Annotated in this window: 52 protein-coding genes and 1 tRNA gene (2 of these 53 cut by a window edge); 24 read left to right on the forward strand and 29 right to left on the reverse strand. The window is 66.2% G+C overall.

The features are described from left to right. The 4 genes from lptB to ptsN all read left to right on the forward strand — a co-directional run. On the forward strand, positions 1 to 181 hold the end of the coding sequence (gene lptB, locus ACQR1I_RS29825) for an LPS export ABC transporter ATP-binding protein (RefSeq protein ID WP_434869658.1). 854 nt of this gene lie to the left of the window's left edge; the window shows 181 of its 1,035 coding nt (coding positions 855-1,035); the start codon falls outside the window, past its left edge; the stop codon is at positions 179 to 181. Between the two features lie 204 nt (positions 182 to 385). Continuing rightward, a complete protein-coding gene (gene rpoN, locus ACQR1I_RS29830) occupies positions 386 to 2,023 on the forward strand; it encodes an RNA polymerase factor sigma-54 (RefSeq protein WP_434869659.1) in 1,638 nt (545 codons plus the stop codon). A 72-nt stretch (positions 2,024 to 2,095) separates the two neighbouring features. After that, on the forward strand, positions 2,096 to 2,698 hold the full coding sequence (gene hpf, locus ACQR1I_RS29835; RefSeq protein WP_434869660.1) for a ribosome hibernation-promoting factor, HPF/YfiA family: 603 nt from the start codon (positions 2,096 to 2,098) through the stop codon (positions 2,696 to 2,698). 329 nt (positions 2,699 to 3,027) lie between these two features. Next, entirely contained in the window at positions 3,028 to 3,489 is a 462-nt protein-coding gene (gene ptsN, locus ACQR1I_RS29840) for a PTS IIA-like nitrogen regulatory protein PtsN (RefSeq protein ID WP_008962742.1), read from the forward strand. Between the two features lie 19 nt (positions 3,490 to 3,508). Here ptsN and ACQR1I_RS29845 read toward each other — a convergent pair whose 3' ends face one another. The 9 genes from ACQR1I_RS29845 to ACQR1I_RS29885 form a co-directional block, all read right to left on the reverse strand. Then, entirely contained in the window at positions 3,509 to 4,015 is a 507-nt protein-coding gene (locus ACQR1I_RS29845) for a GNAT family N-acetyltransferase (protein ID WP_434869661.1), read from the reverse strand. A gap of 144 nt (positions 4,016 to 4,159) precedes the next feature. After that, positions 4,160 to 4,423: a DUF1150 family protein gene (locus ACQR1I_RS29850; RefSeq protein WP_434869662.1), complete on the reverse strand. Its 264-nt coding sequence runs from the start codon at positions 4,421 to 4,423 to the stop codon at positions 4,160 to 4,162. Between the two features lie 58 nt (positions 4,424 to 4,481). After that, a complete protein-coding gene (locus ACQR1I_RS29855) occupies positions 4,482 to 4,907 on the reverse strand; it encodes an Hsp20 family protein (RefSeq protein ID WP_434869663.1) in 426 nt (141 codons plus the stop codon). Between the two features lie 133 nt (positions 4,908 to 5,040). Further along, positions 5,041 to 6,120 (reverse strand): sn-glycerol-3-phosphate import ATP-binding protein UgpC, encoded by a 1,080-nt coding sequence (locus ACQR1I_RS29860; RefSeq protein WP_434869664.1) that lies wholly within the window; start codon positions 6,118 to 6,120, stop codon positions 5,041 to 5,043. A 113-nt stretch (positions 6,121 to 6,233) separates the two neighbouring features. Further along, positions 6,234 to 7,082, reverse strand: coding sequence for a sn-glycerol-3-phosphate ABC transporter permease UgpE (gene ugpE / locus ACQR1I_RS29865; RefSeq protein WP_434869665.1), 849 nt, complete (start codon positions 7,080 to 7,082; stop codon positions 6,234 to 6,236). Further along, a complete protein-coding gene (gene ugpA / locus ACQR1I_RS29870; protein ID WP_434869666.1) occupies positions 7,082 to 7,963 on the reverse strand; it encodes a sn-glycerol-3-phosphate ABC transporter permease UgpA in 882 nt (293 codons plus the stop codon). Before ugpA ends, ugpE begins: the two co-directional genes overlap by 1 nt. Positions 7,964 to 8,045: 82 nt before the next feature. Continuing rightward, positions 8,046 to 9,362, reverse strand: a complete 1,317-nt coding sequence (gene ugpB, locus ACQR1I_RS29875; RefSeq protein ID WP_434869667.1) for a sn-glycerol-3-phosphate ABC transporter substrate-binding protein UgpB — start codon at positions 9,360 to 9,362, stop codon at positions 8,046 to 8,048. 193 nt (positions 9,363 to 9,555) lie between these two features. Beyond that, positions 9,556 to 10,758 carry a CaiB/BaiF CoA transferase family protein gene (locus ACQR1I_RS29880; RefSeq protein WP_434869668.1) on the reverse strand — a complete coding sequence of 401 codons (1,203 nt, stop codon included), beginning with the start codon at positions 10,756 to 10,758 and terminating at the stop codon, positions 9,556 to 9,558. Positions 10,759 to 10,912: 154 nt separating this feature from the next. Then, a complete protein-coding gene (locus ACQR1I_RS29885; protein WP_434869669.1) occupies positions 10,913 to 11,338 on the reverse strand; it encodes an organic hydroperoxide resistance protein in 426 nt (141 codons plus the stop codon). A 170-nt stretch (positions 11,339 to 11,508) separates the two neighbouring features. Between ACQR1I_RS29885 and ACQR1I_RS29890 the strand changes: the two genes are divergently transcribed. Continuing rightward, positions 11,509 to 11,967, forward strand: coding sequence for a MarR family winged helix-turn-helix transcriptional regulator (locus ACQR1I_RS29890; RefSeq protein ID WP_434869670.1), 459 nt, complete (start codon positions 11,509 to 11,511; stop codon positions 11,965 to 11,967). Between the two features lie 5 nt (positions 11,968 to 11,972). Here the strand turns inward: ACQR1I_RS29890 and ACQR1I_RS29895 are convergent, their stop codons facing one another. The 3 genes from ACQR1I_RS29895 to ACQR1I_RS29905 form a co-directional block, all read right to left on the reverse strand. Beyond that, positions 11,973 to 12,224 (reverse strand): GIY-YIG nuclease family protein, encoded by a 252-nt coding sequence (locus tag ACQR1I_RS29895; protein WP_434869671.1) that lies wholly within the window; start codon positions 12,222 to 12,224, stop codon positions 11,973 to 11,975. Positions 12,225 to 12,451: 227 nt separating this feature from the next. Beyond that, a tRNA-Ala gene (locus ACQR1I_RS29900) sits at positions 12,452 to 12,527 on the reverse strand. A gap of 81 nt (positions 12,528 to 12,608) precedes the next feature. After that, positions 12,609 to 13,013: a TIGR02300 family protein gene (locus tag ACQR1I_RS29905; protein ID WP_434869672.1), complete on the reverse strand. Its 405-nt coding sequence runs from the start codon at positions 13,011 to 13,013 to the stop codon at positions 12,609 to 12,611. A 151-nt stretch (positions 13,014 to 13,164) separates the two neighbouring features. Here ACQR1I_RS29905 and aroA point away from each other — a divergent pair, with 151 nt between their 5' ends. The 12 genes from aroA (at position 13,165) to ACQR1I_RS29965 (ending at position 25,188) form a co-directional block, all read left to right on the forward strand. Beyond that, on the forward strand, positions 13,165 to 14,502 hold the full coding sequence (gene aroA, locus ACQR1I_RS29910) for a 3-phosphoshikimate 1-carboxyvinyltransferase (RefSeq protein WP_434869673.1): 1,338 nt from the start codon (positions 13,165 to 13,167) through the stop codon (positions 14,500 to 14,502). Next, entirely contained in the window at positions 14,499 to 15,137 is a 639-nt protein-coding gene (gene cmk, locus ACQR1I_RS29915; protein ID WP_434869674.1) for a (d)CMP kinase, read from the forward strand. Before aroA ends, cmk begins: the two co-directional genes overlap by 4 nt. Before the next feature lie 271 nt (positions 15,138 to 15,408). Further along, positions 15,409 to 17,118 (forward strand): 30S ribosomal protein S1, encoded by a 1,710-nt coding sequence (gene rpsA, locus ACQR1I_RS29920; RefSeq protein ID WP_434869675.1) that lies wholly within the window; start codon positions 15,409 to 15,411, stop codon positions 17,116 to 17,118. 216 nt (positions 17,119 to 17,334) lie between these two features. Continuing rightward, complete coding sequence (gene sppA / locus ACQR1I_RS29925; RefSeq protein ID WP_434869676.1) at positions 17,335 to 18,315, forward strand: signal peptide peptidase SppA; 981 nt, start codon at positions 17,335 to 17,337, stop codon at positions 18,313 to 18,315. A 168-nt stretch (positions 18,316 to 18,483) separates the two neighbouring features. Further along, a complete protein-coding gene (locus tag ACQR1I_RS29930) occupies positions 18,484 to 18,801 on the forward strand; it encodes an integration host factor subunit beta (RefSeq protein ID WP_434869677.1) in 318 nt (105 codons plus the stop codon). A 76-nt stretch (positions 18,802 to 18,877) separates the two neighbouring features. Beyond that, positions 18,878 to 19,270, forward strand: a complete 393-nt coding sequence (locus ACQR1I_RS29935; RefSeq protein WP_434869678.1) for a lipopolysaccharide assembly protein LapA domain-containing protein — start codon at positions 18,878 to 18,880, stop codon at positions 19,268 to 19,270. Positions 19,271 to 19,349: 79 nt separating this feature from the next. Next, positions 19,350 to 20,009, forward strand: a complete 660-nt coding sequence (locus tag ACQR1I_RS29940) for a phosphoribosylanthranilate isomerase (RefSeq protein WP_434869679.1) — start codon at positions 19,350 to 19,352, stop codon at positions 20,007 to 20,009. Continuing rightward, a complete protein-coding gene (trpB, locus tag ACQR1I_RS29945; protein WP_434869680.1) occupies positions 20,006 to 21,229 on the forward strand; it encodes a tryptophan synthase subunit beta in 1,224 nt (407 codons plus the stop codon). Before ACQR1I_RS29940 ends, trpB begins: the two co-directional genes overlap by 4 nt. Further along, a complete protein-coding gene (trpA, locus tag ACQR1I_RS29950) occupies positions 21,226 to 22,062 on the forward strand; it encodes a tryptophan synthase subunit alpha (RefSeq protein WP_434869681.1) in 837 nt (278 codons plus the stop codon). The genes trpB and trpA overlap by 4 nt, the downstream gene beginning before the upstream one ends. Positions 22,063 to 22,155: 93 nt before the next feature. Further along, positions 22,156 to 23,094 (forward strand): acetyl-CoA carboxylase, carboxyltransferase subunit beta, encoded by a 939-nt coding sequence (accD, locus tag ACQR1I_RS29955; protein WP_434869682.1) that lies wholly within the window; start codon positions 22,156 to 22,158, stop codon positions 23,092 to 23,094. Continuing rightward, complete coding sequence (locus ACQR1I_RS29960; protein ID WP_434869683.1) at positions 23,091 to 24,434, forward strand: bifunctional folylpolyglutamate synthase/dihydrofolate synthase; 1,344 nt, start codon at positions 23,091 to 23,093, stop codon at positions 24,432 to 24,434. The genes accD and ACQR1I_RS29960 overlap by 4 nt, the downstream gene beginning before the upstream one ends. Positions 24,435 to 24,447: 13 nt before the next feature. Continuing rightward, positions 24,448 to 25,188, forward strand: a complete 741-nt coding sequence (locus ACQR1I_RS29965; protein ID WP_434869684.1) for a metallophosphoesterase family protein — start codon at positions 24,448 to 24,450, stop codon at positions 25,186 to 25,188. Positions 25,189 to 25,190: 2 nt separating this feature from the next. Here ACQR1I_RS29965 and ACQR1I_RS29970 read toward each other — a convergent pair whose 3' ends face one another. From ACQR1I_RS29970 to ubiE, 12 genes are all read right to left on the reverse strand, one after another. Continuing rightward, on the reverse strand, positions 25,191 to 26,204 hold the full coding sequence (locus tag ACQR1I_RS29970) for an ATP-dependent DNA ligase (protein WP_434869775.1): 1,014 nt from the start codon (positions 26,202 to 26,204) through the stop codon (positions 25,191 to 25,193). Between the two features lie 142 nt (positions 26,205 to 26,346). Next, positions 26,347 to 26,670, reverse strand: coding sequence for a thioredoxin (gene trxA, locus ACQR1I_RS29975; protein WP_434869685.1), 324 nt, complete (start codon positions 26,668 to 26,670; stop codon positions 26,347 to 26,349). A 103-nt stretch (positions 26,671 to 26,773) separates the two neighbouring features. After that, entirely contained in the window at positions 26,774 to 30,247 is a 3,474-nt protein-coding gene (gene addA / locus ACQR1I_RS29980; RefSeq protein WP_434869686.1) for a double-strand break repair helicase AddA, read from the reverse strand. Continuing rightward, positions 30,241 to 33,387 carry a double-strand break repair protein AddB gene (gene addB / locus ACQR1I_RS29985; RefSeq protein WP_434869687.1) on the reverse strand — a complete coding sequence of 1,049 codons (3,147 nt, stop codon included), beginning with the start codon at positions 33,385 to 33,387 and terminating at the stop codon, positions 30,241 to 30,243. Before addB ends, addA begins: the two co-directional genes overlap by 7 nt. Positions 33,388 to 33,824: 437 nt before the next feature. Further along, positions 33,825 to 34,547, reverse strand: coding sequence for a nucleotidyltransferase family protein (locus tag ACQR1I_RS29990; RefSeq protein WP_434869688.1), 723 nt, complete (start codon positions 34,545 to 34,547; stop codon positions 33,825 to 33,827). 147 nt (positions 34,548 to 34,694) lie between these two features. Further along, on the reverse strand, positions 34,695 to 35,003 hold the full coding sequence (locus ACQR1I_RS29995) for a PilZ domain-containing protein (protein WP_434869689.1): 309 nt from the start codon (positions 35,001 to 35,003) through the stop codon (positions 34,695 to 34,697). A gap of 342 nt (positions 35,004 to 35,345) precedes the next feature. After that, positions 35,346 to 36,875, reverse strand: coding sequence for a tRNA (adenosine(37)-N6)-threonylcarbamoyltransferase complex ATPase subunit type 1 TsaE (gene tsaE, locus ACQR1I_RS30000; protein ID WP_434869690.1), 1,530 nt, complete (start codon positions 36,873 to 36,875; stop codon positions 35,346 to 35,348). Beyond that, positions 36,872 to 39,379, reverse strand: a complete 2,508-nt coding sequence (locus ACQR1I_RS30005; protein WP_434869691.1) for a PAS-domain containing protein — start codon at positions 39,377 to 39,379, stop codon at positions 36,872 to 36,874. Before ACQR1I_RS30005 ends, tsaE begins: the two co-directional genes overlap by 4 nt. A gap of 191 nt (positions 39,380 to 39,570) precedes the next feature. Next, the gene (gene dut / locus ACQR1I_RS30010; protein ID WP_434869692.1) at positions 39,571 to 40,029 is read right to left on the reverse strand and encodes a dUTP diphosphatase; all 459 of its coding nucleotides are present in this window, start codon (positions 40,027 to 40,029) and stop codon (positions 39,571 to 39,573) included. Further along, positions 40,026 to 41,453: a bifunctional phosphopantothenoylcysteine decarboxylase/phosphopantothenate--cysteine ligase CoaBC gene (gene coaBC, locus ACQR1I_RS30015; protein WP_434869693.1), complete on the reverse strand. Its 1,428-nt coding sequence runs from the start codon at positions 41,451 to 41,453 to the stop codon at positions 40,026 to 40,028. Before coaBC ends, dut begins: the two co-directional genes overlap by 4 nt. 266 nt (positions 41,454 to 41,719) lie before the next feature. After that, the gene (gene ubiB / locus ACQR1I_RS30020; protein ID WP_434869694.1) at positions 41,720 to 43,294 is read right to left on the reverse strand and encodes a 2-polyprenylphenol 6-hydroxylase; all 1,575 of its coding nucleotides are present in this window, start codon (positions 43,292 to 43,294) and stop codon (positions 41,720 to 41,722) included. Then, complete coding sequence (ubiE, locus tag ACQR1I_RS30025) at positions 43,291 to 44,052, reverse strand: bifunctional demethylmenaquinone methyltransferase/2-methoxy-6-polyprenyl-1,4-benzoquinol methylase UbiE (protein WP_434869695.1); 762 nt, start codon at positions 44,050 to 44,052, stop codon at positions 43,291 to 43,293. Before ubiE ends, ubiB begins: the two co-directional genes overlap by 4 nt. A gap of 105 nt (positions 44,053 to 44,157) precedes the next feature. Between ubiE and mutM the strand changes: the two genes are divergently transcribed. After that, positions 44,158 to 45,039 carry a bifunctional DNA-formamidopyrimidine glycosylase/DNA-(apurinic or apyrimidinic site) lyase gene (gene mutM, locus ACQR1I_RS30030; RefSeq protein WP_434869696.1) on the forward strand — a complete coding sequence of 294 codons (882 nt, stop codon included), beginning with the start codon at positions 44,158 to 44,160 and terminating at the stop codon, positions 45,037 to 45,039. 69 nt (positions 45,040 to 45,108) lie between these two features. Beyond that, the gene (locus tag ACQR1I_RS30035; protein WP_434869697.1) at positions 45,109 to 45,582 is read left to right on the forward strand and encodes a cyclic nucleotide-binding domain-containing protein; all 474 of its coding nucleotides are present in this window, start codon (positions 45,109 to 45,111) and stop codon (positions 45,580 to 45,582) included. 307 nt (positions 45,583 to 45,889) lie between these two features. Here the strand turns inward: ACQR1I_RS30035 and ACQR1I_RS30040 are convergent, their stop codons facing one another. Next, positions 45,890 to 46,693, reverse strand: coding sequence for an AAA family ATPase (locus ACQR1I_RS30040; protein WP_434869698.1), 804 nt, complete (start codon positions 46,691 to 46,693; stop codon positions 45,890 to 45,892). A 440-nt stretch (positions 46,694 to 47,133) separates the two neighbouring features. Next, entirely contained in the window at positions 47,134 to 48,507 is a 1,374-nt protein-coding gene (locus tag ACQR1I_RS30045; RefSeq protein ID WP_434869699.1) for a peptidoglycan-binding protein, read from the reverse strand. 142 nt (positions 48,508 to 48,649) lie between these two features. Here ACQR1I_RS30045 and ACQR1I_RS30050 point away from each other — a divergent pair, with 142 nt between their 5' ends. After that, positions 48,650 to 49,453 (forward strand): HesA/MoeB/ThiF family protein, encoded by an 804-nt coding sequence (locus tag ACQR1I_RS30050; RefSeq protein WP_434869700.1) that lies wholly within the window; start codon positions 48,650 to 48,652, stop codon positions 49,451 to 49,453. A gap of 214 nt (positions 49,454 to 49,667) precedes the next feature. Here ACQR1I_RS30050 and ACQR1I_RS30055 read toward each other — a convergent pair whose 3' ends face one another. Beyond that, positions 49,668 to 50,669 carry a 2-hydroxyacid dehydrogenase gene (locus tag ACQR1I_RS30055; protein WP_434869701.1) on the reverse strand — a complete coding sequence of 334 codons (1,002 nt, stop codon included), beginning with the start codon at positions 50,667 to 50,669 and terminating at the stop codon, positions 49,668 to 49,670. A gap of 353 nt (positions 50,670 to 51,022) precedes the next feature. Here ACQR1I_RS30055 and ACQR1I_RS30060 point away from each other — a divergent pair, with 353 nt between their 5' ends. Beyond that, positions 51,023 to 51,550, forward strand: coding sequence for an SH3 domain-containing protein (locus ACQR1I_RS30060; protein ID WP_434869702.1), 528 nt, complete (start codon positions 51,023 to 51,025; stop codon positions 51,548 to 51,550). Between the two features lie 128 nt (positions 51,551 to 51,678). On the opposite strand, the gene irrA is transcribed toward ACQR1I_RS30060, so the two are convergent. Then, entirely contained in the window at positions 51,679 to 52,149 is a 471-nt protein-coding gene (gene irrA / locus ACQR1I_RS30065) for an iron response transcriptional regulator IrrA (RefSeq protein ID WP_434869776.1), read from the reverse strand. 424 nt (positions 52,150 to 52,573) lie between these two features. Here irrA and fabA point away from each other — a divergent pair, with 424 nt between their 5' ends. The 3 genes from fabA to fabI all read left to right on the forward strand — a co-directional run bounded on the left by fabA (position 52,574) and on the right by fabI (position 55,333). Then, positions 52,574 to 53,095: a 3-hydroxyacyl-[acyl-carrier-protein] dehydratase FabA gene (fabA, locus tag ACQR1I_RS30070; protein WP_434869703.1), complete on the forward strand. Its 522-nt coding sequence runs from the start codon at positions 52,574 to 52,576 to the stop codon at positions 53,093 to 53,095. A 76-nt stretch (positions 53,096 to 53,171) separates the two neighbouring features. Continuing rightward, a complete protein-coding gene (fabB, locus tag ACQR1I_RS30075) occupies positions 53,172 to 54,395 on the forward strand; it encodes a beta-ketoacyl-ACP synthase I (RefSeq protein WP_434869704.1) in 1,224 nt (407 codons plus the stop codon). 137 nt (positions 54,396 to 54,532) lie between these two features. Next, a complete protein-coding gene (gene fabI / locus ACQR1I_RS30080; protein WP_434869705.1) occupies positions 54,533 to 55,333 on the forward strand; it encodes an enoyl-ACP reductase FabI in 801 nt (266 codons plus the stop codon). Positions 55,334 to 55,429: 96 nt separating this feature from the next. Here fabI and ACQR1I_RS30085 read toward each other — a convergent pair whose 3' ends face one another. Then, positions 55,430 to 55,989 carry the 3' portion of a hypothetical protein gene (locus ACQR1I_RS30085; RefSeq protein ID WP_434869706.1) on the reverse strand. It continues 262 nt past the right edge of the window, so the window shows 560 of its 822 coding nt (coding positions 263-822); its start codon lies beyond the right edge, outside the window; it ends in the stop codon at positions 55,430 to 55,432.

A 55,989-nucleotide genomic window follows, 5' to 3' on the forward strand; every position in this document is an offset into this window, starting at 1 on the left:
TCTCACCAACCGCGGCATCGGCGTGCTGATCACCGACCATAACGTCCGTGAGACGCTCGGTCTCACCGACCGCGCCTACATCGTCTATGCCGGACAGATTCTCACCGAAGGCAGCCCCGAGGAGATCGTCGCCGATCCCGACGTGCGCCGGCTGTATCTCGGTGAGGAATTCAGGTTGTAGGAATACCGACGCGGGATTTGTCGGCAGCACGACAAGCGACGGAATCGCTGCGATTCACGCTGTTTCCCGGGCACCTTGTGCGGACCGGTAACCTCGTCTTCTCAGCAGCGCCATACTCCGTTTTTCTTATACGTCAAGACGTGTACATCGCGCGCAGATTAGGATAAGCAAGAATTGGACCAGTAAGGGAATGTTCTTGCTCCCATGGCGTTGACGCAGAGACTAGAATTCCGCCAGTCGCAGTCGCTGGTGATGACGCCGCAGCTGATGCAGGCGATCAAGCTGCTGCAGCTGTCCAATCTCGACCTCTCCACATTCGTAGAAGAAGAGCTGGAGCGTAATCCGCTGCTGGAGCGCGCCAGCGACGGTCCGGAAGCGCCGGTCGCCGGCGAGCAGCAGATGTCGGAGCGCGCGGAATTCTCCGAGGCCGGCGAGGGCGGTGGCGAAGATTTCGGCGACGGTGCTGGTGGTGCGGGCGAGACCTACGAGAGCGCGCCTGAAGACTGGATGAGCCGCGATCTCGGCACGCGTACGGAGATCGAACAGACGCTCGATTCCGGGCTCGAAAACGTCTTCTCCGAGGAGCCTGCGGAAGCGGCGGCGCGCACTGCGCAGGACGCCGCGCCCACCACCTACACCGAATGGGGCGGCGGCGCCTCCGGTGACGAGGACTACAATCTCGAAGCCTTCGTTGCGGCCGAGACGACGCTGTCGGATCATCTCGCCGAGCAGGCCGCCGTCGCTTTCACCACGCCGGCCGACCGCATGATCGGCCAGTATCTGATCGATCTCGTCGACGAAGCCGGCTATCTGCCGGCCGACCTCGCCCAGGCCGCCGACCGTCTCGGCGCCGAGCAGGCCGATGTCGATGCCGTGCTCGGCGTGCTGCAGACGTTCGATCCGCCGGGCATCTGCGCGCGCAACCTGAGCGAATGCCTCGCGATCCAGCTGCGCGAACTCGACCGCTACGATCCGGCCATGCAGGCGCTGGTCGAGCATCTCGATCTCCTCGCCAAGCGCGACTTCGCTTCTCTGCGCAAGCTATGCGGCGTCGACGACGAGGATCTCGTCGACATGATCGGCGAGATCCGAAGGCTCGATCCCAAGCCCGGCCTCAAATTCGGCACGACGCGCACGCAGACCATGGTGCCCGACGTCTATGTGCGTCCGGGCCCCGATGGCGGCTGGCTGGTCGAGCTCAACAGCGACACGCTGCCGCGCGTCCTGGTGAACCAGCGCTATTACTCGGAGCTGTCGAAGACGATCCGCAAGGACGGCGACAAATCCTACTTCACCGACTGCCTGCAGAATGCGACGTGGCTGGTCCGCGCGCTCGATCAGCGCGCGCGCACGATCCTGAAAGTGGCGACCGAGATCGTGCGCCAGCAGGACGGCTTCTTCACCCATGGTGTCGCGCATCTCCGTCCGCTGAACCTGAAGGCGGTTGCGGATGCGATCCAGATGCACGAGTCGACGGTGTCACGCGTCACCGCCAACAAATACATGGCGACCAATCGCGGCACTTTCGAGCTGAAATATTTCTTCACCGCTTCGATTGCATCCGCCGATGGCGGCGAGGCGCATTCGGCGGAAGCGGTGCGGCATCACATCAAGCAGCTGATCGATGCGGAAGATGCCTCCGCAATTCTCTCGGACGACACCATCGTCGAGAAGCTGCGCGCCGCCGGCATCGACATCGCACGCCGCACGGTCGCGAAATACCGGGAGGCGATGCGGATTCCGTCCTCGGTGCAACGCCGCCGCGACAAGCAGAGCATGCTGGCGCATGCCCTGTCGGCGCCCGCCAGTGCCGACCGCACCCGGGATACCGCGTCAGTTTGACCGCAGCTCAAGATTGCGCCTTAACCAAATAGGCTTAGTGTCATACCCGGTTCACATGAATCGAGGCGACACATGACCCTGCGGATTTCCGGAAAAAGCATCAGCGTCAGCGAAGCGCTGCGAGGGCGCGTCAGCGAACGCACCGACGAAGTCTTGCGCAAATATTTCGACGGCAATTATTCCGGTCACGTCACGCTCTCCAAGGACGGCTTCGGGTTCAAGACGGATTGCGCCCTGCACCTGGATTCCGGCATCACGCTCGAGGCCGAATCGAACGCACCGGACGCCTATGCCAGCGCCGACCAGGCGCTCCTGATGATCGAAAAGCGGCTGCGCCGCTACAAGAGCCGGCTCAAGGACCGTTCCGCCCGCAAGTCGCACGCGGCGACCGCGGCGCTGGCGAGCCTCGATGGCGCGGTGCTGGATGCGCCGAGCTATGTGATCGAGGCGCCGGCCGAGGGCGACGAGGAGATCACCGGGTACAGCCCCGTCATCATCGCCGAGAACACCACCGCCCTGAAGCGGCTGTCGGTCTCCGAGGCGGTGATGGAACTGGACCTTTCCGGGGCACCCTGCATGGTTTTTCAGCATGGCTCGAGCGGCCGCGTGAACATCATCTACCGCCGTGCCGATGGCAATATCGGCTGGGTCGATCCGCCCGCGGTCAAGCCGTAGTCATACGGGCGCGCCTCGGGTTCCCTGAGGGACGTGAAAATCAGGTTCCTGATCAGGTGTTTGAACGCACCGATTGCGACGTCACGCCACGGCGAGGGCCGTGGTGCGATCGGCCGATCCGGGCGTTGGCGCCTTCAGGCCGCCATGCTCCGGCGATCTTAAGGATAGGCAGGGGGAACATGCTTGCGGGAGTTGGCACCGCCGTTGCGTTGGGGTAGAAGCCCCTCGCATTGGACACGGGTTAAGCCCGCTTGCCGCCTCAGCTTCTTGACGCCGGTCTGTCCCGACCTATTTCGCACACTGACGGTTCAATCACCTCGGAACGCCCTATGCCGATTACCGATCTGGTCGCACCCGAGGCGATCCTGCCGGCTTTGAAGGTCATCAGTAAGAAGCAGGCACTGCAGGAGCTGGCCGCGCGAGCGGCGGCGCTGACCGGGCAGAACGAGCGCAACGTGTTCGAGGTCCTGCTGCAGCGGGAAAAGCTCGGAACCACCGCAGTCGGTTACGGCGTCGCAATTCCCCATGGCAAGCTGCCGAAGCTGGAGAAGCTGTTCGGTCTGTTTGCGAGGCTCGAGCGGCCGATCGATTTCGAGGCGATGGACGGCCAGCCGGTCGATCTGGTGTTCCTGCTCCTGGCCCCCGAAGGCGCCGGTGCCGACCATCTGAAGGCGCTGGCGCGAATCGCCCGCCTGTTGCGTGACCAGGACGTCGCCAAGAAGCTCCGGGCGTCGCGCGATGCACAGGCGATCTATTCGGTGCTGGCGCTGCCGCCGGCGTCCGCGGCCTGAGCAGGCTCTCCCGTTCCGTCTAACGCAATCGTCGCAGCATGTAGCGCACCGTCTTGGTGCCGCCATGGATCTCACTCGTCCCGACCGGCTCGAAGCCGAGCGCTGCGTGAAATGCGTCCGACTGCGGATTGGGCGGAGCCAGATTGATCTCGCAGACGATGCGGTCGTGTCCGGCCGCACTCGCTGCGCGAATCAGCTGCTCATAGAGCTGCCGCGCCAGGCCACGGCCGCGGACGGCCCGGGCCACCACGATGCGATCGACATACACGAAGCGGTCGTAGCGGCCGCGGAACCAGCGATGATTCGGGTTGTCGTAGGGCGCGGTCTCATCGAGCGCGATCATCAGCGCATCTGCTCCGCCCGTCCGCCAGGCGAAACGCGAGAGATCCAGCAGGTGCGTCAAGGTGTCTGGCATGAGCCATGACAGCTCGGATGCGTGCGCATTGTTGAGCGCGAGCAGTGAGGCCGCGAGCGCCGTGTCCGTTCGCAGGTCGGCGGCGCTGAGCGCCGTGAGCAGCGAGGTCATGCAGTGATCGCCTCGACATGAAAAAAAAGGGCCGTCCCCTTGTCCGGGGGACCGCCCTCGTATCATCGCATGAGCCGGATGGCTCTCATAAGGCGCGTATCTCACGAGAAGCCGTCACGCGAGCGTCACGGCTTCGTTCGTGGGTCAGTGCACGCTCACGGCCTGAAGCTCCTGGCTCCATGCGTTCGCGATCGCGGCTTCACGGCTGTCGGTGAGCATGATCGGCGTGCCATCGGCGGCATGCAGCGCGAACAGCTTCAATCCCGGCGCGATGCGCGGGGCCTGCGGAAACAGGTCCGGCACGTCTTCGGAGCGGATCTGCTTCACATAAGCGATATGACCCTCGCCCAGGGTGGCCAGCGCCTCCAGGGAGAGGCTGGATTCCGACGCAACATTACCCTCAGTCATGGTCTCGACTCCTTCTGAGACTCAAGCGGTCGAGTCCGCTACTCGTTCCATCAAACCATTATTCGTGTTCATTGATAGCGATTGTCTTAACGATCCGCTCAGGCTCGGGCCTGGCCAGATCGACCGACAACAACCCGTTCTTCAGGTCCGCTCCCAGCACATGCATTCCCTCCGCCAGCACGAAAGTGCGCTGGAAGTGGCGCGCGGCGATGCCGCGATGAATGTATTGCCGGGTTTTGTCGTCCTGCTGGCGACCGCGGATGACGAGCTGGTTTTCCTCAATGGTGACATCGAGTTGGTCACGGGTGAAACCCGCCACCGCCAGCGTGATCCGAAGACGCTCGGGCTGGCCATTGGTGCGCTCGAACCGCTCGATATTATACGGCGGGTAACCGTCGGCACCTTTGACGACGCGGTCGAGCACGCGCTCGATCTCGTCGAAGCCCAGCAGGAACGGACTGGAGAGCGAAGGAATACGAGACATGGTTTACAAAGTCCTCTCGAAGCGACTTTGATGTATCAGGGCCCTGACGGCACCCCTTGGTCGGCAATATGGGCATGATGCCTGACGCGTTCAAGCGCCGGGAACACGGAGAGTGGCGGGGCTGTGGACGCCGTCAGAGCGCCAGGCGCTGGCGGCCATCGGCCGAGAACAGATGCAGCTTGGCGCGCGGCGCCACCGCGCGGATCCGGGTCCCGATGTCCGGGCTCGCGACGCCCGGAAGCCGCACGATGACGTCATTGGCCGTGGCCGAGAGGCTGTCATTGTTGCCGACATCCTGACGAGCGCCATAGACGAAGGTCTCGGCCCCGACATGCTCGATGGCATCGATCCTGAGGTCGAGGCCGATGCCGCCCGCCGGCACGGTGTCGCCGAGCTCGAAGTCCTCGGGACGAATGCCGAGATGGCCCGCATCGGCTGGAACCGCCTCGCCGCCGTGCAACTGCGAGCGGACGCCGTCGATCGGCATCAGGTTCATCGGCGGCGCGCCGATGAACGAGGCGACGAAGGTGGTCGCCGGCCGCTGGTAGATCTCGAGCGGGTTGCCGATCTGCTCGACCTTGCCGCCGTTCATCACCACGAGAACATCCGCGAGCGTCATCGCCTCGAGCTGGTCGTGAGTGACGTAGATCGCCGTGGTGTTGAGTCGGCGCTGCAGCTTGCGGATCTCGACCCGCATCGCGATGCGCAGCTTGGCGTCGAGGTTCGACAGCGGTTCGTCGAACAGGAACACTTTCGGCTGGCGCACGATGGCGCGGCCCATCGCGACACGCTGGCGCTGGCCGCCGGAGAGCTGGCGCGGCTTCCGCTGCAGCATGGTGCCGAGCTCGAGGATACGCGCGGCATCCTCGACGCGGGTCTTGATGTCGCTCTCGGCCACGCCGCGATTGCGCAGGCCATAGGCCATGTTGTTGTACACGGTCATGTGCGGGTACAGCGCGTAGTTCTGGAACACCATCGCGATGTCGCGATCCGCCGGCTCGATCGCGTTGACGATGCGGCCGCCGATGTCGATCTCGCCCGACGAGATCGTCTCCAGCCCGGCCACCATCCGCAGCAGCGTGGACTTGCCGCAGCCGGAAGGCCCGACCAGCACGCAGAACTGGCCGTCGCCGACCTCGACGTCGATGCCCTTGATGGCCTCGAAGCCGCCGGGATAGATCTTGCGGACGTTGCGGAGGGTGACGTTGGCCATGGGTGGTTACCTAGCGAATGGCGAATAGGGAGTAGCGAAAAGGGGAGGAGAGAGCGGAAGTTCAGGCGGTATCGCGACTCTATTCGCTATTCGCGATTCCCTACTCGCCCTTCTCACTTTTCCGTCTCCACGAGGCCCTTCACGAACAGCCGCTGCATGAAGATGACGACCGCGACCGGCGGCAGCATCGCCAGCACGGCGGTGGCCATCGCGAGCTGCCATTCGGCGAGCTCGTCGGTCGTCGTCAGCATCTTCTTGATGCCGATCACGATCGTCTGCATCGAGTCCTTGGTGGTGATCAGCAGCGGCCAGAGATACTGGTTCCAGCCGTAGATGAACTGAATGACGAACAGGGCCGCGACGGTCGTCATCGACAGCGGTAGCAGTGTGTCCCAGAAGAACCGCAGCGGCCCGGCGCCATCGATCCGCGACGCCTCCAGCAACTCATCGGGGATGGTCATGAAGAACTGGCGGAACAGCAGCGTGCCGGTCGCCGAAGCGATCAGCGGCAGCACCAGCCCGGCATAGGTGTCGAGCATGTGCAGATCGGCGACCACCTTGTAGGTCGGATAGATGCGGACCTCGACCGGCAGCATCAGGGTGATGAAGATGATCCAGAACGCGGTCTTTCGGAACGGAAAGCGGAAATAGACGATCGCGAACGCCGACAGGATCGAGATCAGGATCTTGCCGATCGCAATGCCGATCGCGGAGATGAAGGAGTTGACGAGCAGCACGCCGACCGGCTGATTCATGAAGCGCGAGCCGCCGACGAACACGGCGCGGTAGTAGTTCTCCAGCATGCGGCCGCCGGGGACCAGCGGGAGATTGCCGCTGACGACGGTCGCCGCGTCATAGGTCGACGCAATGAAGGCGACGTAGACCGGGAAGGCGAAGATCAGCACGCCGAGCGAGAGCACGACGTAGGCGACGAGGTCCCGCAGCGGGCGATGCTCGACCATCAGTACTGCACCTTGCGCTCGACGTAGCGGAACTGGACCGCGGTCAGCGCGATGACGATCACCATCAGCACCACCGATTGAGCGGCCGAGCCGCCGAGATCGCCGCCGAGCCGGCCGTCGGCGAACACCTTGTAGACCATGGTCGTGGTCGAACCGGCCGGCCCGCCTGCGGTCACCGCGTCGATGATGCCGAACGTCTCGAAGAACACGTAGACGATGTTGACGACCAGCAGGAAGAACGTGGTCGGCGACAGCAGCGGGAAGATGATGGTCCAGAACCGCCGCAGGGGGCCTGCGCCGTCGATCGCGCCGGCCTCGATCACGCTCTTCGGGATCGCCTGCAGACCGGCGAGGAAGAACAGGAAGTTGTAGGCGACCTGCTTCCAGACCGCGGCCATCACCACCAGCACCATCGCATGAGTGCCGTCGAGCATCGGATTCCAGTTGAAGCCCATCACGCGCAGCGGGCGGGCGAGCGTGCCCAGTGTCGGATGGAAGATGAAGAACCACAACACGCCCGCGATCGCCGGCGCCACGGCATAGGGCCAGATCATCAGCGTCTTGTAGGCCGAGGCGCCCTTGAGGTTCTTGTCAGCCTGGGTCGCGAACAGCAGCGCGACGCCGAGCGAGAACACCGTGACCAGGGACGAGAACACGATCGTCGTGCCGATCGCGGTGTAGTATTCCGGTTGGGCAAACAGCGCCTGATAGTTCTCGAGCCCGACGAACTCCGAATTCAGGCCGAAGGCGTCCTCGCGCAGGAAGGACTGCCAGATCGCCTGGCTGGCCGGCCAATAGAAGAAGATCAGCGTGATCGCGAGCTGCGGCGCCAGCAGCAGGTAAGGCAGCAGCTTGCCGTTGAAGACGACTGACTTTTCCATGGAGCGCGCCGCGAGAGGAACGGATGCAAGGCTTCCCCTCCGGAAGGAGGGGAAGCCCCGAGGAAGGCCTTACTTGACGGCCTTACTTGGCCGTTTTCTCGAAGGTGCGCAACATCGCGTTGCCGCGGGCGACGGCGGCATCGAGCGCTTCCTTGGCCGTCTTCTTGCCGGCCAGCGCCGCCTCGATCTCCTCCGACCAGACGTCGCGCATCTGCACCATGTTGCCGAAGCGCAGGCCGCGCGAGTTCTCGGTCGGCTCCTTGTTGGTGAGCTCCTTCAGCGGCGTCTGCAAGGTCGGGTTCTTCTCGTAGAAGCCATCCGCCTTGGTCTTCTCATAGGCCGCCTTGGTGATCGGCAGGTAGCCGGATTCCTGGTGCAGCTTGGCCTGGCGGTTGGTGTCGGACAGGAAGGTGAAGAACTTGGCGACGCCCTTGTACTCATCGGCCGTCTTGCCGCCCATCACCCACAGCGAGGCGCCGCCGATGATCGAGTTCTGCGGCGCGCCCTGGGCGTCCGGATAGTACGGCATCGGCGCCGAAGTGAAGTCGAACTTCGCGGTGTTCTTGGCGGTGGCGTAGTAGCCCGACGAGGTCAGGAAGATCGCGCATTCGCCGGAGCCGAAGCGGCCTTCGCTGGCGCTGCCGCGGCCGGAATAGTCGTAGGTCTTGTCCTTCTGCAGCTCGACGAGGTTCTGCAAGTGCTTGACGTGCAGCGGGCTGTTGAACTCCAGCACGGTGTCGAAGCCGTCGAGGCCGTTGGCCTTGGTGCCGATCGGCACGTTGTGCCAGGCCGAGAACTGCTCGATGTTTGCCCACGACGCCCAGGCGTTTGAGAAGCCGCAGGTGTCGTGACCGGCCGCCTTCAGCTTCTTGGCCGCCTCGAACACCTCCGGCCAGGTCTTCGGGATCTCGGCGACGCCGGCCTTCTTCAGCTCGTCCTTGTTGATCCACATCACCATCGACGACGAGTTGAACGGGAACGACAGCATGTCGCCCTTCGACGTCGAGTAGTAGCCGGTGATCGCCGGCAGATAGGCCTTCGGATCGAACGGCTCGCCAGCGTCCTTCATCAGCTCATAGACCGGCTTGATCGCGCCCTTGGCGCTCATCATCGTCGCGGTGCCGACCTCGAACACCTGCATGATGTGCGGCGCAGTGCCGGCGCGGAACGCGGCGATGCCGGCATTCATCGTGTCCGGATAGGCGCCCTTGAAGGTCGGCACGACCTTGTAGTCGCTCTGCGACGCGTTGAACTCTTCGGCGAGCTTGTTGACGATGTCGTTGTTGCCGCCGGTCATGGCGTGCCACCACTGGATTTCAGTCACTGCGTGTGCAGGCGACGCAGCGAAACCGAAGGTCGCGGAAACCAGAGCGGCAGCAGCAAATTGTCGAAGTGACATCAAGAAAGTCCTCCCGGGAAAGTCATCGTCGTTGCGGCCGTTACCAGCGCCAGATGACGGTTATGTGAATGTATAGACGTATGAACTCGAGCGCGAAAGCCATGATGGCTGCGTCGGACAAACGCGGTAAATCAAGCGCTCCGTCGCTGCGCTGCGAAGGTGCAGCGCGGCGGCGGAGCGAACAGCGAGCTAATCAGCGCGTGCGTTCCTTGCAGACAGTTCCTGCTGCGAGCAGCGCGTCGATCTCGCTCTCCGAGTAGCCGAACTCGCCGAGGACGTCGCGCGCATGCTCGCTGAACATCGGCGGGGTCGAGCGTAGGCTCGGCTTGGTGCGTTCGAGCCGGATCGGCGAGGCGACGCCCTTGTACCAGTCCTTCTCGATGATATCGCCGCGATGGATCGTGTGCGGATGGGTCAGGGCCTGGTCGATCTTCTGCACCGGCCCCGCCGGGAGGCCTGCGGCGAGCAGGCGGTCGCACAGCGGCTCGGCCTCGAACTGGCTGAACACCGCGGCGAGCTCGACGCGCAGCGCCTCGCGATTGGCGACGCGGTCCTTGTTGCGGGCGAAGCGCGGATCGGTACCAAGTTCCGGCCGGCCGATCTCGCGCGCGAGCTTGCGGAACGTGCCGTCATTGCCGACGCCGATGAAGATATCGTCGGTTTTGGTCGGGAAGATCGCGTAGGGAACGAGGTTCGGATGCTCGTTGCCGGTGAGCTGTGGCGGCTTGCCATGCATGAAATAGTTCGCGGTGTGCGGATGCATGATGGCGAGGCCGGTCTCGTACAGCGTCACTTCGAGGAACTGGCCTTGCCCTGAGCGCTGCCGTTCCGACAGCGCCATCAGGATGCCGATCGCGGCGTAGAGCCCGGTGGTGATGTCGACCAGCGGTACGCCAATCCGCATCGGTCCGCTCTGGGGCGAGCCGGTCGCCGCGATCATGCCGGTCATCGCCTGAATGATCGCGTCATAACCGGGATTGCCGCCGCGCGGCCCGTCGGCGCCGAAGCCGCAGATCCGGCAATGCACGAGCTCGGGGAATTTCTCGCGCAGCGTGTCGCTGCCGATGCCCCACTTCTCGAGGGTGCCGGGCTTGAAGTTCTCGACCAGCACGTCGGCCGTTTCGAGCATCTTCAGCAGCACCGCGCGGCCGCCTTCGGAGGCGAGGTCGACGCCGATCGAACGCTTGTTGCGGTTGATCCCGACGAAATAGGCCGCGTCCTCGTCGTGGAACGGAGGGCCCCAATCGCGCACCTCGTCGCCGGCCGGTGGCTCGACCTTGATCACGTCGGCGCCGTGGTCGGCGAGGATCTGCGTGCAATAGGGGCCGCCGAGCACGCGCGTCAGGTCGATCACGCGCAGGCCGGCCATTGCGCCGGGAGCAAAGGGAAGGGTCATCTGGGAGGTCGCGAGGTTGTTGTGAACTCGCGGTCATTAAGCATTGCTACAGCGCTGGCGCAAACGAGCTTGCGCGAATGCTGCCCGCGCGAAAACACCGCGGCTGCGCTGCGGCAGAGCGCGAGTGCGACCCTGCCGCGTCGCGGAATTCAGATCAGACGACGGTCAGCTTGACGTCGACATTGTTGCGCGTCGCGTTCGAATAGGGGCACACCTCGTGCGCCTTGGCGACCAGCGCCTCGGCGTCGGCCTTGGCGAGGCCCGGCAGCGACACGGCGAGCTCGACCGTGATGCCGAAGCCGCCTTCCGAGCGCGGACCGATGCCGACCGTCGACGTCACCGACGCGTCGGCGGGGACCTTCGGGCCGCCCTGCGAGCCCACGAACTTCATTGCGCCGATGAAGCAGGCGGCGTAGCCGGCCGCGAACAGCTGCTCGGGATTGTTGCCGGCGCCACCGCCGCCACCGAGTTCCTTCGGGGTGGAGAGCTTGACCTTCAGCGAGCCGTCGAGGGTCGCGGCTTCGCCGTCACGGCCGCCGGTGGCCTTGGCGCTGGTCTTGTAGAGCACGTTCACGGACATGGTGTTTCTCCCGGTTAGTGGATGAATTCAGTGCGGCTATGTTGCATACAATTTGATTGTGCACAATAGAATTGTTCGGTAGATTATCCGTGATCGGCCCCCCGGCGTCATTGCCGATCGCGAAGGCCCGGCCCAAAGATGCCGATCAGGATCGATCCGTGGTGACCTCGATGCGAAAGAAATTGGCGGCGGATGTGCCGCTCCAGCTCGGCAATCAGCTCTGCTTCGCCGTCTACTCGACCGCCCATGCCTTCAACCGCGTCTACAAGCCGCTGCTGGACCGGCTCGGCCTGACCTATCCGCAATATCTGGTCATGCTGGTGCTGTGGGAGCAGGATGGGCTGTCCGTGAAGGAGATCGGCGAACGGCTGTTCCTCGATTCCGGCACGCTGACGCCGCTCCTGAAGCGGATGGAGACCGCGCATCTGGTCAAGCGCGCGCGCTCGGCCGAGGACGAACGTCAGGTGCTGGTCAGGCTGACAGGGCAGGGCGCAGCACTGCGGGAGAAAGCGCGCACGATCGTGCCGCCGGCCATCCTCGACGCCACCGGCTGCTCGATCGCGGAACTGGCCGACCTGCACGGCAAGCTGGTGCGGCTCCGGGAGCGGCTGGATGCGGCGGTCCGGTGAGGGGCTCAAGCCGGACCGAGCAGGCGCTTCTTCGAGAAGGCCCGGCCGGAATGTGATTTCAGATAGGTCTCGAACGCCAGCGCGCGCTGCTTGTCCGGAAAGGCGCAGTACCAGACGAGGACCCACGGCTTGAACTTGGATGTGTGGGCCGAGCGGCCCGCGTTGTGTTCCTTGAGACGCAGCCTAATGTCGGCGGTTGCGCCGATGTATTCCTGGTCCGGAAATGCGACGCTGCGGATGATGTAGACGTACCACATGCGAAGGTGCTCGCCGCGAGGAAGCGCAGGCCTGCATTGTGTGGCGGGAAAGGGAAATTGTCAGCGCGGCTGTGTCGGCGGCAGGGGCATGCTGGCTGGTGGCGTCAGGCTTGGGAAGGAATTCGTTCCTGAGCAGTCCGGCTTCGCCAAGGGGCTTCGCGGGACACCACGCTTCGCCCTTCAGGCTCCATCGTGGCTGCGCCACGCGTAGCCCGAAGGGCGAAGCGTGGTGGAGCCAGGCGGGATCGAACCGCCGACCTCTTGCATGCCATGCAAGCGCTCTCCCAGCTGAGCTATGGCCCCTGAACCGAACCGGCGGTCTGGGCGACCGCCGGGGAGCACCGTGAACCACAGTTCGCGGCTGATCTCAAGTGGCTTCGACGATTATTCTTCGTCGCCGCCGACATCACCGATGATGTCGGTGACATCCTCGTCGCCTTCTTCCTCGTCGGCGATGAAGGTGGAGTCGTCATCCTCGTCGTCGTCGAGCGTCTCGTCGATCTCGATGTCGTCTTCCGTCTCGGGGACGACAGCCTTGACCTTGCCGCTGTTCTCCTCGGCATCGGCCTCCTCGAGCGACACCTCCTCGACCTCGGCCGGTGCGTTCGCGGTGTCCTGCGCCGCGGCGGCGCGGGCGGCTTCGCCACGCATCGCGCGGGTCGGCGCAACCGGCGCGATCGGCACGACCTCGCCGGTGTAGGGCGAAATCACCGGGTTCTTGTTGAGGTCATAGAACTTTTTGCCCGTGGTCGGGCAAATGCGTTTGGTTCCGAGCTCGGATTTGGCCACGTGCAGGCGTCCTGGCAATGTCTGAAAAGCGGTGTCTCACTTGGCTAGTTGCCGCGCCGCTGTCAATAGCGCTGTCAACGGGAAAATCACCGCTCGTGACGGCGGGCAGGGGCTGTGATACCTGCCGCCTCCGTAACCCGAGGACCCCGCCGTGAGCACGTCAGCCGCCCCGACCCCACTCGAATCTCGCGCCTCCGGCCCGCTTTCGGGCACGATTCGCGTGCCCGGCGACAAGTCGATCTCGCACCGGGCCCTGATCCTCGGTGCGCTGTCGGTCGGCGAGACCCGGATCTCCGGCCTTCTCGAAGGCGAGGACGTCCTCAACACGGCGAAATCGATGCGCACCTTGGGTGCGAAGGTCGAACGGACAGGCGAATTCGCGTGGACGGTGAACGGCGTCGGCGTCGGCGGGTTCGCCCAGCCGACGGCGACGCTCGACTTCGGCAACTCCGGCACCGGCTGCCGGCTGGTGATGGGCGCGGTCGCCGGCTGTCCGATCAGCGCGGTGTTCGACGGCGATGCTTCGCTGCGCAGCCGCCCGATGCGCCGCATCCTCGATCCGCTGGCCCTGATGGGCGCCAAGGTGACCGCCAGCGCCGAGGGCGGCAAGCTTCCGTTAACGCTTCAGGGCGCCAGCAACCCGGTTCCGATCGAGTACCGCACGCCGGTGGCCTCGGCCCAGATCAAGTCGGCCGTGCTGCTGGCCGGCCTCGCCGCGCCCGGCGTCACCACCGTGATCGAGCAGGAGGCGAGCCGCGATCACACCGAGCTGATGCTCAAGCATTTCGGCGCCGAGATCGTCACCACCCGGGAGGGATCGCATGGCCGGCGCATCGCGCTGACCGGCCAGCCGGAGCTGCGCGGCGCGCCGGTGATCGTGCCGGCCGACCCGTCATCGGCCGCCTTTCCGCTGGTCGCTGCGCTGATCGTCGACGGCTCGGACCTCGTGCTGTCCGACGTCATGACCAATCCGCTGCGCACCGGCCTGTTTACGACCCTGCGCGAGATGGGCGCCTCGATCGAGGAGGACGATGTGCGCGGCGATGCTGGCGAGCCGATGGCCCGGCTGCGCGTGCGCGCCTCGAAGCTCAAGGGCGTCGTGGTGCCACCGGAGCGCGCGCCGTCAATGATCGACGAATATCTCGTGCTTGCGGTCGCCGCCGCCTATGCCGAGGGCACCACCGTGATGCGCGGTCTGCACGAGCTGCGCGTCAAGGAGTCCGACCGGCTGGAAGCCACCGCGGCGATGCTGCGTGTCAACGGCGTCAAGGTCGAGATCACCGGAGACGACCTGATCGTCGAGGGCCGCGGCCACGTGCCCGGCGGCGGCATCGTCGCCACCCACATGGACCACCGCATCGCGATGTCCGCGCTGGTGATGGGGCTGGCCTCCGACAAGCCGGTCAAGGTCGACGACACCGCCTTCATCGCCACCAGCTTCCCGGACTTCATCCCGCTGATGCGCAGGGCGGGCGCGGATTTCGCATGATCATCGCCATCGACGGCCCGGCGGCTTCGGGCAAGGGCACCATGGCCAAGCGGCTGGCCGCGCACTATGGCTTCAGGCATCTGGATACGGGTGTCATCTACCGCGCGGTCGCACATGCGCTGCTGACCGCAGGCATCGACCTGACGGACGAGGCGCGGGCGGCCGAGGTCGCGATGACGCTGGATCCAGCGACGTTCGATAATCCGGCGCTGAGGTCGCACCAGGTCGGGTCGGCAGCCTCGGTGGTATCAGCGCTGCCGAAGGTCCGCGAGGCCCTGGTCGCCTTCCAACGCCAGTTTGCCAGCCAGCCGCCGGGTGCCGTGCTGGACGGCCGTGACATCGGAACCGTGATCTGCCCGGACGCGGAGGTGAAGATCTACGTCGTCGCCGATCCCAGAATCCGCGCGCACCGGCGAACCCTGGAAGCCCAGGCGCGCGGGGAACCGGCCGACGAGGCGGCCATTCTCGCCGACATCCTGGCGCGCGATGAGCGCGACCAGAACCGGGCCGTTGCTCCCTTGAAACAAGCCCCGGATGCTACCTTGCTTGATAACTCTCATTTGGATATAGAGAGCGGCGTCCGGGCCGCCATCGACATCGTCGAGGCCGTTCGAGCGGGCCGTCAGCGGGCTTGATTTCCGCTGATGTCATTTGGAGGAACCGCCCGCTCCCGCCCTTGACCGTCGATAGCTCGATTGCGGTTCAATCGGGTCTGATCAGCCGGACGAAACTTCATACGTTACGCACGTCACACGTGTCGCATGTGCAGGCATTGCCGGCCCGCGTCGTTTGCGCCTTTTGGCGCTGACAGCGCGGATGTCTGGGGATTTGTGGACCTCCAGGCACTGCCCATCCGATGCGCCGATCAACCCCAAGCTGGCGAGAATGTCCGCATCTGGAGAACCAATGGCTTCGAGTATCTCTGCTAATTCCTACAATCCCAGCCGCGATGATTTCGCCGCGATGCTGGACGAGTCCTTCACGAAGGGCAACCTTCAGGAAAGCTCCGTCGTCAAGGGCAAGGTCGTTGCGATCGAGAAGGACATGGCCGTCATCGACGTCGGCCTGAAGACCGAAGGCCGCGTGGCGCTGCGTGAGTTCGCCGGGCCCGGCCGTGACAATGAGATCAAGGTCGGCGACGAGGTCGAAGTGTTCCTCGACCGCATCGAGAACGCGCTCGGCGAAGCGGTGCTGTCGCGCGATAAGGCGCGCCGCGAAGAGAGCTGGGGCAAGCTCGAGAAGGCGTTTCAGAACAACGAGAAGGTCAACGGCGTCATCTTCAACCAAGTCAAGGGTGGCTTCACCGTCGACCTGGACGGCGCAGTCGCCTTCCTGCCGCGCTCGCAGGTCGACATCCGTCCGATCCGCGACGTCGCGCCGCTGATGAACAACTCGCAGCCGTTCCAGATCCTCAAGATGGACCGTCGCCGCGGCAACATCGTCGTGTCGCGCCGCACCGTGCTGGAAGAGACCCGCGCCGAGCAGCGCCAGGAGCTGGTGCAGAACCTCGAAGAGGGTCAGGTGATCGACGGCGTCGTCAAGAACATCACCGATTACGGTGCGTTCGTCGACCTCGGCGGCATCGACGGCCTGCTGCACGTCACCGATATCGCGTGGCGCCGCGTCAACCATCCGACCGAGGTGCTTTCGATCGGTCAGACCGTCAAGGTCAAGATCATCAAGATCAACCACGAGACGCACCGCATCTCGCTGGGCATGAAGCAGCTCCTGGACGATCCGTGGCAGGGCATCGAGGCGAAGTACCCGCTGCAGGCTCGCTTCCATGGCCGTGTCACCAACATCACCGACTACGGTGCGTTCGTCGAGCTCGAGCCGGGCATCGAAGGCCTGATCCACGTCTCCGAGATGTCGTGGACCAAGAAGAACATGCACCCCGGCAAGATCGTGTCGACCTCGCAGGAGGTCGAAGTGCAGGTGCTCGAGGTCGACAGCGTCAAGCGCCGCATCTCGCTCGGCCTCAAGCAGACCATGCGTAATCCGTGGGAGGTCTTCGTCGAGAAGCATCCGACGGGTTCGACCGTCGAGGGCGAGGTCAAGAACAAGACCGAGTTCGGTCTGTTCCTGGGTCTCGAAGGCGACGTCGACGGCATGGTCCACCTCTCGGATCTCGACTGGAAGCAGCCCGGCGAGCAGGTCATCGACAACTACAAGAAGGGCGACATGGTCAAGGCCGTGGTGCTCGACGTCGACGTGGAGAAGGAGCGCATCTCGCTCGGCATCAAGCAGCTCGAAGGCGACCCCTTCGCCGAGCCGGGCGATGTCAAGAAGGGTGCGGTCGTCACCTGCGAAGTGCTCGACGTCAAGGACGGCGGCATCGACGTCAAGATCGTCGGCACCGACTTCTCGACCTTCATCAAGCGCTCCGAGCTGGCGCGCGATCGCAACGACCAGCGCTCCGAGCGGTTCGCCGTCGGTGAGAAGGTCGATGCCCGCGTGATCCAGTTCGACAAGAAGGCCCGCAAGGTCCAGGTGTCGATCAAGGCGCTGGAAGTCGCGGAAGAGAAGGAAGCCATCGCGCAGTACGGCTCGTCCGATTCGGGAGCGACGCTGGGCGACATCCTGGGCACCGCGCTCAAGAACCGCGACTCGAAGTAAGCCTTCGACATCGCGTGACGAGATCAAAGCCCCGGCCTCGGCCGGGGCTTTTTTTGCGAGCTGGGGTTTCAGCACGCTCCGTCTCCGGCCGGGTGGCGATTTGGCGGCTTCGTGGCGAGCCTTGCTTTCTTCAAATTGCGCCGCGATTGATGTAATCGGATAACGAGATATTCAGGCTGCGGATGCAAAACGCGCCGAGACCTCCAGGAGCTTCCCATGTCGCTTGATTCGGATGTGATCGTCGATCGCCGCAGGCTGCGCCGCAAGCTGACGTTCTGGCGGGTGGTCGCGGTCCTGATCGCGATTGCGGCGTTGTCGGCCATTGGTCTGGCGATGTCGCCGCGCGGCCGCACGGCGCTGTCGACCTCCGGCTCGATCGCCCGCGTCAACATCGAGGGGCTCATCCGCAGCGATCACGAGCGCGTGGAGGCGTTCGAACGCCTGGAGAACTCGTCGGCCGAGGCCGTCATCGTTCATATCAATTCTCCAGGCGGCACCACCGCCGGCTCCGAGCAGCTGTACGACTCGCTGGTGCGGCTGAAGGCCAAGAAGCCGCTCGTCGTCGTCGTCGAGGGCCTTGCCGCGTCCGGGGGCTATATCGGCGCCATCGCATCCGATCATATCGTCGCGCAGCAGAGCTCGCTGGTCGGCTCGATCGGCGTACTGTTCCAGTATCCCAATGTCAGCGAGCTGTTGAAGACCGTCGGCGTGAAGATCGAGGAGGTAAAGTCCTCGCCGCTCAAGGCCGCGCCGAACGGCTATGAGCCGACCAGCCCCGAGGCGCGCGCGGCGCTCGATGATCTCGTCAAGGATTCCTACGCGTGGTTCCGCGGTCTCGTGAAGAACCGCCGCGGCATGGACGACGCGCTGCTGGAGAAGGTCGCCGATGGCCGTGTCTTCACCGGCCGGCAGGCGGTCGAGCTGAAGCTGATCGATGAGCTCGGCGACGAGAAGACGGCGGTGGCCTGGCTCGTGGCCAACAAGAACGTCAAGAAGGACCTTCCGGTGCGCGACTACAAGTTGGAGCCGCGCTTCAGTGATCTCACCTTCCTGCGCACCGCCACGTCGATCGTCCTCGATGCGGTGGGCCTCTCCGGCCTCGCGCGTCAGCTGGAGCGGACGGGCGTCGTCCAGGCCGTCGATCGGATCGGGCTCGACGGCATGCTGGCGCTCTGGCAGCCGGCGACGAGACCTTGAAACCCGCCAAGACCATCGTGAGGACGAGTTTCCCGTTTTGCGTGTGCCGGAATGACGGACGGTGCCGCCTCAGGGAGGCTTTTCTTGACGTCCGTGAATGATTTAGCGTCTTGACAGTCCAGCATATTTTCACGGAAATGGGATCGTCTCCCCTGGTAAATTTTCTCGATGATCAAATCCGAGCTGGTTCAGCGTATCGCCGAGCACAACCCGCACCTCTACCAGCGGGATGTCGAGAACATCGTCAATGCGATCCTCGATGAGATCGTGGCCGCGCTCGCGCGGGGTGATCGGGTCGAGCTGCGCGGCTTCGGTGCCTTCTCTGTCAAGCACAGGCCGGCGCGCGCCGGCCGCAATCCGCGCACCGGCGCCCATGTGCCGGTCGATCAGAAGTCTGTCCCGTTCTTCAAGACGGGCAAGGAAATGCGCGAGCGGCTCAACCGGGACAATCCGGCCGGCGCTGGCGCCGACGATACGGACGAGTAACGCGTCTCGCGCCGGACGTCCCGGTCGTTGACCGGCTGATGTCCAGGCAACCCGGCCTGATCACAAGAGCGAACGCATGCGAAAATTCTTCACGGCCGTGATCGTCCTCCCGCTGCTGGTGCTGTTCGTCGTCTTCGCGGTCGCCAACCGGCATGACGTTACCGTATCATTTGATCCGTTCAATGCGGCCGATCCGGCGCTCGCCGTATCAATCCCGCTGTTCGCTCTGATCATCGCCGTGGCGATCCTTGGCGTGATCGCCGGCGGCTTCGCCACCTGGATCGGCCAGCGCCGCTGGCGCCGGGCCGCCCGGCGCCATCAGGCCGATGCCGAAGCCGCCCGGGCGCAAGTGGCCCAGCTCAGCGCCGCTGCGCGTGCGAGCCAGGGCCCGGGACAATCCCTGGTTCCGGCTGCGCCGGCCCGGCTTTTCGCCCCTTATGGGCGAGACAAGCAGGGCGCCGCGTTGTAGAAGGCGCGCACAGCCGGAGGGGCCTCGGAAGCCGCCGGCCGCTAGTGATCCTTTCCGCCCGGACGTGCGTTGTTCATCGATGTCCCTGCTCGTCAAAATCTGCGGTCTGACCACGCCCGACACCCTCGGTGCGGCGCTCGACGCGGGCGCCGACATGGTCGGGTTCGTGTTCTTCCCGCCGTCGCCGCGCCACGTCGGGCTGACCGCTGCGCGCGAGCTCGGACAGCAGGTGAAGGGACGCGCGATCAAGGTCGCGCTGACCGTCGATGCCGATGATGCGACCTTCGAAAACATCGTCGAGACCCTCCGTCCCGATCTCTTGCAGCTGCATGGCCGCGAGAGCGTCGCGCGCATCCGCGACCTCAAGCAGCGCTTCGGCCTGCCGATCATGAAGGCCATTCCGGTCGAGACCGCCGTCGACCTCGCGCCGCTGGCGGGCTACGCCGATGTCTGCGACCGCATCCTGTTCGATGCGCGGGCGCCGAAGAGCGCCACGCGCCCCGGCGGGCTTGGGGCCACCTTCGATTGGCATGTGCTGCAGGGGCTGAAGCTCGATCGGCCGTTCATGCTCTCGGGCGGCCTGAGCGCTGATAACGTTGCCGAGGCCGTGCGCATCTCACGCGCCGGCGGCGTCGACGTGTCCTCTGGCGTTGAGCGGGCGCCGGGTGTGAAGGATTGCGACATGATCCGGAATTTCATTCGTGCGGCACGGGCCGCTGAAGAGTTGAGCGTGCAATGACCACAGCCATTCCCAATTCCTACCGCAGCGGTCCGGATGACCGCGGTCATTTCGGCATTTTCGGCGGCCGCTTCGTCGCCGAAACCCTAATGCCGCTGATCCTCGATCTGGAGAAGGCCTATGCCGAGGCCAAGGCGGATCCGGCTTATCACGCCGAGATGAATGGCCACCTGAAGCACTACGTCGGCCGGCCCTCGCCGCTGTATTTCGCGGAGCGTCTCACCGAGCATCTCGGCGGCGCAAAGATCTACTTCAAGCGCGAGGAGCTGAATCACACCGGCTCGCACAAGGTCAACAACGTGCTCGGCCAGATCATGGTCGCGCGCCGCATGGGCAAGAAGCGCATCATCGCCGAGACCGGCGCCGGCCAGCACGGCGTGGCGACGGCGACGCTGTGCGCGCGCTTCGGGCTCGACTGCGTGGTCTATATGGGCGCTGTCGACGTCGAACGGCAGCAGCCGAACGTGATCCGCATGGAGATGCTCGGCGCCAAGGTGGTGCCGGTGCAATCCGGCGCCAAGACGCTCAAGGATGCAATGAACGAGGCGCTGCGTGACTGGGTCACCAACGTCCACAACACGTTCTACTGCATCGGCACCGTCGCCGGCCCGCATCCCTATCCGATGATGGTGCGCGATTTCCAGTCGGTGATCGGCCACGAGACGCGCACGCAGATGCAGGAGGCGGAAGGCCGGCTGCCTGACTCGCTGATCGCCTGCATCGGCGGCGGCTCCAACGCGATGGGCCTGTTTCATCCGTTCCTCGATGATCCCTCGGTCGAGATCTACGGCGTCGAAGCCGCCGGCCATGGTCTCACGCACCTGCACGCCGCCTCGATCGCTGGTGGCCGTCCCGGCGTGCTGCATGGCAACCGCACCTATCTGCTGATGAACGAGGATGGCCAGATCGACGAAGCGCATTCGATCTCGGCTGGCCTCGACTATCCCGGCATCGGTCCCGAGCATTCCTGGCTGCACGATGTCGGCCGCGTGAACTATCTCTCGGCGACCGACGAAGAGGCGCTCGCGGCGTTCCAGCTGCTGTCGCGTCTCGAAGGCATCATCCCGGCGCTGGAGCCGGCGCATGCGATCGCCAAGGTGATGGAGCTCGCCCCGAAGAAGCCGAAGGACCATCTGATGGTCGTCAACATGTCGGGCCGCGGCGACAAGGACGTTCCGCAGGTCGGCGATATCCTGCGAGGAAGGGCGAAGGCACAGTGACGACCCGAATGGATGCGCGCTTCGCGCAGTTGAAGCAGGAAGGCCGCTCGGCGTTCGTGACTTTCGTGATGGGCGGCGACCCCGATCCGGAGACGTCGCTCGCGATCGTCAAGGCGCTGCCGCAGGCAGGCGCAGACATCATCGAGATCGGCATGCCGTTCACCGATCCGATGGCCGATGGTCCGTCGATCCAGGCCGCCGGTCTACGCGCGCTGAAGGCGGGCATGACCTTGAAGAAGACGCTGCAGCTAGTGCGTAGCTTTCGCGAGAGCGACGCGGCCACGCCGATCGTGCTGATGGGCTACTACAACCCGATCTACATCTATGGCGTCGACAAGTTCCTCGACGATGCCAAGAGCGCCGGCGTCGACGGCCTGATCATCGTCGATCTGCCGCCGGAGGAAGACACCGAGCTGTGCATTCCGGCACTGAAGGCCGGGCTGAACTTCATCCGCCTGGCGACGCCGACGACCGATGACAAGCGGCTACCGGCGGTGCTCGCGAACACCTCCGGTTTTGTTTATTACGTGTCGATCACCGGCATCACCGGTGCTGCGGCGGCCGATTCATCGGCGGTGAGTGCCGCCGTCGCGCGCATCAAGCGCCACACCGCGCTGCCCGTCTGCGTCGGCTTCGGCATCCGGACACCGGAGACCGCCCGGTCGATTGCCGCCCATTCCGATGGCGCCGTGGTCGGCACCGCCCTGGTGGATGCCCTGCGCGCCAGTCTCGATGCCGAAGGCCGCGCCACCGCCAGGACCGTCAGCGCGGTCGCCGATCTGGCCGCTGCGCTTGCCCAGGGCGTGCGCGGGGCGCAACAGGCGGCGGAATAGATCGTCAACCACACCCCGATGAACGCCGCGCCCGGCTTGCCGTGACGCGGCCGTCCCGCCATATATGCCGGCGACCGCAAAACGGAGCTTCTCATGAACTGGCTTACCAACGTGGTCCGGCCGAAGATCCGCAACATCCTGCGCCGCGAGACGCCGGAAAACCTCTGGATCAAATGTCCGGACTCCGGACAGCTCGTGTTCTACAAGGATGTCGAGGCCAACCAGTTCGTCATCCCCGGCTCCAACTACCACATGCGCATGGGGGCGAGTGCGCGGCTCAAGTCGATGTTCGACAACGAGACCTGGTTTGACGTCGCGCTGCCCGACGTCACCGCTGATCCGCTGAAGTTCCGCGACGAGCGGCGCTATGCCGATCGCATCAAGGACGCGCGGGCACGCACCGGCATGAACGATGCCGTCAAGGTCGGCTTCGGCAAGCTCGAAGGCATGGGCGTGGTCATCGCCGTGCAGGATTTCGACTTCATGGGCGGCTCGCTCGGCATGGCCGCGGGCGAAGCCATCGTGCGCGGGCTCGAGCTGGCGCTGGAGAAGAAGTCGCCGTTCATCGTGTTCGCGGCCTCCGGCGGCGCCCGCATGCAGGAAGGCATCCTGTCGCTGATGCAGATGCCGCGCACCACGGTCGCGGTGCAGATGCTGCGCGAGGCCAAGCTGCCCTACATCGTCGTGCAGACCAATCCGACCACCGGCGGTGTCACCGCCTCCTACGCGATGCTCGGTGACGTCCACATCGCCGAGCCCGGCGCATTGATCGGCTTCGCCGGCCAGCGCGTGATCGAGCAGACCATCCGCGAGAAGCTGCCCGAGGGCTTCCAGCGCGCGGAGTACCTCCTCGACCATGGCATGGTCGACATGGTCGTGCATCGTCATGACCTGCGTCCGACGTTGGCGCGGCTGTGCCGGCTGCTGACCAAGACGCCGGTGGCCGAACAGGCCAAGCCCGCGCCGCAGCTGCCGCCGCCTGCCAAGCCCGCCGAGACGGCGGAAGCGCCGGCGGTCGCAACGAGCGCGTGAACGATTCCGCCGCCCAGCCAAGGCCCTCGGTCGACCAGCTGATCGCGCGGCTCTCTGCGCTGCATCCGAGCAAGATCTCGCTCGGGCTGGAGCGCATGCACCGGCTGCTGGCGCAGCTCGATCATCCCGAGCGCAAGCTGCCGCCGGTGATCCATGTCGCCGGCACCAACGGCAAGGGCTCCACGGTCGCCTATCTGCGCGCGATGCTGGAAGCTGCGGGGCTGCGCGTCCACGTCTTCACCTCGCCCTGGCTGGTGCGCATCAACGAGAGCTATCGCCTCGGCAAGGTCGGCGGCGGTGTTCTCGTCGACGATGATGAGCTCACTTCCGCGCTGCTGGAATGCGAGCGGGTGAACGCCGGCGCGCCGATCACGTTCTTCGAAGTCAAGACCGTCGCGGCGTTCCTGTTGTTCGCGAAGCATCCTGCTGACGTGATTCTGCTCGAAGTGGGCCTCGGCGGTCGGCTCGACTCCACCAACGTGATCGATCACGTCGCGGCATCGGTGCTGACACCGATCAGCATGGACCATATGGAATTCCTCGGCGACACCCGGGCGCTGATCGCGGCCGAGAAGGCGGCGATCATCAAGCGTGGCTGTCCGGTGATCTCGGCGGCGCAGGAGCCTGATGCGATGGCCGTGATCGAGCGCGAAGCCAAGCGTCAGCGCGCGCCGCTGTTCGCTGCCGGCGAGAGCTGGCACGTCAGCGTCGAGCGCAACCGGCTGGTCTATCAGGACGATCGTGGTCTGCTTGATCTTCCCGCACCAAAACTGTTCGGCCGGCATCAGTTCGACAATGCGGGCCTTGCCATTGCGACCTTGCGCGCGATCGATCAGTTCAAGCTTGGCACCAAGGCGTTCGAGGACGGCATCGTCAACGCCGAATGGCCGGCGCGCATGCAGCGGCTGTCGACTGGCGCGCTCACCGCCATCGCGCCGCATGGCGCGGAGATCTGGCTCGACGGCGGCCACAATGCCGAAGGCGGTCGCGTCGTTGCCGCGGCGATCGGCGATCTCGAAGAGCGCGTGTCGCGCCAGCTCGTCGTTATCGTCGGCATGATGGGCAACAAGGACGCCGCGGCCTTCCTTGCCAATTTCGCCGGGCTGACGCGTCACATCATCGTCGTGCCGATCCCGAACGAGGGCAAGGCGATGGCGCCGGCCGATCTCGCTGCGGCTGCACGTACGCTCGGCATGCGCGTCGAGATCGCCGACGGCGTGGCCTCCGCGCTCGCCGGCATCGCGCGGCTGGCCTATGAGGTGCCGCCGCGGATCCTCATCACCGGCTCGCTGTATCTCGCGGGCCACGTGCTCGACCTCAACGGCACGCCGCCGACCTGACAGGGACCTGCGCATGCGCTTCGCCGCGATCGCCGACATCCACGGCAATCATCTCGCGCTGGAGGCCGTGCTCGCCGACATCAGCGCGCAAGGCGTTGATGACATCGTTGATCTCGGCGACATGGCAAGCGGTCCGCTCGACGCGCGCAAGACCATGGACCTGCTGATGCCGCTCGACGCCGTGCATGTGCGCGGCAATCACGATCGGTGGCTGATCGATCGGCCGTTCGAGAAGATGGGCGCCTGGGAACGACCGGCCTTCCCGCAGCTCGAAGCCCGGCATCTCGACTGGCTGCGGACGATCCCGGCAACAGCGGTCTATCGCGATGAGGTGTTTCTCTGTCACGCGACGCCTCAGGACGACAACGTCTATTGGCTCGAAAACGTCGCGCCGGATGGCGCGATCACCTGCGCGCCGCTCGACCAAATCGAGAGCTTGGCTGCGGGTATTGCGCAGTCCCTGATCCTGTGCGGACATACGCATACTTCGCGCGCGGTGCGCCTGCGCGACGGTCGGCTGATCGTCAATCCCGGCAGCGTCGGCAGCCCCGGCTTTTCCTACAACGTGCCGCATCCGCATGTCGTGCAAGCCGGCACGCCGGATGCGCGCTACGCGATCCTGGAGCTGACGCCGGCCGGCTGGAGCGTGAGCTTCCGCCACGTGCCCTATGATCACAGCGCGATGGCCGACCTGGCGCGCGCCAATGGCGACGCGGAATTCGCATTGGCGCTGGCGACCGGCTGGATCCGCTGACATCACGCAAGCAGCTTCAGCGGATCAGCGACCTTTTGCGCGAGCTGCTCGAACGTGCATTGCCTCGGTGACTTGTCCGGGCGCCAGCGCATCATCGAAGTGCCGTGGCGGAAACGCTCGCCAGAGAAATGGTCGTAGCAGATCTCGATCACCAGCGTAGGCTTCAGCGGACACCATTCGGCTGAACGCTCGGTCGACCAGCGGCTTGGCCCGCCCGGCGCATTGCCGGTGAAGCCGGGCGGCGATATCAGCGGCTCGAGCCTGTCGGTCAGCGCGGGCTTCTCGTCCTTTTTGAGCGCCGAGGTGAAGCCGACATGATGTAACAGTCCGTCGTCGCCGTAGAGGCCAAGTAACAACGAGCCGACCAGCTTGCGCCCGTTCGTCCCTTTGTTGGTGGCGTAGCGAAAGCCGCCGATGACGCAATCGGCGGAGCGGTAGCGCTTGATCTTCTGCATGCCGTCGCGATTGCCCGACTGGTAGGGCAGGTCGATCCGCTTCGCGATCACGCCGTCGGAGCCGCCGCCGGAATGTGCCAGCCAGTCTTGCGCGGTCGAGTAGCGCGTGGTCGCGGGCGACAGCCGGAAGGTCGGATGATCGGTGAAGTTCGTCTTCGCGAACGCCTCCAGCACCGGGCGCCGCTCGTGCAGCGTCTGCATCAGCAGGTCCTTGTCCTTCGCTGTCGCCAGGAGGTCGAAGGCGAGGAATAACGCCGGGGTCTCGACGGACAGCTTCTTCACGCGACTCGCGGCGGGATGGATCCGCTGCAGCAGCGCGTCGAACGAAAACGACTTTGCTTGCGGCACCACGAGCTCGCCGTCGAGCGTGAAGCTGGTGGCCTTGAGCTCGCGCGCGGCGGCGACCACTTCCGGAAAGTAGCGCGCGAGATCCTCGCCGGCCTTGGACTGCATCGTGACGTGAGCGCCGTCGCGTGCCAGCAGGCAGCGGAAGCCGTCCCATTTCGGCTCGTACTGCCACTCCTCGCCGCGCGGGATCGCCTCCACCGAGCGCGCCTCCATGGCGAGCAGGTCTGACTTGCGGGACGGGGAGCGGCTGATGCGGGCGGGCATGGCGAAATCCGAAAACGCTGCAAACACTCCCTCTCAACGCAAACGGCCGGCGAATCCGCCGGCCGTTCGACAAAAATCCTGGTTCGAAGCGTCAGACCGCCGACGAGATCCACTGCTGCAGCTTGGCCTTCGGCGCGGCGCCGACCTGGCGGGAGGCCATCTCGCCGCCCTTGAACACCATCAGGGTCGGGATCGACATCACGCCGTACTTCGACGCCGTCTTCGGGCTCTCGTCGACGTTCAGCTTCACGATCTTGACCTTGTCGCCCATCGCGCTGGCGATCTCGTCGAGTGCCGGCGCGATCATGCGGCACGGGCCGCACCACTCGGCCCAGAAGTCGACCACGACCGGACCGTCGGCCTTGAGCACTTCGCTTTCGAAATCGGCGTCGGAAACCTTGGCTACGGCGGCCATCGGAAATTACCTCGTTCGGTTGGAGGGCGCGGCGCAGGGATCGCGCCGCCTCAACGTGGGTGTCAAAGTATGAATGGCGTCATGCCGGGTCAAGCGCGCTCACTCAGTCGTGCTGAGATGGCAGCATGGCGTCCAGCGCGGAGGCCGGAAGCTCCATGAATTCAGGAGCTTCGGTCCAGAGCAGGGCGGCCCGGACCGCCCTCCCTGGATACAGCTGGCGCAGCACGGCGCGGTACAGCGCGAGCTGGCGCAGGTAGGCCGGGGGCACGTCAGCGAGCTCGGAGGGCGGCTGCTGGTTGGTCTTGAAGTCGATGATCAGCACCTCGGCTGCGGTCACGACGAGACGGTCGATCTGGCCGGACACCAGCGCGGCCGGCTGTCCGGCCAGTGCGAGCCGGCCGACGATCGATACTTCCGCGCGGCTGCCGGCGGCGAACACGGCGGCAAAGCGTGGGTCTTCGATGACCGTGAGCACGCGCTCTGCGAGCCCCTGGCGTTCGTCCTCCGGCCAGTCCGGGGCATTGCGCAGCAGATATCGCAGCGCGGCATCGCGCCGCCGCTCCGGCAGCACGTCCGGCAGCGACTGCAGCAGGCGGTGCACCAGGGTGCCGCGCTGCATCGCAAGACTGCGCGCAGCGAGCGATTCGCCGGAGCGGACCGGCCGCTCGTCGGTGGAGGGATCCGACGGCCTGAGCACGGCCACCTCGCCCGGCGCTTCGACCGCTGCCGTGCGCAGCCATGCCGGCAGCTCGACAGCGGTCTCCACCATGCGCCGCGCCTCGTCCCGGGCGGTCTCCGCTATGTCCTCCGCGCGGGCGTATCGCTTGACCGGGCCGTCCTCGGTCTCGACCACCTCGACCTGCAGCCCCGCCGCATCGAGCCCGCGCGCCATCAGGTCGTACCAGCTGCCGCCGCGGACGTTGTTCATGTTGCCCGGCATGCAGCCGCCGATCACGAGGCGATCCGCCGCGCGGGTCATCGCGACATAGAGCAGCCGGCGATATTCGTCCTCGGTCTCCTTCAGCATCGCCGTGCGCGCCGCCGCCACGGCTTGCGGATCGTCGGCCTTGCGGCCGGCCCAGACTACGATTTCCCGTTCACCATGCGGCACGTGGATCAGTCGCAGCCGCTGCGAATCCGCCGGTGACGACGTCGTGTCGACCAGGAACACCACGGAGGCTTCGAGGCCTTTGGCGCCGTGCACGGTCATCACGCGCACTTCGTCGCGCGAGATCTCCATGTCGCGCTTCACCTCGGTGTCGGCCGCGCGCAGCCAGGCGACGAAACCCTGCAGCGAGGCCGGCGCCTTGCGCTCATAGGACAGCGCCAATTCGAGGAACTCATCGAGCGCGTCATTGGCCTCGTGGCCGAGCCGCGCCAGGATGCGCCGCCGGCCGCCATCGCCGCCGAGCAGCCAGGCATAGAACGCGAACGGCGTCTCATCAGCGGCGCGGCGCTCGCATTGCTGCAAGCGACGCACGACCGCCTGCAGTCGCGGATCATCGACGGCATGTGCACTCAGCGACTCGCGCAGCGAGCCGCGGCGCTGCCAGGCGAGCTTGAACAGGTCCTCGTCGTCGAGCCCGAACAGCGGGCTCTTCAGCGCGGTCGCCAGCGCCAGGTCGTCCTGCGGCAGCAGCAGCGCGTCGGCGAGGTTCATCAGATCGATGATCGCGATGTGCTCGGTCAGCTTGAGGCGGTCGGCACCCGCGACGGGAATCCCTGCGTGCTTCAGCGCCTGAATCACAGCATCGAACGCGTTGCCGCGGCGGCGCACCAGGATCAGCATGTCGCCATAGCTCAGCCGCCGCCGCGCGCCGTCATGGCCGGTCATCGTGCCCACACTGATGAGCCGCTTGATCTCGGCCTGGATGCGCCTGGACAGCTTGACCTCGGGGCTGGTGACGGAGACGCCGTCGAACGGCGCGCGCCAGCCCTCGATCTCCTTGCGGTCGTCGCGTTCGCACAGGCTCCACAGCTCGACCAGGCTCGGCCCGGCGTCGGTCAGCGCGTTGTGGATCGGGTAGCCGATATCCGGCGAATGGATGCTGCTGTAGACCTCGCGCTCTCTGAACACGTGGTCGACCGCGTGCAGCACGGTCGGGCCGGAGCGGAACGAGTAGGTGAAGGAGACCGGATCGAACAGCAGCCCGGCATCGGTGAACCGCTTCTGCAGCGCGCGCCGGCGCGCATCGAACTCGTGCGGGTCCGCGCCCTGGAACGAGAAGATCGACTGCTTCTCGTCACCGACGGCGAAGATCGTGCGCGTCAGGGCGTCGCGCGCACCGGCGCCCGACGTGAACTCCTCGATGATGTGGGCGACGATGTCCCATTGCCGGGGGCTCGTGTCCTGCGCCTCATCGATCAGCACGTGATCGACGCCGCGGTCGAGCTTGTAGTGCACCCAGCCGGCAGAGACGCGGTTGAGCATGACAAGCGTCTTGTCGATCAGGTCGTCATAGTCGAGCAGCCCGCGCTCCTCCTTCTCGCGGCGATAGTTCGCAGCGGCGGCGGTCGCGATCTGCAGCAGCGCCTCGGTGCGGTCGCGCACGACAGCGGCGCGGCGTTTCTCGATCAGGCGGTCGAGCCGGCGCGCTTCGGACTCGAACAGGCCGGCCAGACCGGGATTGGCGTCAGCAAACTTCTTGGTGAGCAGCGATTTGCGCGGCTCCTTGTCGTCGGTCAGGAACACGCGGAGATATTCGTCGACCTGATCGCTGCCCGAGAACGCCAGCGCGGCGCGCAGCTGCTCCGCCTGCTTCTGGTCGGTCTTGGCGCCGCCGTCGAGCCGGGCCGCAATGTCGGTCCAGTCCGCGCGCGGCAGGTTGGGTCCATCGAGAATGTCACGCTCGATCGCCTCCAACGTCTCGTCGGCGCCAATGCCGAGCACCTCGCCGAGCTGCCGCGCGGCGACCTCGACGCGGCCGGCGCCATCGGTCCAGGCCATGAAGTGATCGCGGCTGAGACAGGCGTCGCGCACGACGTCCTTGAACGTGGAGTCGGCGGCATTCGCCATCGCCACCTGCAGCGCGCGGCCGAGCGCGCTGTCGGGCGCACGCGCGGCGTCGAGCAGCACCTTGAGATTGGCGCGCTCCATCATCTCGGTCTGGTCGCGGTCGTCGAGCACCGAGAACCGCGCCGGCACGTTGGCCTCGAACGGAAACTGCTGCAGCAGCCGCGTGCACAGTGCGTGGATGGTCTGCACCTTCAATCCACCCGGCGTCTCCAGCGCACTCGCGAACAGTTTGCGCGCCGCGGCCCGCAGCTTCTTGTCGGAACTGACGATGCCGGTGGATTTGATCGCGCTGTCGAGCGCGTCATCGTCGAGCGTCACCCAATGGCCCAGCGTCGAGAACACGCGCTCGGCCATGTTGGCGGCGGCCGCCTTGGTGAAGGTGATGCAGAGGATCTTCTCCGGCGGCACGCCGTCGAGCAGCAGCCGGATCACGCGCTGCACCAGCACATGCGTCTTGCCGGAGCCGGCATTGGCCGACACGAACGCCGACGCCGCCGGATTCGACGCGCGCGTCTGCGCGTCGCGCACGGCCTGCGGAATGGGGCGGGGCGCCTTCACCATTCCTCCACTCCGAGGCCGCCGGCGGCCGACCATTCCTTGATGCGGGCGAGATCATCATAGGCGCCGTAGCGGTTCGACCACATCGACAGGTTCAGCGACGTATAGCCCTGGTTCACGTCCTCGAAGCTGCGGATCAGCTCTTCGAGCTTGACGCGCGCCTCCTGCGCCGCCTGGTCCGGGTGCTGCGGCGTGTCGCTCTTGTTGATCTTCAGTTCGAGAATGCGCTCCTCGCCCGGCGGGTTGTTGCCGGACAATCGGACATAGACCAGCTGACTGATCAGGCTGCCGGCCGGAATGCCGTCGAAGCCGCCCTCGCGCAGGATCGCGGCTTCGAGCGTGAGCTGCGGCGACAGCCCCATGCGCACCTGCTTGGCGGTCGGCGGCTGGCCGGTCTTGTAGTCGAGAATGGCGTAGGTGCCCTCGGCGCGCTGCTCGATGCGGTCGGCGCGGGCCGACAGCATGAAGGTGCGGTCCTTGCCCAAGGGAATACCGATCTCGCCGCGGATCTCGGCAGTGATGGCGCCGATCTGCTCGCGCCGCGCGGTTTCCCAGGCAGCAAACCAGCCGGCGATGCGCTGGAAGCGCGGCCACCACAGCGCGCGCGCCTCGGGCCGCTCCATCAGCGGCGCGAAGTGCTTCTCGCCGATCACGCGCAGCGCATGCGCCGGATGTAGCGGCAGCTCCTTGGCAAAAGTCTGCGTGAATTCGCCGATCGCCTCATGAATCGCCGAGCCGCGATCGGCGGCCGACAAGGGCATGTCGACCGGATCGAGCGGGTCGAGCCGCAGAATGTAGCGCGCGAAGATGGTGTAGGGATCGCGCAGCCAGTCTTCGATCGCGGTCACCGACATCCGCAGCGGACGCGCCGCCAGCGGCGGCTTCGGGGCCGGCTGCTCAATCGGTTTCACGGCGGCTGGCTGATCGAGCACCTCGGCATAACGCACGTAGATGTCGCCGCGCGCCTCGGCGGCTTTCCATTGTGCCTCGCCGGCGACGGCCTGGAGTCGATGCAGGAAGCGCGAAGCCACGGCCGGCGCGCCGCCGGACTTTGCCGCGTGGGTCAGGATCACTTCGGGGGCGCCGAGCAGCTGCGCGAAGTCATGGGCTGATAGTCCGATGCGTCGCTCGGGCAGATCGAGGCCGAGCTGATGCCGCATCGGGCGGCTCAGCCAGGGATCGATGCGCGGCGCCGGCGGCCATACGCCCTCGACGAGACCGCCGATGATCATGCGATCGGTCTGCATCAGCCGCGCTTCGAGCGGGCCGTAGATCTGCAACTGGGCGCTGTGACGCTCGGGGCGGCGTACGGCGCGATCGGAGAAGGCGGTGTGGAACAAGTCCGGATAGTCCGACAGCGGCGCCATCAGCCCGCAGCGCTCGCCGGACGCCAGCAGATCATCGAAGCAGCGCGCCAGCGCCGTGCCGTCACGATCGGTGAAGGCTGTGCTGAGGCCGACATCGTCAGTGGAGAGCGCGATCAGCACCTCGCGATGCCGCGCGGCAAGCTCGGCGAAATCCTGCGGCCGCGGCGAGGCGAGATTTTCCAGCGGCGCGAGCGCGGTCTGCAGTTGCGCGATCAGCGCGCCGGCTTGGTCGAGCTGGTCGGGCCTGAGCCGCGCGCGCGGCTCGGCACGGTGCAGCGACGACGCCTCGCCCTGGCTCAGCTTGGTGTGCTCGTCGCGGAAGCGCGCGAAGTCGCGGGCGAGCCCGCTGGTGCCGGCTTGAGGCCGCGTGCCGCGAAGCAAAGCGAGCTCCAGCGTCTCGATCGCACCCTTCCAGCCATAGGCAGCGCGGCCGAGGCGGCACAGCGGATGCTTGAGCAGCGCCAGCAAGGTCGGCGGCTCCAGGCCGCGCGCAGCCGATTCCGCGGCGAGCCGCGCGAAGATGCCGGCGGGTGTTTCCAACAGCGCGTCACCGCCGGAATCGTCGAAGGTGAGATGCCAGCGTGTCAGGGCCGCCATCACGCGCCGCGCCAGCGCGCGGTCCGGCGTCACCAACGCGGCCGACTTGCCGAGATGGCGGGCCTCGCGCATCGCGATCGCAATCGCCAGCGCCTCCATTTCGGGATTCGGCGCGGCGACGACGGCGAGGTTGTCCATTGCTTCCGCGATGTTGGCCGCGATGTCGAACTGGCGCAGCCGCTCGTGCCAGACGGCGGTCGCCTCCGACGGCCGCATAGCCTCGGAGATCAGCACCTCGCGGCCGCCGCGGCCTGTCGGTGCGAGGCGGATCACGTCGCGCCGCTCCAGTCCGAAGCGCTTGAGCAGCAGGTGCATCGCATATTGCGGATGGTTGACGGCGGGCGGCGTGAGCACGCGTCCGGCGCGATCCCTCGCGCCGCCGATCGAATTCCACGCGGGCTCGTCGAGATCGGTGTCGAGGCCGGGCAGCACCACGGCGCCATGCGGCAGCTTGGCGACCGCGAGCAGGAATTTTGCCGTCGCCGGCATCGAGCCGGTCGAGCCTGCGGCAATCACCGGACCATCGGGATGCGCCGACAGCCGCGCGGCCTCGGCTGATATCAGCAGGTCGCGCCGCGCCGCCGGCTCGATGCGCTCGATCTCCTGCAGATAGGCCGGCCACGCCGTGCGAGCGATGCGCAGGAACTCCAGCGAATACTGCCAGTATTTGTCGAGCTGATCGGGCACCAGTGCATCGAGCGCGTCCCACGACACGCCGCGGGTCACCATGTCGTCGATCAGCCGCGCGAGATCGCCGGCCAGCGCCAGAGTCGAGGCCGGACCACCAATCACCAGCGGCGCCGACACCGGCGTCTTGGCCCAGGCGGCCACCAGCCGCGCGAGAGTCAGGCGCCGCTGCAGATCGTCGAGCCGCTCCGGAATCTCCAGCGGCGCGGGTCCGAGAAACGCGTCGCGATCTTCCGCGAAGGCGAGCTCGTCCTCGTCGATGTCGCCGAGCGCGACCAGGCGCGGCAGCACCGCCGCATCGGTCTTCAGTTCGTCCAGGAACATTTCGCGCGCCACACGGAGCGAGCGCCGCGTCGGCAGATATAGCGTTGCGGTCGCGAGCCGCGCCGGGTCGCTGCGGGCCTCGAACCCGTCGACCAGCCGGCCATCCACCAGCGCCGCGATCACGCTGCGCAGGAACGGCGCCGAAATGGGAACGGTGAAGACGCGCATGGCCTGCGATTCGCGGTTGGCTCTGGGCGTCTATATAGGGAGCGATCGGGTGGAGGTCATATCCGGGGTGTGGATGGGTGTTGACAGGTGCGGCCTGGCGGCAGCTATCCGTGTGCATGCCCTTCGGTGAGACAGTTCCTCTTGGGTCGGAGCGCCAGTTCCGGGTCTCATGTCATCCCGCTGTGCGTGAGGTGATCACGCGACCTCAGCACATTCGGTGTCATCCCGGGCAAGCCGCCGGCAGCGCGCCAGCGCTGTCGGCGGCGCCGACCCGGGATCCATAGCCAGAGGGAGTTGTTTGTCGCGGGATGGTCATGGCGAGTCTTCGCCACATTTCGGCCGGTGGTTATGGGTCCCGGCTCTGCGCCCCGTCCTCGCTACGCGAGGCCAGGGCTTGTCCGGGACGACACCGGATCTGAAGCGCCACCTTCGCTTCGCTAAGCCGCGCTCTCCAGCAGCGCTTCTTCGGCTTCCATGACAGCAGCCGGCGTGCCGACATGCATCCAGACGCCTTCGAGCCGCAGGCCGAACAGGCGGTCCTGTTCGTTGGCCTTGTCGAACATCCTGGTCAGCGAGAACTCGCCCTTCGGCGCGCCGTCGAAAATCGAAGGGGAGATGATCGCGGCGCCGGCATAGACGAACGGCACCACCTGGTGCTCCCGGCGCTTGCGCAAGCTGCCGTCGGCGAGCATGGCGTAATCGCCGAGGCCGGCATAGCCGATCGAGGTTGCGGTCGGGGCCATCAGCAGCATGATGTCCATGCGCGCGGGGTCGAAGGCGTCGGCGAGGCGCGTCAGGTTCTGGCGCACGCCCTCGATCCACATCGTGTCGGAGTTGACGTGGAAGAACGGCTCGGAGCCCAACTGCGGCAGCGCCTTGACGACGCCACCGCCGGTGCCGAGCACCTGGTCGCGCTCGTCGGAGATGATCACGCGAGGGGCAGTACGCGTCGATGTGTGCGCGATGATCTGGTCGGCCAGGTAGTGCACGTTGACGACGGCCTCGGTGACGCCAGCCTCCGCCAGGCGGTCGAGCACATGGTCGAGCAGCGGACGCCCGGCGACGCGCACCAGCGGCTTCGGCATCGTCTCGGTCAGCGGGCGCATGCGCAATCCGAGACCGGCGGCGAGGACCATGGCTTTGTGCGGCTTGACGGGCATTTTCAGGCAATCTCGAACGGAAGTGGTACGTGCGAATCATAGCACGCGAGGACGCGTATCGTCTCGATCGGGTGCGATAGCCGGCCCCGATGACGATTATGCGACGATGACGGGCGCCGTCCCCGACGCAAGATGACGCAGCTGCCGTCAGGCTTCGGCGGCGGCGCGCTTGCTGGCCTTCTTCTTTGTGCCGGTCTTGAGGAAGGTGACGCCGATCTGGTCACCATTGACCCAGGCGAGCTCGCAGCGCCGATAGGCCAGGCCCGTCGACGACAGCAGCAGGAAGAACTCCTTGAGATGCAGGCCCTCGACCGAGCCCTCGACCGTCAGCTTGGCGCCGGTCTCGGAGACGTCCTCGATCGTGCAGTTGCGCCGCCAAGTGCCGTCGATGCCCATCATGAAAGCCGGGATGCCGCGCTCGAAGACGACGCGCTCGCCCTTCATCCGCTCTGCCATCACAACCTCCGTTCACGCACGGCGCAACCGGGCGCCGCCGGCGCACGGTAAAGGGGGATGGCTAAGAACCGGTAAAGCTACGGGGTGGGGCGATGGGGCGAGCTTTCGCCACGCGACGGTCGGCTCCCCTCCCCCTTGCGGGGAGGGGTTGGGGTGGGGGTCCGCGGAAAAGGAATTCGTTGGGTTACTCGGCAGACGCTCTGCGGAGAATCAGTTCACGCTTATGCCGCCGATGGCGCAGGGGTTCGAAGTCCATAACTGACGGCTCGCCCGGAGACCCCCACCCCCGACCCCTCCCCGCAAGGGGGAGGGGAGCGCACTGTCGGTGCCGTGAGAGGTGGCTTAACCCACGCCCGCCGGTGGCGGCACATTGGCGGCGTACCAGTCGCGCAGCGGCTCCAGCGCCGGGTGGGCCAGCGCGCGGTGCAGGTAGTCCCAGATGCGGGGTTGGTGCTTGAGGTAGTGCGGCTTGCCGTCGCGGCGGTTGAGGCGGGCGAAGGTGCCGAGCAGGCGGGTGTTGCGCTGGGCGGACATGATCGCGTAGTGCGCGCGGAACTCATCGGCGTCGAAGTCGGCTGAAGCGGCCTGGCGCGCGGCGATGTAGCGGGCGAGCAGCGCCTGCTCGATCTCGGCTGAGACGTCGATGCGGGCGTCCTGCGCCAGCGACACGACGTCATACGCGGGCGGGCCCATCACCGCGTCCTGGAAGTCGATCACGCCGACCTTCGCGATGCCTTCGCGCGCGGGCAGCCACAGCAGGTTCGGCGAGTGATAGTCGCGGATGACCCAGGTCGGCTTGGCGGCGAGCGGCGCCTCCAGCAGGTCGCGCCACATCTCCATGAATTCGGCACGCAGCACCTGCGATGGTTCGACGCCGCGGTCGGGCAGGTACCATTCGAGCATCAGGCCGATCTCGATCAGCATGGCGTCGACGTCGAAGGCCGGGACCGTGTAGGTGACCTGCGGCGCCAGCGGCAGTACCGACGGCACGTCCTGCGCATGCAGCGCGGCGAGCAGATCCGTTGCCACCTCGTAGCGCGCGACGATCGGGCGCGGCGGATCGCCCTCGATCACGCCCTCGCGGCCGAGATCCTCGGTGACCAGAAAACCCTGGTCGAGGTCGGCGTCGTTGATCTTCGGCGCCGAGATGCCGCGGCCGCGCAGCGCGCCGGCCATCGCCACGAACGGGCGGACGTCCTCGGCGAGATGCACGGCGCCACTGTACGGCTTGCCGTTGTAGATCGCAGGACCATCCGGCCGCTTCGGCGAGTTCATCAAAATGTAGACGCGCTCACCCTTGTACAGCCGCGCATACGAACGCGTCGAGGCATCGCCGGCCATGCGCTCGCGGCGCGACTTGGCGTGGCCGGCCTCGGTGAGGAATTCGCGTAGCGCCTTGAGCCGCGCGACGGTCGCGGCGGCCTTGCCGGTGCCGGTGATCTCGACGCTGCGCGCGCTGTCGCCTTGGGCCGCATCGTGGCGCAAGGCGATATCGATGCGGTCGTCCGGCAGCGCGTCGCCGGCGCGCTCGGGCCATTCGATCAGCACCACCGTTGCGTCCGGCAGCGGCGACAGGCCGATCTCCTCCAGCTCGGAGGCGTCGCTGATGCGGTAGAGATCGGCGTGCAGCAGCGGGAAGCTCGGCAGGTCGTAGCTCTGCGCCAGGGTGAAGGTCGGGCTCGGCACTTCGAGCTCATCGTCGCCGGCGAGATAGCGGATCATCGCCCGCGCCGCCGCCGTCTTGCCGGCGCCGAGATCGCCGGTGAGCGTGATCAGCACGCCCGGGCCGATCAGCAGCGCGAGGTCGGCCATCAGGGCGGCGGTTGCGGTCTCGTCCGCCAGCGCGGTGGTGAATGTCAGCCGGTCCGTCATTCCGCGGCGTTGCGTTGCGCGATGTGGTCGGTCGGGAAGTCGCAGGTGACGGTGGTGCCCTTGCCGACCACCGAATCCATCCGCACCTTGCCGCCATGCAGCTCGACGAAGGAGCGCACCAGCGACAGGCCGAGTCCGGCGCCGCGATGGCGCGAGCCCTGCGAATGGCTCTCGAACCATTCGAACACCTTGTCCTTCACCTCGGGCGGAATGCCCGGGCCGGAATCGGTGACTGCGAAGGTCACGCTGTGGTCGGTGCGGCGCGCGCTGACCACCACGCTCGAATCCGGCGGCGAGAAGCCGACGGCGTTGGCGAGCAGATTGTACAGCACCTGCACGACGCGGCGCTCGTCGCCGACGAAGTTGCCGACATCGGGATCGACCGCGATGGTCAGGCGGATGCGGTCGGTGGCGAGCCGGTCTTGCACGCCCTCTGCGGCGGCCTCGATCGCCTTGGCGGCGTCGACAGGGCCGAGCTCGAGCTTCATCGCGCCGGCATCGATGGTGGCGAGGTCGAGAATGTTGTTGGTCAGCGCCAGCAGTGCGTTGGTCGACTTGGTGACGTAGTCGAGATACTCGGCCTGCTTCGGCGTCAGCGGTCCGGTCGACGGATCCGAGAGGAAATGTGCGAAGCCGATGATCGTGGTCAGCGGCGCGCGCAGTTCGTAGGACACATGGTGGACGAAGTCGATCTTCATCTGGCCGGCGGCTTCCAGCGCCTCGTTGCTCTCGCGCAGAGCCCGCTCGACATTCTCGGTGTCGGTGATGTCCTGGAAGGTCAGCATCGTGGCGCCGTCGGGCAATGGACGGCTCATGCAGTCGAGCACGCTGCCGTCCTTGCGCTCCAGCTTGAGCGCGATGTCGAGACGGTTCTCGATCGAGGTAATGGCCTCGCGGATGGTGCGCCAGGCGACGGCGTCGTCGTAGATCGGACGGCACCAGGATTCGACGATGTCGATGTGCGGATGCTCGCGCAACTGGTCCGGCGACAGCCGCCACATCTTGGCGAAGGCCGGGTTGAACAGCTCGACGCGGCCGTTCGAGCCGAACACCGCCACGCCTTCGGCGAGGCTGTCGAGCGTCTCGCGCTGGACGCGGATCAGGCCGTCGAAGCGGCGGGCGAGGTCGAAGCTTTCGGTGACGTCGTCGAACAGATAGGTGACGCCGCCTTCCGGGTTGGGCGTGGTGACCACCGAGAGCGCGCGGCCGTCGGGCAGGAACCAGGTGTCCTTGGCGGCCTCGACGGCGCGATAGGCCTCGTGCAGCTTGGCCTTCCAGCCGCGGAAATCCGCCTGCTCGGGCAGCTTGCGCGACGCACGCAGACGGTCGAGCACGGAGGAATCGTCCGGCTGGCTGTCGAGGAACGCGGGATCGAGATCCCACAGACGGCGATAGGAATCGTTGTAGAAGGCGAGCCGGCGCTGGCCGTCGAACACGGCGACGCCCGACGACAGCTGGTCGAGGGTGCGGCGGTGCGCCTCGTGCATGCGCACCAGCGCATCGCTGAGCGCCGCCGCTTCGCTGGCATCGACCGCGACGCCGGCGCTGCCGCCGCCGAGCGTGAAGGCACGCACGTCGTGGATGCGGCGCTCGCCACCCATCACGATCGGCAGCCGGCCCTCGAAATGGCCGCCGGCACCGAGCGCGCGCTGCAGGTCGGTTCTGTCGGCGGAATCGAGCAGCTCGAGATTGCGGCTGATCGCGTCGGGCACGTCGCGCGCATCGGCGGCGCGGGCATAGGCGGCGTTGACGTAAGCCAGCGCACCGTTGGCCTGCCGTGCCCAGATCGGCCACGGCAGCGCCGACGCCAGCGCGCGCAGCGACTCCGTCTCCTCGCCAAGCGCCTTGAAGCGGATCTGCGTTTCGGCAAGCTCGCGGCGGAGGCCGGACAATTCACGGATGCGCACGATGGCCTGGCCGCCGATGGCGCGGCCCATCGCCTCGATGGCGTGGCCATGCGAGGTGGTGAGGTTGAGCATGAAGCCTTCGCCGGCCTCGCGCAGCGCCTCGACCGCGCGGTCGAGCTGCAGCGCCGGCTCGGGCGGCAGCCAGGTGCCGAAGGCGAGAATACGCTGCGGCTGCTCGGCCGGCACCAGCATCGCGGTGTCGCCGGAGATCTGCGGCCGGTGGCCGCCGGCCGGCCAGGCGATCAGGATCTGCGGCTCGGCGAACAGCAGCGCACGATAGCGATCGGCCTGCAGCTGCAGCTCGGCGACCTCGGCGCGCAGCCGCGCCTCCTTGCGCGCAGCCGCCAGACGCGTGCGTACCAGCGCGACCGCGGCAACCACCGAGAAGCCGAGCAGCGCCAGCATCGCCGTGACCTCGGCGACGTCCTGACGGCTCAGCTCGAACAACGTAGAAACCGCATCCGCCGGCACGCCATCGCCCGCGAAGCCCGGACTTGCCGGCGCAAGCGCAGTCGCAGCGAGACCCATCAGGCCTTTGCGCGCGAGTGACGTGCACGACAGCAGCGTCTGACGCATCACCACGATCACGCCCGACATCTTTGCCCCAAACCGCACGAAAGTTCCGCGCGGCGCCGATCGCATCGACCGCGCCGTTTCACGAATCAATCAACAATAACCGCTTCGGGACTCCAGCGGTAAGAGTCCAGACCGTGAACGATGGTTGCGCCCGAGGAAAATGCGTCCATCGATCGACTCTTTCGAGTCGGAACAATGGCGGGCTCCGTAGTTCAACGGCCCGTCGAGCCGAAGCCGCCGCTGCCGCGCGCCGTCTCCGACAAATTCGTTGCGATCGAGAACTCGGCGCGCGCGACGGCGGCGATCACCATCTGCGCGATGCGCTCGCCGCGGCGGATCGTGAACGGCTCCTGGCCGTGGTTGATCAGCAGCACGCAGATCTCGCCGCGATAGTCCGCATCGATCGTGCCGGGTGAATTGAGCACGGTGACGCCGTGACGCGCGGCGAGCCCCGAGCGCGGCCGCACCTGCGCCTCGTAGCCGTCGGGCAGCGCGATCGACAGTCCCGTCGGCACCATCGCGTGGTCGCCTGCGCCGAGCACGACAGGCGCATCGGCCGGAACCGCCGCGAGCAGATCCATCCCGGCGGCATGCGCGGTCTGATAGGCCGGCAGCGGCAGGCCCTCGCCATGCGGCAGGATCTGAACGGCGATCGCGATGGTCTGTGTCACGCTGAGGGTCCCACGGTTTTGGCGATCTCGGCGACCAAAGCGGTCGCGACCTCGTCCTTGGTCATGATCGGCCACGACGCGACATGGACGCCGTCGGCGTCCTTCGTCAAGAGATGCACGGTGTTGCGGTCGCCACCCATCACGCCGGTCGCGGGCGAGACGTCGTTGGCGACGATCCAGTCGCAGCCCTTGCGCGCGAATTTTGCTTTCGCGTTGTCGATCAGGTGTTCCGTCTCGGCGGCGAAGCCGATGACCAGGCCCGGCCGTTTCTCCTTGAGCTTGGAGATCGTGGCGAGGATGTCGGGATTCTCGACCAGCTGCAGCGGCGGGATCGCCTTGTCGGTCTTCTTCAGTTTCTGGCCGCCTTCATTGGCGACGCGCCAGTCGGCGACGGCGGCTGCGAAGATCGCGACGTCGGCCGGCAGCTCGGCCTCGACCGCCTCGAGCATCTGTCGCGCCGACTCGACATGCGTCACCCTGACGCCCTTGGGATCGGCGAGATCGACCGGTCCCGCGATCAGCCTGACGTCAGCGCCCGCGGCCTGCGCGGCGGCGGCGATGGCAAAGCCCTGCTTGCCGGAGGAGCGGTTGGCGATATAGCGCACCGGGTCGATCGGCTCGTGCGTCGGTCCCGCGGTGATCAGCACGCGCCGTCCGGCCAACGGCCGCGGCACCGGCGGTTTCAACATCGCGACCACGGCATCGGCGATCTCGATTGGCTCGGCCATGCGGCCGACGCCCGCCTCGCCCTTCTCGGCCATCTCGCCGGCATTGGGCCCGATCATCCGGATGCCGTCGCGCTGCAGGGTCGCGGCATTGCGCCGGGTTGCGGGATTGCTCCACATCATCGGGTTCATCGCTGGCGCCAGCAGGATCGGCCGGCTCGCCGCGAGCAGGATGGCGCTGGCGAGATCATCGGCATGACCCTGCGCCATTTTGGCCATCAGGTCGGCGGTGGCCGGTGCCACCACGATCAGATCGCAGTCGCGCGCCAGCCGGATGTGGCCGACATCGAACTCGCTGCGCGCGTCGAACAAGTCGGTGAAGACGCGGTCGCCCGAGAGTGCCGAAGCCGCCAGCTCGGTCACGAACTGCGTCGCCGCTTTGGTCATGACGCAGCGAACCTGGATGTGGCGCTCTTTCAGCCGCCGGATCAGGTCGAGCGACTTGTACGCCGCAATGCCGCCGCCGATGATCAGGGTAACGCGGGCGTCGCGCGCGACACCGGGTTGCGGGACGAGCAGTTCGGGCAGCGCGGTGGGAGCGGGTGGCGCCGATGGCGGTTCGGACGGATCAACCGGCTCGATCAGCGCGCGCAGGATCACCCGGACCTCCTCCTCGACGGAGCGGCCGTTCTGCGCCGAGCGCAGGCGAAGATAGGTTTTTAAGGACTCGTCGAGTTTGCGGATGGTCAGGCTGGCCATGACCCCCTCCCCAGCGTTGTCGTTATGAAGGCAATGCTAGCAGAAATTGATGGCAGTGCAATCATTTGGGGCTGAATGAAGCTCCCTCTTGCTCCGCCGTCATTCCGGGGCGCGCGCAAGCGCGAGCCCGGAATCCATACTCCGGGGCCCCGGTTTTGCGAAGATCAGCGCCATTGGCGTCTCGCGCCCCATGCCCTGTCGTGGCTATGGATTCCGGGCTCGCGCTCCGCGCGCCCCGGAATGACGTGAGGAGATGGCCGTGGCCATCACAGGCGCAGCACCGCGAACAGGATGCCGATGAAGGTCAGCGCGATGACCCAGAGCGCGATGGCGCGCCAGCGGCTCTTCTTGCCTTCGGTGCGGCCCATGGCGGCGATGGTTTCGGGCGACAGGCGGAGGCCGTCGCGGGTCATGGTCTCCAGGTTCTCCAGCACGGCGGCGGCGCGGGCGGCGAGCACGGGCAGGGTGGCTGTCAGCCGGGCCAGCTCGCCGATGCCGGTGACGGCGCCCTCGATGCGGCCGATGGGCCCGAGATTGCGCTCGATCCATTCGCGCACGACGGGGTCGGCGACCTTCCAGATGTCGAGCTTCGGATCGAAGCCGCGCGCCACGCCCTCGACCACCACCATGGTCTTCTGCAGCAGGATCAGCTCGGGCCGGGTCCGCATGTCGAACAGGCCGGTGACCTCGAGCAGCAGGGTCAGCAGCTTGGCCATCGAGATTTCTTCGGCCGTGCGGTTGTGGATCGGCTCGCCGATGGCGCGGATGGCCTGAGCGAAATTCTCCACCGAATGATGCGGCGGCACGTAGCCGGCCTCGAAATGCACCTCGGCGACGCGGCGATAGTCACGGGTGATGAAGCCGAGCAGGATCTCGGCCAGGAAGCGCCGCTCCTTCATGCCGAGCCGGCCCATGATGCCGAAATCGACGGCGACCAGCCGGCCCTGCTTGTCCAGGAACAGGTTGCCCGGATGCATGTCGGCGTGGAAGAAGCCGTCGCGCAGCGCGTGGCGCAGAAAGCTCTGGATCACCTTTCGGCCGACATCGGGCAGATCGACATTGGCCTGGGCGAGGCGGGCGTGGTCGTTCAGCGCGATGCCGTCGATCCACTCCATGGTGAGGACGTTGTTGGCGGTGCGGTCCCAGTCGACCGCGGGCACGCGGAAGTCCGGATCGTCCTTGATGTTCTCCGCCATCTCCGACAGTGCGGCGGCCTCGAGCCGGAGATCCATCTCCATCGCGACCGAGCGCGACATCGTGTTGATGACCTCGACCAGGCGCAGGCGCCGCGCCTCCGACGAATGCGCTTCGGCCTTCTCGGCGACGAAGAAAAAGTCGGCGAGGTCACGCCGGAAGCGCGCCGCCACGTTCGGGCGCAGTACCTTCACGGCGACCGAGTAACGAATGCCATCGCGCTCGACCTCGCCGCGATGTACCTGCGCGATCGAGGCGGCCGCGACCGGCGGGCCGAGCGAGGTGTACAGCTGGCTGATCGGGCGTTCGAGCGCGGTGGCGATGACGGCCTCCGCCTCGGCCTGCGGGAACGGCGGCAGCCGGTCCTGCAGCGATTCGAGATCGCGCGCCATCACGACGCCGACGACATCGGGGCGCGTCGCCAGGAACTGGCCGAGCTTGAGATAGGCCGGCCCCATTCGTTCCAGTGCGCGCGACAGCCGCGGTCCCGACTTCGCGCCGGGTCGCTCGACCAGGCGCGCGAGCTTCAGCGCGACCTGACCCGGCGGCGGCGCCAGACTTGGATCGACGACGCCGAACACGCCCTCGCGCGCGAACACCAGGGCGGCCCGGGCGAGCCGCGTAATATGAGTGAGTGCGGAGATCACAAACGCCAGCCGGAATGGAGCGCGACGATGCCGCCGGAGAGCGTCTGCCAGGACACGCGCGAGAAGCCGGCTGCCGAGATCATCTCGGCGAAGGCGTTGGGGCGCGGAAACTGACGGATCGATTCGACGAGGTAGCGATAGGATTCAGCATCGCCGGTCACGGCGCGGCCGAGCTGCGGGATGACGTTGAACGAGAACAGGTCGTAGAGCTTGTCGAGCCCGGGCACCTCGACGGTCGAGAATTCCAGGCACAGGAAGCGGCCGCCGTGCTTGAGCACGCGGAAGGCCTCGGCCAGCGCCAGGTTGATCTGCGGCACGTTGCGGATGCCGAAGGCGATCGTGTAGGCGTCGAACGAGCGGTCGGGGAAGGCGAGACTCTCGGCATTGCCTTCGACGAACGACACCTTGTCGTCGAGATACTGCTTCAGCGCGCGCTGGCGGCCGACCTCGAGCATGTCGCCATTGATGTCGCAGACCGTGGCATGGAAGCCGGCGCCGGCCTTCTTGGCGGCGCGGAAGGAGATGTCGCCAGTGCCGCCGGCGACGTCGAGCAGCGCGAACGGCGCGTCGCTTTTCGGCGGGTTCAGCGTGTTGATCATGATGTCCTTCCAGACGCGGTGCAGCCCGCCGGACATCAGGTCGTTCATCAGGTCATAGCGCGAGGCGACGCTGTGAAACACGTCGTTCACCAGCGTCTGCTTCTCGCCCAGAGGCACATCCCGGAAGCCGAAATGAGTGGTCTGGTCCGTCTGATCCATCACCCTTACTCCAATACGGCACCATAGCGTTGTCGCGGCCAAGGCGCTATCACGTCAGCCGGACAAGGTGAATGGTCGTGAACGCAAAAGGTGAGACCAGCCGGCATGCCTGAGCTGCCCGAAGTCGAGACCGTCCGGCGCGGGCTGCAGCCGGTGATGGAGGGGGCCCGGATCGTCACCGCCGAGGCGCGGCGCGGCGACTTGCGGTTTCCGTTCCAGCCCGATTTTGCGAAGCGCCTGCAGGGCCAGACCGTCACCGGGCTCGGCCGCCGGGCCAAATATCTGCTCGCCGATCTCGGCTCCGGCGACGTGCTGCTGATGCATCTCGGCATGTCCGGCTCGTTTCGGGTGATCAAGCAGGATGACGAGGAGACGCTCGGCGAGTTTCATTATCCGCGCGGCAAGGACAGCGTGCACGACCATGTCGTGTTTCACATGTCCTCGGGCGCCGACATCGTGTTCAACGATCCGCGCCGCTTCGGCTTCATGAAGATCATCGGCCGCGGCGAGATCGAGACCGAGCCGCATCTGAAGGATCTCGGTCCGGAGCCGCTCGGCAACGCATTCGATGCGGCCATGCTGGCGCGCGCCTGCGCGGGCAAGAAGACCAGCCTGAAGGCGGCGCTGCTCGACCAGCGCGTCGTCGCTGGCCTCGGCAACATCTATGTCTGCGAGGCGCTGTTCCGCGCCCATCTGTCACCGCGGCGGCTGGCCGCGACGCTCGCGACCAAGAAGGGCGAGCCAACGGACCATGCCAAGCGGCTGGTCGAGGCCATTCACACCGTCCTCAACGAGGCGATCCGCGCCGGCGGATCATCGCTGCGCGATCACCGGCAGACAACCGGCGAGCTCGGCTATTTCCAGCACTCGTTCCAGGTCTACGACCGCGAGGGCGAGCCGTGCCGGACGGACGGCTGCGAGGGCGTGGTGAAGCGCTTCGTGCAGAACGGACGGTCGACGTTCTGGTGCCCGACGTGCCAGAGGTGAGGCGCGGGCCGGGCCACCTGGCCTGTGCGGTGCGCTTGTAGGGGCCGGGTGCGGGCGTATACTCGCGCCATGGCTGCCAGCTCGCCCGACCTGAAGGCTTTTTTGCTCGCCACGCCGTTCTTCGGCGGCCTGTCGGACGCGAGCCTCGATCGGCTCGTCTCAATGCTGGCCGAGCGTCGCTTCGAGGCCGGCGCCACGATCGTCGCCGAAGGCGAGCCGGGACGTTCGATGTTCGTCGTTCACAGCGGCTCGCTGGAAGTCAGCGAGCGTTTGGCGACCGGCAGTGTGATTCACATGTCGAGCCTCGATCCCGGCGACTTCTTCGGCGAGATGACCTTGCTGGAGATGCAGAACAGGTCGGCGACCGTCGTCGCGGAGACGCCGACCGTGCTGTACGAGCTCACGGCCCGGGAGCTCTATGCGTTCTACAAGGCCGACATCCAGGCCTACGTCATCGTGATGCAGAACATCAACCGCGAGCTTTGCCGCCGGCTGCGCCGCGCGGATGCGCGCATCAAGCTGCTGGAGATGCGCGCGCGGTAGGGCGGCTCTTACTGGGCGCGCTTGCGGCCGAGCGAACAGCGATTGCCGATCGGGATTTTGTGTTCGGCTGTTTCCCAGTCGTCATGGCCGGGCCTGTCCCGGCCATCCACGTCGTTCGGCATGCGTGGAAAGACGTGGATGCCCGGGACAAGCCCGGGCATGACGGAGTAACTAATTAGCTGGATAGTTCGTTCCGATTGTGGGGCCCTCACCATCAGCACCACCCGTGCGTCTGCCCCTCACCCCGACCCTCTCCCCGCAAGAGCGGGCGAGGGGGCGCACCGTCGTTGCGGTGAGGGGCGGAGGATTACAAACCCGCCTTCCAGTTGAGGCCGTTGTCGGCCCAGGTCGGGTAGGCGCGCGTTGTCGGCAGCTTCAGCTCCGGCTGCGGCGTTGTCAGCATGATCGGGAACTCGACTGCGGGAAGCTCGCTCGCTTCCTTCAGCTCGCCGGCTTCGTGCATGACATGGTCGCCGGCGATCTTGCCGGCGGTCCAGCGCCACAGGCTCTTGATCTCCTGCGCGCACTTGCCGCTGGGGTCGAATTCGCTGACGCCGAGACCGGCGGCGAGCGCGTCCTGGTGGTCGTTGCGCATCATGATGAAGGGCTGCGCCAGCACCTCGGCGATGTCGCGTGGCGCGTCGGCGTCGAGCGCCGACGTCGCGTCGCTGATGCGGTTGCCGCCGCGAATCGGCGCCTGGTTGAGGACGAAGGCAAATGGTTTACGCCACGCGCGCACGACGCTCAAGGTCGGCGCCGTCGCCTCGATGTCGGCGACGCTCGGCCGCGCCGGGATCAGGCAGAGATCGCAGTGGCGGATCGCCGCGGTCGTCGATGCGGTGATGCCGGCGCCGGTGTCGATCACGCAGACGGTGACGCCGTCGCGCGCCAGTGCCTCGAGGCGCGGCTCGATCATCTTGGCGTCGTAGACCGCTTCGACGATCGCCTCGCCGGCGGCGCGGCGTGCCTGCCACTTGGTGAGCGTGCCCTGGCGGTCGGTTTCGATCACGCGCACCTTGTGGCCGGCCTGCTGGGCCGCCACGGCGAGACCAATGGCGAGCGTGCTCTTGCCGCTGCCGCCCTTCTGCGTGGCCAAAACGATCGTGTACATCGGGAGACAGTCCTTCGGATGTTGACGGAACTAATGAGAACGCCAAAGCTGAGTTGCATCGCTGTTGCGCAATGCGGAGCTATTCTCGCTCAGGACAGTCCCGGTCCGATCCGACTCGAAGGAGGGATCGCGGTGGTCCGAATCAGCACGCCGACAAAACTGTTTCGAACTATCTCACGTCCGGTCTGCGATTGGACAGACCGGTTGACTACGGCGGGAGCCGTTCCGAGTTGATAGCAAGGTGCTAGGAAGATGAGCGGCAACGGCGCGGAGCAGCGCTCGGCATCGTCGAGCATCGTCATGGGCAGTCGCGATGCTGCGCCAGAGATCCCCGCCGGCCGCCGTTGGGCCTTTAATTTTTTCTAAAAGGACATGCTTAATTTTGCGTAAACGCTTGCCGCGCTGCAATGCGCAGTGCGGTCAGCGGCAGGTCCCGGCCGCTATTTGCGCACGCAGATCACGCGTACGGTCGCCGCCTTGGCATCGAGCGAGGTCCCGTCGGGCTTGACGCCTTGAGCATCGAGAAAGGCGCGCGTCGCATCGGCGCTGACCATCACGGCCTGTGTCGAGGGAATCATGGCCGAGCCGGCGAGCACGCCCGGCTTCAGCAGCACGATTCCGGCGAACTTGCCCTCGCCGTCGAGTGCGGCCGCGCCGGAAAAGCCAAGTCCCGGCGCCGGTGCGAGTGACGCATCGCCGCCGCCGTTGCCGGCGAGCTGCGCCTTGACGGTGCTGATCGCGGCACCGCCGCCCTGGTTCTGCGGATCGGCGAGACCGATGATGTCGACGGATGATTTCGCAGCGCCGCCCGCGAGCGCGAGCGGCTTCAAGCCATGCGCGCCGTAGATGCGCAGCAGCGCCAGGCCGCGCTCCTTGTCCTCGGCGATGCGCTCGGCGTGGCCGAAACCGGGAACGGTGATCGCCACGCAGGCATCGGTGACCTCGCGGTCGGCGATGATGGCGCCGTCCTGGCTCGCGACAATGCCGGTGCCGTAATCGACGCTCCGCCGCGGCGCCGGCTGCGCCGCGAGCGCCGCCGCCGGGAATGCGGTGAACGCGCTCGACATCGCGATCACCACCGGTTCGACGGTGTTCTCGGTGGCCTGGTCGTAGAGGACCGTGAGGATGCGCACCTCGTCGCCCTTGAAGGTGCCGCGGATGTAGAACTTCTTCAGGTTCTGCAGCCCCGACAGCACGAAGAAGTCGGGCTTCACCACGCTGTAGTCGACGGTGCGGCCGGGCTCCTTCTTCTCGCGGTCGGCCAGCGCCGCGGTGGTCGGGTTGGCCTCCTTGCGGCGGGCCAGCACGACCTGCACGGTGCCGGTCGGCGAGGTCCATTTCGAGCCGTTGGCGTCGGTGCTCTGCTGCGGCACCAGCTTGGTGGGAATGCCGAGACGCGCGCCGCTGGTGGGCTCGGTCACGAGCTTCCAGCCGACGCCCTCCTGCTTGCGGCGGGCGGTGTCGGCGAGCACGGCGCGCTCCTGAGGATTGAGCACACCGGTCGGCTTGCCGCCCTTGAGCTTCTGGTACTCCTTGATCGCATTGACCATGCGCTCGCTGACGTCGCCGGTGATGGCGCCGTTGTACTGGCCGACCCAGGCGAGATCGGATTGCAGCGACAGCCGCTCGGCCTGGCTCATGCCATTGGCGGTGTCGGCCGGCGCCTGCACGCCCGGCCGCACCGCCTGGGTCGCGACGGGCTTCGGCTTGGCGGACTGCTGGCCTTGTGCTGCAGGCGTCTGCGTCGTCTGGGCTCGTGCCGATGCGCACGCGGCGACCGCGCAGATGAAGGTTGCCGTGGCCAGCCGTCTCATGACAAATCCCGCTGCTCTTGCCGCTGACATAAATAAGCACATCTGCTTGGTCGGTCACAATCCGGCGAGGGTTCAGTGTGGAGATCCGCGGATCGCCACGACCAACCGGCAGCGATTCGGCAGTGGAAGGACTGATGTTGCGATGCTGAGCGACGAGGAAGTGGAGCGGTATGCGCGTCACATCGTGCTGCGCGACGTCGGCGGTCCCGGACAGGCGGCGCTGAAGCGCGCGTCGGTGCTGGTGATCGGCGCCGGCGGGCTCGGCGCGCCGGCGCTGATGTATCTCGCCGCCGCCGGCGTCGGCACCATCGGCGTGGTCGACGACGACGTGGTGTCGCTGTCCAATCTGCAGCGGCAGGTCATCCACGCGACGCCGGATATCGGCAGGCCGAAGGTCGACAGCGCGGCCGAGCGAATCAACGCGCTCAATCCGCATGTGGCGGTCGTCACGCACCGGACCTGGCTCAATGCCGACAACGCGCTCGAGCTGATCGGTGGCTACGATCTCGTCCTCGACGGCTCGGATAATTTCGATACCCGCTACCTTGCGTCGGACGCGTGCTTCCTGGCGAAGAGGCCGCTGATATCAGGCGCGCTCGGTACCTTCGATGCGTCGCTGACGACGATCCGTGCGCATGAGACGAACGAGCAGGGCGATTTCAATCCGACCTATCGCTGCCTGTTCCCCGAGCCGCCGCCGCCCGGCACCGTTCCGGCCTGCGCCGAGGCCGGCGTCATGGGCGCACTGGCCGGCACGCTCGGATCGATGATGGCGCTGGAGGCGATCCGCGAGATCGTCGGCTTCGGCGAGGGCCTGGTGGGACGGCTGCTGATGCTGGACGCCCGCACCATGCGCTTCGAGACGCTGCGCTATCGCCGCGATCCGGCCAATCCGTTGAATGGCGACGGGCCAGTCATTGCGGATCTGAGTGCGCATCAGAAGTGATGTGTGAGTAAGCCTCGAGGCGCGCTACGCACTCCCTCGTCATCCCGGACAAGCCCGGCGACGCAACGCGTCGTCGGGCGCCGATCCGGGATCCATACTCCGCAGCGGTCGTGACGAGCAAAAAGCCAATGGCCAGCGTGCCTCAAACCGCCCCTGGGGGTATGGGTCCCGGCGTTCGCCGGGACGACAGTGATTGCTGGGTAGGCCGCCTGCCCTACAGCATGCTCGGCAGCACGCGGTCCGGCGGACGGTGGTTGTCGAGGAAGGTCTTGATGTTGATGATGACCTTCTCGCCCATTTCGACGCGGCCCTCGATGGTGGCCGAGCCCATGTGCGGCAGCAGCGTCACCTTGCCGGCCTTCGCCAGCCGCACCAGGCGCGGATTGACCGCGGGCTCGTGCTCGAACACGTCGAGGCCGGCGCCGGCGATGTCGCCGGCTTCGATCAGCCGTGTCATCGTTTCCTCGTCGATCACCTCGCCGCGCGCGGTGTTCACGATATAGGCGTCCTTGCGGATCAGCTTGAGGCGGCGCGCCGACAGCAAATGGAATGTCGCCGGGGTGTGCGGACAGTTCACCGAGATGATGTCCATCCGCGCCAGCATCTGGTCGAGGCTCTCCCAATAGGTGGCGCCGAGCTCGTCGGCGATGACGGGCGCGACCGGGCGGCGGTTGTGATAGTGGATCTGCAGGCCGAAGGCGCGGGCGCGTCGCGCCACCGCCTGGCCGATGCGGCCCATGCCGATGATGCCGAGACGCTTGCCGCCGATGCGGTGGCCGAGCATCCAGGTCGGCGACCAGCCCGCCCAGTTCTTGCCCTCGGTGAGCACCGAGGCGCCCTCGATCAGCCGCCGTGGCACGCTGAGGATCAGCGCCATGGTCATGTCGGCGGTGTCCTCGGTGAGGACCTTCGGCGTGTTGGTGACGGTGATGCCGCGCGCAACCGCCGTGGCGACGTCGATATTGTCGACGCCGTTGCCGAAGTTGGCGATCATGCGCAGCTTGCAGTCGGGCTGGTTGAGAATGTCGGCCGAGATGTGGTCGGTGACGGTCGGAACCAGCACTTCGGCCGTGCGCACCGCGTCGGCGAGCTGCTCCTGGCTCATCGGCTCGTCGTCGAGATTGAGGCGCGCGTCGAACAGCTCGCGCATCCGCGTCTCGACCGAATCCGGCAGCTTGCGCGTCACGACGACGAGGGGCTTTTTCCTACCTGACATGTGCTGCTCTCATGAGATCCTTCAGACCTCATTAACCGGGTTCGCCGAAACTACCGTCGTCGCCTGAGAAGGGCGTTTCCCTGAACGGGTCGTGTCGGACTCACCGGTGGGCCGATCCGTCCCTGACAGGGTTTCGCGAGCGATTCTCAGGCGCTTCCTGGCCGCTTGTGTTGGGTCCTGTCTAGCAGAAGGCCGGGCCAAGACAAGAAGCCAACGGCGGGTCAGGACCTGCGCTGCGGCAAGCCCTCTCTGTGCACGAAGGGGGGCAGCCCGGCGGTTCGATGGGGATCGGGCGAAGGATCTCGGACGCGAACACGGCGTCGATCCTTGCGAGGGAGAGTGAGTTGAGTTCGATGGTGTTGCTGCGTTGGGGTGTGGTCGTGGTGCTCGCGGCCGGTCTGTTCGATTGTGCCGTCGGCGTCGGGGCTGCGGCGAAGGATTCGGCTCTCAGCACCAGCGGCCTGCCGGTGCCGCGCTATGTCAGCCTGAAATCTGATCATGTGAATGTCCGCGCCGGTCCGACCAAGGACAACGACGTGGCCTGGGTCTACACACGTTCCGGCCTGCCGGTCGAGATCACCGCCGAATACGAGAACTGGCGGCGGGTGCGCGATTCCGAGGGCTCCGAGGGCTGGGTCTACCACTCGCTGCTGTCCGGACGCCGCACCGCGGTCGTCACCATGAAGAACAAGGACGATCTCACGCCGATCTATGACAGCGCCGACACCAACAGCGCCGTCACCGCGCGGCTGCAGGCCGGCGTCGTCGCGCAGGTCAAGAAATGCGGCAATGGCTGGTGCCGCGTGCTCGGCAACGGCTTCGAGGGCTGGATCCAGCAGCAGCGGCTGTGGGGCGTCTATGCCGACGAGCAGGTCAACTGACGAGCAGGTCAACTGAGATGCCTTGACCGGCCGGCTTTTGCCGGCCGCCGTTTCGACGTCATCCCGACACGAAAATGCCCGCGGAGGCCGCGGGCATCGGTCGCACCAGAATGGCGGGTTCAGCCCGCTCAGCGCTTCTTGCGCAGCCGCACCACCATGTCGATGCGCGCGATCTCATAGCCTTCCGGCGCCTCGGGCAGCCGCGACAACGCCAGATGCTGGTCCGGGATATCGACCAGCTCGTGGTTGTTCTCGAGATAGAAGTGGTGATGCGCGGTGACGTTGGTATCGAAATAGGTCTTGGTGCCGTCCACGCTGACCTGGCGCAGCAGGCCCGCGTCGGTCAGCTGGTTCAGCGTATTGTAAACGGTGGCGAGCGAGACCGGAACCTTGGCCAGCGTCGCTTCCTCGTAGAGCATTTCGGCGGTGAGATGCCGTGCGCCCTTGCCGAACAGCAGCCAGCCCAGCGCCATCCGCTGGCGCGTCGGACGCAGACCCGCGGTCTGCAGCATCTCGTTGACGTCGTGCCACGGGCAGCCGTTGAGGGCCGGCTGACGACCGCTCCCAAGACCTTCCGGGTTGCCCCGGTGGCCACTCATCGAGGCGTTGTTGCTGGCATCCACTTCAAGCACCACACAATTCACATTCATCCATAATCGATATAGGGAGAAACCCACTCAGATGCAAGCTTATCGCAACTGACCGATCTAGAACGCCCCTAAAATGCGTTTGCCGCACGGGCCGGCTGCAGGGCGAAATTCCGCGGCGATTTCCCAGGCTAGGCGCATTGACGCCGCAATACCCTATGTTAGAGAGCGGCCCGGACCCGATCTGCCCTGTCAATGGGAGCGCGGCTGGCGATCTCGCCATGGCCGCGGACGGCCAAGTCCGCCAGGAGGGATGGTCCGACCATCGAACCGACGGGCGGCCCGACCGGGAGGGGCTCGAAAGGGTTGACGCGCGGAAGGTCCACGTCGCGCGGCACCAATTCCACCGGGGATCGTCAGGGAAAGGCCACCAAGCATGCTCGATCGGCGCAGCAGTTACGAATACGAAGACCTGCTGGCCTGCGGCCGCGGAGAATTGTTCGGCCCGGGCAATGCGCAGCTGCCGCTGCCGCCGATGCTGATGTTTGATCGCATCGTCGAGATCAGCGAGACCGGCGGCGAGTACGGCAAGGGCCTGGTGCGGGCCGAGCTCGACGTCAAGCCAGACCTCTGGTTCTTCGGCTGTCATTTCAAGAACGATCCTGTCATGCCCGGCTGTCTCGGCCTCGACGCGATGTGGCAGATGGTCGGCTTCTTCCTCGGCTGGACCGGCGGCGCAGGACGCGGACGTGCCCTCGGGCTCGGTGATCTCAAGTTCTCCGGCCAGGTCCTGCCGACCGCGCGCAAGGTCGTGTACAACGTCGACGTCAAGCGCGTGATGCGCTCAAAGCTGGTGCTCGGTATTGCCGACGGGTGGCTTTCGATGGACGGCGACATTATCTATCGCGCCAAGGACTTGAAGGTCGGCCTGTTCAAGCAGGACAGCGCGCCGTCGTGAACCGGCGGTCCTGAACCAGAGACAGTGCAGCAGGCGCGGCGATCACAGAACACACGAGCAAGGTGAGGCGGACATCATGAGGCGGGTTGTCATCACGGGCATGGGCATCGTCTCATCGATCGGCAACAACACGCAGGAAGTGCTGGCGAGCCTGTACGAGGCGAAGTCCGGCATCTCCCGCGCGGAGAAATATGCCGAGCTTGGTTTCCGTTCGCAGGTGCAAGGTGCGCCGACGCTGAATCCCGCCGATGTCGTCGACCGCCGCGCCATGCGCTTCCTCGGCGAAGGTGCGGCGTGGAATCACGTCGCGATGGAGCAGGCGATCCTCGATTCCGGCCTGGAGCCGACCGACGTCTCCAACGTCAGGACCGGCATCATCATGGGCTCGGGCGGACCGTCGACGCGAACGCTGGTCGAGGCCGCCGACATCACCCGCACCAAGGGTCCGAAGCGGGTCGGACCGTTCGCGGTGCCGAAGGCGATGTCGTCGACGGCCTCCGCGACACTCGCGACCTGGTTCAAGATCAAGGGCGTCAACTACTCGATCTCGTCGGCCTGTGCGACGTCCAATCATTGCATCGGCAATTCCTATGAGATGATCCAGTACGGCAAGCAGGACGTGATGTTCGCCGGCGGCTGCGAGGAACTCGACTGGACGCTGTCGGTGCTGTTCGATGCGATGGGCGCGATGTCGTCCAAGCACAACGCCACGCCCGCGACGGCGTCGCGTCCCTATGATGTGAGCCGCGACGGCTTCGTGATCGCCGGCGGCGCCGGCGTGCTCGTGCTCGAGGAGCTGGAGCGCGCCAAGGCGCGTGGCGCCAAGATCTACGGCGAGATCGTCGGCTATGGCGCGACCTCGGACGGCTACGATATGGTCGCGCCGTCGGGCGAGGGCGCCGAGCGCTGCATGCAGATGGCGCTGTCGACGGTGAAGACGAAGATCGACTACATCAATCCGCATGCGACCTCGACGCCGGCCGGCGATCCGCCGGAGATCGAGGCGATCCGCAAGGTGTTCGGTCGCGGCGAGAAGTGCCCGCCGATCGCCGCCACCAAGGCGCTGACCGGCCATTCGCTCGGCGCCACCGGCGTCCAGGAGGCGATCTACTCGCTGCTGATGATGAAGAACGGCTTCATCTGCGAGAGCGCCAACATCACCGAGCTCGATCCTGCCTTTGCCGACATGCCGATCGTGCGCAAGCGCGTCGACAACGCCAGGCTCGGCACCGTGCTGTCGAACTCGTTCGGATTCGGCGGCACCAACGCGACGCTGGTCTTCAAGCACCTCGACGCTTAAGGTTTCGAACAGCACTGGTTCCCAGGCGGGCCGGACAACAGCGCGACGAATTTCGCACCGCTGTCCGGCTATCGGCGTCTTTGGAGCCTGACGATCATCTTCGCTGGGTCGGCCCGGCATCACGAAGGAGAGTGAGCATGCAGGGTCTGATGGCAGGCAAGCGCGGTCTGGTCATGGGCATCGCCAACGACCATTCGATCGCCTGGGGCATCGCCAAGACGCTGGCTGCGCACGGCGCCGAGATGGCGTTCACCTATCAGGGCGACGCGCTCGGCAAGCGCGTGCGCCCGCTCGCCGACGAGCTCGGCGTCAAGCACGTGCTGCCCTGCGACGTCGAGGACATCAACAGCGTCGACAGCGTGTTCGCGAGCTTGCGCGAGGCCTGGGGCGGCCTCGACTTCGTCGTTCACGCCGTCGCCTTCTCCGACAAGAACGAGCTCAAGGGCCGCTATGCCGATACCTCGCGCGAGAACTTCTCGCGCACCATGCTGATCTCCTGCTTCTCCTTCACCGAGATCGCCAAGCGCGCCGCCGAGCTGATGCCGGAGAGCGGCGGCAGCATGATCACCCTGACCTTCGACGGCTCCAACCGCGTGATGCCGAACTACAACGTGATGGGCGTCGCGAAGGCCGCGCTCGAAGCCTCGGTGCGCTACCTCGCCGCCGATTTCGGCCGCCGCAACATCCGCGTCAACGCGATCTCGGCGGGCCCCGTGCGCACGCTGGCCGGCTCCGGCATCGGCGATGCCCGCTTCATGTTCGCTTTCCAGCAGAAGCATTCGCCGCTCGGCCGCGGCGTGACCCTGGAGGAACTCGGCGGCTCCGCGCTCTATCTGCTGTCGGAGCTGTCCGGCGGCGTCACCGGCGAGCTCCACTATGTGGACTCCGGCTACAACGTGATCTCGATGCCGCGGCCCGAGGATCTCAAGGCCGAGTAGGGGCTGATCCGCGTCGACAGGGATTTTCGCGCTCGTCGCGCCTGAACTTCCCGATCCAGCAGCCGGCGACGCGAGGCCGTGTTCGGTGCCGTGGTGTCAGTTTCCGCTTGGCCGACCTTCCGATCGCAGCAGCGCAGGCAGGGTCCAGTCGAGGCTTCTTGCCAGCAGTGATCGGATGGTGTCGCGAAAGGCAACGCTCCTGGCGCCCTGCTGTGGAGCGGTCGGGTATTCGGTCGCGTCGATCTCCTGCACCGGCTGGTAGGCCTGCCAGTCGCCCTTGAGATCGATTCGCGGCGCCGGGCCTGTCGTTGCGCGGGCCTCACCGAGCAGCTCGAAGCTCTTTCCGTCGTAGATCCGGATCGCGGTCAGGGCATGGAGATAGGCCCTGTCCTTCGCCCCTAAGCCTTGAACCCGCGTGATACCGAAGCCGATCGGCGAATAGCGAGACGATGCGATCGGGTATGCTTCGCGATAAATCACGACGTAGCGGTCACACGACGTGCCGGTCGAAACGGTCCGTGCGAAATCCTTGATGTCGGACGCGACGCTCGAGAAGAGCTCGGACTTCTTTCTTGGCCGGTGCAGTTCATCCTTGTCGTAGGCGATGTTGCGCACGGCAAGGCCGCGGGCAGCGGCTTGGACCCGACTGAACACCA

It is taken from the genome of Bradyrhizobium sp. HKCCYLS2038, assembly GCF_051167655.1.
Taxonomy (GTDB): Bacteria; Pseudomonadota; Alphaproteobacteria; order Rhizobiales; family Xanthobacteraceae; genus Bradyrhizobium.

Excerpts from the sequence above, each read along its gene's own strand:
- rpoN (WP_434869659.1), top strand. The coding sequence starts at position 386 with ATGGCGTTGACGCAGAGACTAGAATTCCGCCAGTCGCAGTCGCTGGTG.
- hpf (WP_434869660.1), top strand. The coding sequence starts at position 2,096 with ATGACCCTGCGGATTTCCGGAAAAAGCATCAGCGTCAGCGAAGCGCTG.
- ptsN (WP_008962742.1), top strand. The coding sequence starts at position 3,028 with ATGCCGATTACCGATCTGGTCGCACCCGAGGCGATCCTGCCGGCTTTG.
- ACQR1I_RS29845 (WP_434869661.1), bottom strand. The coding sequence starts at position 4,015 with ATGACCTCGCTGCTCACGGCGCTCAGCGCCGCCGACCTGCGAACGGAC.
- ACQR1I_RS29850 (WP_434869662.1), bottom strand. The coding sequence starts at position 4,423 with ATGACTGAGGGTAATGTTGCGTCGGAATCCAGCCTCTCCCTGGAGGCG.
- ACQR1I_RS29855 (WP_434869663.1), bottom strand. The coding sequence starts at position 4,907 with ATGTCTCGTATTCCTTCGCTCTCCAGTCCGTTCCTGCTGGGCTTCGAC.
- ACQR1I_RS29860 (WP_434869664.1), bottom strand. The coding sequence starts at position 6,120 with ATGGCCAACGTCACCCTCCGCAACGTCCGCAAGATCTATCCCGGCGGC.
- ugpE (WP_434869665.1), bottom strand. The coding sequence starts at position 7,082 with ATGGTCGAGCATCGCCCGCTGCGGGACCTCGTCGCCTACGTCGTGCTC.
- ugpA (WP_434869666.1), bottom strand. The coding sequence starts at position 7,963 with ATGGAAAAGTCAGTCGTCTTCAACGGCAAGCTGCTGCCTTACCTGCTG.
- ugpB (WP_434869667.1), bottom strand. The coding sequence starts at position 9,362 with ATGTCACTTCGACAATTTGCTGCTGCCGCTCTGGTTTCCGCGACCTTC.
- ACQR1I_RS29880 (WP_434869668.1), bottom strand. The coding sequence starts at position 10,758 with ATGACCCTTCCCTTTGCTCCCGGCGCAATGGCCGGCCTGCGCGTGATC.
- ACQR1I_RS29885 (WP_434869669.1), bottom strand. The coding sequence starts at position 11,338 with ATGTCCGTGAACGTGCTCTACAAGACCAGCGCCAAGGCCACCGGCGGC.
- ACQR1I_RS29890 (WP_434869670.1), top strand. The coding sequence starts at position 11,509 with ATGCGAAAGAAATTGGCGGCGGATGTGCCGCTCCAGCTCGGCAATCAG.
- ACQR1I_RS29895 (WP_434869671.1), bottom strand. The coding sequence starts at position 12,224 with ATGTGGTACGTCTACATCATCCGCAGCGTCGCATTTCCGGACCAGGAA.
- cmk (WP_434869674.1), top strand. The coding sequence starts at position 14,499 with ATGATCATCGCCATCGACGGCCCGGCGGCTTCGGGCAAGGGCACCATG.
- rpsA (WP_434869675.1), top strand. The coding sequence starts at position 15,409 with ATGGCTTCGAGTATCTCTGCTAATTCCTACAATCCCAGCCGCGATGAT.
- sppA (WP_434869676.1), top strand. The coding sequence starts at position 17,335 with ATGTCGCTTGATTCGGATGTGATCGTCGATCGCCGCAGGCTGCGCCGC.
- ACQR1I_RS29930 (WP_434869677.1), top strand. The coding sequence starts at position 18,484 with ATGATCAAATCCGAGCTGGTTCAGCGTATCGCCGAGCACAACCCGCAC.
- ACQR1I_RS29935 (WP_434869678.1), top strand. The coding sequence starts at position 18,878 with ATGCGAAAATTCTTCACGGCCGTGATCGTCCTCCCGCTGCTGGTGCTG.
- ACQR1I_RS29940 (WP_434869679.1), top strand. The coding sequence starts at position 19,350 with ATGTCCCTGCTCGTCAAAATCTGCGGTCTGACCACGCCCGACACCCTC.
- trpB (WP_434869680.1), top strand. The coding sequence starts at position 20,006 with ATGACCACAGCCATTCCCAATTCCTACCGCAGCGGTCCGGATGACCGC.
- accD (WP_434869682.1), top strand. The coding sequence starts at position 22,156 with ATGAACTGGCTTACCAACGTGGTCCGGCCGAAGATCCGCAACATCCTG.
- ACQR1I_RS29965 (WP_434869684.1), top strand. The coding sequence starts at position 24,448 with ATGCGCTTCGCCGCGATCGCCGACATCCACGGCAATCATCTCGCGCTG.
- ACQR1I_RS29970 (WP_434869775.1), bottom strand. The coding sequence starts at position 26,204 with ATGGAGGCGCGCTCGGTGGAGGCGATCCCGCGCGGCGAGGAGTGGCAG.
- trxA (WP_434869685.1), bottom strand. The coding sequence starts at position 26,670 with ATGGCCGCCGTAGCCAAGGTTTCCGACGCCGATTTCGAAAGCGAAGTG.
- addA (WP_434869686.1), bottom strand. The coding sequence starts at position 30,247 with ATGGTGAAGGCGCCCCGCCCCATTCCGCAGGCCGTGCGCGACGCGCAG.
- addB (WP_434869687.1), bottom strand. The coding sequence starts at position 33,387 with ATGCGCGTCTTCACCGTTCCCATTTCGGCGCCGTTCCTGCGCAGCGTG.
- ACQR1I_RS29990 (WP_434869688.1), bottom strand. The coding sequence starts at position 34,547 with ATGCCCGTCAAGCCGCACAAAGCCATGGTCCTCGCCGCCGGTCTCGGA.
- ACQR1I_RS29995 (WP_434869689.1), bottom strand. The coding sequence starts at position 35,003 with ATGGCAGAGCGGATGAAGGGCGAGCGCGTCGTCTTCGAGCGCGGCATC.
- tsaE (WP_434869690.1), bottom strand. The coding sequence starts at position 36,875 with ATGACGGACCGGCTGACATTCACCACCGCGCTGGCGGACGAGACCGCA.
- ACQR1I_RS30005 (WP_434869691.1), bottom strand. The coding sequence starts at position 39,379 with ATGTCGGGCGTGATCGTGGTGATGCGTCAGACGCTGCTGTCGTGCACG.
- coaBC (WP_434869693.1), bottom strand. The coding sequence starts at position 41,453 with ATGGCCAGCCTGACCATCCGCAAACTCGACGAGTCCTTAAAAACCTAT.
- ubiE (WP_434869695.1), bottom strand. The coding sequence starts at position 44,052 with ATGGATCAGACGGACCAGACCACTCATTTCGGCTTCCGGGATGTGCCT.
- mutM (WP_434869696.1), top strand. The coding sequence starts at position 44,158 with ATGCCTGAGCTGCCCGAAGTCGAGACCGTCCGGCGCGGGCTGCAGCCG.
- ACQR1I_RS30035 (WP_434869697.1), top strand. The coding sequence starts at position 45,109 with ATGGCTGCCAGCTCGCCCGACCTGAAGGCTTTTTTGCTCGCCACGCCG.
- ACQR1I_RS30040 (WP_434869698.1), bottom strand. The coding sequence starts at position 46,693 with ATGTACACGATCGTTTTGGCCACGCAGAAGGGCGGCAGCGGCAAGAGC.
- ACQR1I_RS30045 (WP_434869699.1), bottom strand. The coding sequence starts at position 48,507 with ATGAGACGGCTGGCCACGGCAACCTTCATCTGCGCGGTCGCCGCGTGC.
- ACQR1I_RS30050 (WP_434869700.1), top strand. The coding sequence starts at position 48,650 with ATGCTGAGCGACGAGGAAGTGGAGCGGTATGCGCGTCACATCGTGCTG.
- ACQR1I_RS30055 (WP_434869701.1), bottom strand. The coding sequence starts at position 50,669 with ATGTCAGGTAGGAAAAAGCCCCTCGTCGTCGTGACGCGCAAGCTGCCG.
- ACQR1I_RS30060 (WP_434869702.1), top strand. The coding sequence starts at position 51,023 with ATGGTGTTGCTGCGTTGGGGTGTGGTCGTGGTGCTCGCGGCCGGTCTG.
- irrA (WP_434869776.1), bottom strand. The coding sequence starts at position 52,149 with ATGAGTGGCCACCGGGGCAACCCGGAAGGTCTTGGGAGCGGTCGTCAG.
- fabA (WP_434869703.1), top strand. The coding sequence starts at position 52,574 with ATGCTCGATCGGCGCAGCAGTTACGAATACGAAGACCTGCTGGCCTGC.
- fabB (WP_434869704.1), top strand. The coding sequence starts at position 53,172 with ATGAGGCGGGTTGTCATCACGGGCATGGGCATCGTCTCATCGATCGGC.
- fabI (WP_434869705.1), top strand. The coding sequence starts at position 54,533 with ATGCAGGGTCTGATGGCAGGCAAGCGCGGTCTGGTCATGGGCATCGCC.